The following is a 57,671-nucleotide window of genomic DNA, read 5'->3' on the forward strand; positions in this document are numbered from 1 at the left end:
TATTCCGGGTTATCATATGAATAAAACACACTGGAACTCGATAACTGATACAACCGAAACAGATGCGTCTCTGTTAAAAGAAATGATTTCAGATTCCTATACTTTGATCAAAAACTCTCTCCCCAAAAAAATTAAAGATAGCCTGTAATGCTTTATACATCGAAAGCAATAGTATTAAAGAAAATCAGGTATTCTGACAATTCCTTTATCACCCATATGTTTACAGATGCACACGGGCATCAGACCTTCTTAATATCCAAAGGAAGCGGCAAAAATAAAAAGGCATCAGCACTGCTTTTCCCACTTACAATTCTTGAGATATCTGCTTATCTTAATCCTAAAAGAGAAATTCAGCGCATAAAGTCAATGCATATTGAAACTCCGTTTCAATCAATTCCTTTTGATCACAGAAAAAGTGCCATAGCACAATTTCTCTCTGAAGTATACTTTGAATGCATAAAGAAAGACATAGAAAACCACCAACTTTTTAGTTTTCTACAAACATCCATCGAAATCCTGGATATTATTGAACACAACATCAGCCTTTTTCATTTAAAAAATCTACTGGAGTTATCGCGACAGATGGGATTCTTTCCAACAAATAATTATTCAGACTTACATCCATACTTTAATATACTAAAAGGAAATTTTACAAACGTAAAAGATAACGAATCCATAGACAAAAAAATCTCATTTCAGCTTTCGCAATTGAATACATTCACGGATATAGAGAATTTCAGAACTGATATAAAATTCGATATCGGAGCCATTCTGAATTTACTGGTTACCTATTTTGAGATCCACTTAGAAGGATTCAAAAAACCCAAATCCATGGATGTTTTCAGAATGCTGATCTAGAATAAGCAAAAATGTCATCAGTTTTAATAGCGGATCTTTTTAATTTCACTTACCCAAAATGCTTTTAAAAGGGAGGTATTTGTTTTTACATTCAAATAGATTACTTTTGCCGGCAGGTTTAATAAACCTGAAATACACAGGGCCTCGTAGTTCAATGGATAGAATAGCGGTTTCCTAAACCGTAGATCCAGGTTCGATTCCTGGCGGGGCTACAAATAAATCATCAAATCTGCAAATTACTATTCCAATTTTAATACTTTGTTAACTAATTCGTGACAATCAAAGAAATAAGCAAGCTTTTTTATGGGGACGAACCAGTAAAAAGGGTTGAATTAAATGTTAAAAAACAGGTTTTGTATAATTTTTATGCACCATCATTGTTTATATAACAAATAATTTACGTAATTTTAACACCTGAAAAATAAAAATTTTTTGGCGTAAAGAATATTTTAAAACTAAAATCGTTTCATTTGTAGTCACAAAAAATAAGTAGCATAAAATATGTAATGCAATTTAAACAGGACTACTATAGTGATACAAAATTATACAGGTAAGCAAATATTAAACAAACGAGAAAATGGTATTTTATACCATATATTGAGAGGCATCACAATTACAGCATTTTTGTTCTTTTTTAACCATCAGAACACAATGGCTCAAATGGATCCTCAGTTCAGTTCAAATATGTTTAATATCTTATCTTCAAATCCTGCAGCGGCAGGTAGAAATGGTCAAATGAATGTATTTGGTCTCACAAGGCAACAGTGGGTTGGTTTTATGAATAATCCACAGACATCTGTCTTTAATTTTGACACTAATCTCAAACTTTTTAAACAGGAAAGCGGTGTGGGGCTGTCTATAATTAGTGATAATTTAGGTTTGTTTAACAATTTATCAATTAATTTTATATATTCGTACCGTAAAAGAATTTGGAATGGTGTTCTAGGAGCGGGAATTAACACTGGCTTTATAAATCTTACCTGGAGTGGTGAAATTTATATACCCGATAAGGGTACGGAAACGGATTATATGACGGCGATAGAGAGTAGCACGAACGATTTAAAGCAAAAATCGTCAGACACCAAATTTGATATGGGTTTTGGAGCGTTCTTTGATCATGAAAAATTTTATGCCGGTATATCAGTCAGTAGACTAACAAGGCCCGAGCTTAAACTTTCGAGTACTTCAAATGGAGTGTATTTCTTTTTCAACAGAGTTTATTATGCCACGGCCGGTTATAACTTTACAATAACTGATAAGCCTAAATATGAAATTAAACCATCCGTGTTTCTAAAATCAGACGGCATAATTTCTCAGGCAGACATCAACTGTAACGTTTGGTATGATAAGAAGTATTATGGAGGGTTGAGTTACAGGTTACAGGAAGGTTTTGTTGTTTTAGCCGGTATAAAACTTAAAAACGGACTTAACATTGGTTATGCATTCGACCTTACAACATCCCGTATGAAATACGGAACATATGGCTCACAGGAAGTGTATGTAAGCTATTCATTCGAGGTCGATATGAATAAACAATTAAGTAAACATAAAAGCGTTAGATTTTTATAATGATGACAAATAAGCCACATTTAGATATGAAAAGACTATTTGGTTTTACAGTTGCGGCAATTTTAATTTTACATCTCTCCGGTTGTAAAAACAACGGAAACGGCGAATTAATTGGTATTAATCAAAAATACTGGAGTGAACCGAATCCTTACGGTATGTTGTTCATTGAAAAAGGTTCCTTCGTTATGGGCCCGAATGATCAGGATGCATTTTGGGGATTCAATTCACAGAATAAAAATACCACAGTAGAATCATTCTGGATGGATGAAACTGAAATTACAAACAGTGAATACAAACAGTTTGTTTATTGGGTAAAAGATTCTGTCATCAAAAACTTCATTTTTGACAGAATTAAAGACCCTGCAACTGCATCATCCTACACCCAGTTAAAAAGTACACTGAATATAAATGGAATGTCCGGTGGTGGTGTGATGTCTAATGATGATATTAAGATCATCGAAGACATCCTTGATTTATATGGTGTGGTAAGTACAAAGAGCAGAAATGTATTTCTAAAAACCAGAGGTATCAAAAGAATTCCGGTTATTAACTGGACCAAACCATTTAGTGAAAATAGATTCCGGACATACCTTACCAAACATATTCTTGACAGTCTGGATCAGATGGCTGGAGCCGGTTCGGGAAATCCGCCATCGACAGTAATACACGAAGTAATTATCCCCTATTATAAGAAGTTTTACAGAGAAGATCCTCTAACAGGTTTAGAGATTCAACCTAATTATTTTATTGGTTCTGAATTTAAAAGTGAATTATTAACCTATAGTTACAACTGGCTTGATTACAGTCAGGCATCACTTGAAATTAATAAATTCAATCCTCTTACAGGTAAATTTAATGATCCGGCCAAAGAATTTGAGAAGAAATTCGGAAGGCCTCTTACTGATAGAGACACAGTAGATTTCCCTGAATATTTTATTCGCCAGCAGGTATCGGTAGTCGATCAGAATACCGGAGAAATAAAAAATGTTTCCAAATTTAAACGCCTCTCTGACAGAAATGATTTCCAAATGAGCAAAACTATTCAGATATATCCTGATACGCTTGCCATTATGAGTGACTTTTCTTACTATTCCTATAACGAACCAATTGCGAAAATGTATTTCTCTCATCCGGGTTATCAGAATTACCCGGTGGTTGGAGTTACCTGGGAACAGGCAAATGCGTTTTGTAATTGGAGAACAAACCTTAAAAATACTTTCCAGGCGCATACCGGAGAACCCAAGGTACAGGATTACAGGCTTCCAACAGAAGCTGAATGGGAATATGCAGCAAGAGGAGGTAAAAGAGCAGCCATGTATCCGTGGGGTGGTTACTACACCAGAAAGGCAAATGGCTGTTTCATGGCCAACTTCAAAACCGGAAGAGGAGAATATGTAGATGACAACTTCATTTATCCTGCAGAAGTAATGAGTTATCCTCCAAACGACTTTGGATTATTTGACATGGCAGGTAACGTTGCTGAGTGGACACGTTCCGCATATAAGGAAAATGCACTTTCATTTGTACATGATTTAAATCCGGATTACAATTTTAATGCGACAGCCTCTGATCCAGCCACATTAAGACGCAAGGTTGTTAAAGGTGGATCTTGGAAAGATATTGGATTCTTCCTGCAGTGCGGACAACGTACATTTGAACTACAGGATCAGGCCAGATCTTATATCGGATTTCGTTGTGTAAGACAATTTATTGGTCCTTATTAATCTTTATTATTCAGAAAAATTAATGCAGAAATATCATGGGAATATTTAGTAAAATTTATAGTGGCGTTCAGAATGCAATCTCAACCGATCAGGGTAAAGTAATTACGGGATTTGCATATGGTATTGGGGCATCTATTGTAATTATTGGTGCATTATTTAAGATTCTTCACCTTCAGGGTGCTGAAGAAATGCTAATGCTGGGCATGGGTACAGAAGCTTTTCTGTTTGCTTTGGGAGCATTTGAAGCACCGCATAAGGAACATGACTGGTCAGTCGTATATCCTGAGCTTGCATATGGTCATGGTAATGAGCATACTCCTGTTGAAAGCACAGTAGCCCAGGGTAAAAAGGGTAATGCCGGGGCACAGATGGGTTCACTGGGAGATATTAGTGGTCTTACTTCTGAGGATATCGAAAAGCTAAAAGATGGATTGAGTAAGTTAAGTAAAACAGCCTCGCAAATGAATGACATTTCAGGAGCCAGCATTGCGACAGAGAATTACATAAAAAATATTGAAAAAGCTGCAACCTCTGCTGATCATTTTGCAGATGTTCAGAACAAAGGTATTGAATCTATTTCTACGGCTTCAAATCAATTAATGACTGCCTACTCCAACTCAGCACAATCGCTGGAGAAAAGTATTTCGGATCTGGGAAAAGATTCTGCACAGATATCATCAACTTTATCAACAGTTAGCGGAAATCTTACAAAAATAAATTCAGTATATGAGCTGCAGCTTCAGACAATCAACCAACAATTAGAAGAAGCAAAAGCAGAACTTGCCGAAACTAAGAAGATCAACACGAATCTAGGTACTATAAGCAAAAACTATTCTGATTCGGTTGCAGATGTTGAAGCTTACAAAAACGAAGCTGCTAAACTAAAAAAACAAATATCAGACTTAAATGCCGTTTATGGCAATATGCTTAATGCTTTGAATATTGAATCATAAATTTTAATACCTCATAGTAAAAGAAAAGAATTAGATTATGGGTTCTAAGAATTGTGCCGAAACGCCGCGACAGAAAATGATAGGTATGATGTACCTGTTTTTGACTGCTATGCTTGCGCTTAACGTTTCAAGTGAGGTATTGAATGGTTTTACCAGAGTGGATGAAAGCCTCCGCAGTAGTGCTCAAAACATAGGAGATAGAAATACCGCTATTATGGAGGATTTCAAAAATAAGGAAAAGATGAATCCAATGAAAGTAGCTCAGTGGCGTGAAAAAGCACAACTGGTAAATACTTTAAGTGATTCTCTTTATGAACAAATTGATGAATACAAGCTTGAGATTGTAAGAGATGTTGATGGCCCTACAGGAAATCCTGACAGCATTAATGCCAAGGACAACCTTGATGCTCCTGAACGGGTGATGTTATTAGGAGGTAAAAACAGTAAAGGTGCCCAATTGAAAGAGGGCATCAATAATTATCGTGCTTCTCTGATTGATATCATGGAAGATGCTGTTACAATTAATGGTGGTAGTTTGGATACGTCTATTATTAATTCGCTTAATGCATCACTGACAACGCCTATGATGAAAGACCGGGACGGAGAAGAAAAACCATGGGAACAGGTATATTTTTCATGGATGCCCGTAGCTGCATCGGTTGCATTGCTTTCTAAATTGCAAAATGATGTAAGGGATGCTGAATCTCAGGTGATCCAGTTTCTGTTAAGACAAATAGATGCAAAAGACTTTAAAGTCAATAAAGTTGAAGCACATATAATTCCTACATCAACATCAGTGATTCGTGGTGGAACTTTCTCAGCACAGATTCTTCTTGCCGGGCGTGATACTACTAAATCACCAGTATATAAAATCAGTGAAAACGGCAATATAGTCAATGTTAAAAACGGGCTATATGAAAAAGCCTGTAATCAGTTAGGAGTATATAATATTGGCGGTTCTGTAGTTCTTAAGGATGACGACAATAATGACGTTTATTACCAGATACCTGAAATGAAGTATGAAGTAGTAGATCCTTTTGCAACAGTTTCAGCCTTAAAAATGAACGTGCTGTATGCTGGTGTGGAAAATCCTGTAGGTATTTCTGCTCCAGGTATTGCCGCAAGCGATTTGAGACCGTCAATTTCAAACGGATCCTTAAAAACAGCGGCTGACGGTCAAAGTTATATCGCTATTCCGAGCGACTATAACAGAAATGCGGTGATAAAGGTTAATGCTATAGTTGAAGGAAAAGAAACCCACATTGCAGATTACCCATTCCGTGTTAAACTTTTACCTGACCCGTTGCCTTTTATAGCATATCAGGAAGTAGCTGCTGATGCAAATGGTGATATTAAACGAATTGACAAAACAACAAATGATACAAAGATTGATTTCAGATTGCTAAAATTCTTTAAGGGAATTAAAGCGATGCTTCCCGAATCTGATTTCGAGGTCAATTACACGGTTGAAAGTTTCAGGATCGTTCTTTTAAATGAAAACGGCAACAATTTAGCTAAAACTGTAAAAGGTTCCGCTTTTGATAGTGATATAATGGATTTTTTACGTGAATTCCGTGGTACAATAACTATAACAGAAGTTGTTGCAAAAGGGCCGGACAATGTTCCAAGGAACTTACCGGCTATTGTAACTGACGTAAAATAATTAAGTTAGATTTTAAATGTATTCTTTATGACTAAGAAAATAATTATAGCTCTATTAATTTCTACATCTGGTTTATCTCTTACATTTGCCCAGGAAGACAATTCTTCTCCCCTTAAAGGAGACAAACCGATAGAATATATGTCAACAAAGGAAGGTGACATCGACCTCTATTATGAGTATAAAATTTGGCGTACACTGAATTTGGAAGAAACTCCAAATCAACCTTTGGCTTTGCCCAAAACTCCTATTAAAAGCAGGAAGAACCTGGGTACTGTAATAATTGAAAGTATAGGTAATGAAAATTTTCCTATTCCTGTGCATCAGCCTAGTGATCAGGAAATGACTCAGGAACCATTAACACCAACTGAGATCTATAATAAATTTAACCTTCAAAAGGAAATAAGGGACAGATGTATTTTATTTCAGCTGACCGGTGACAATTATACGATCATGGTTAAGGACGGGGATCCTAAGATTACGGTACCTCAAGACAGTTTATTTGCCTACCTTCCAAAGTTCTTATCCGAAGAAAGTGTCAATAACATTCTTACATCAATAAGTGGTCAAATATATAAATATGACTTATATGAAGTATGGTTCTTTAATAAAAGATATTCAACCTTTAAATCAGAGATAAGAGCAATATGTCCATATATTAAAGATCCAACCTCTGGTCAGCCTCAATCTATTGGATGGATTCCATTTGATCAGTTAAGACGTTATCTGGTACAGGTTCCGATAAAACTTTCGGATTTCAATGCGACAGTTGGAATGAACCAGTACAGTATGGATGCATATTTTACATCAAGACTATACTCTGGCGAAATCGTACAGGCAGAGAATTTACAGGGGAAAAGATTTATTGACTACAACTTAACGCCTGACCAGATTGCTAAACAACGTCAGGAGATTGAAACCAGGCTTATAAATTTAGAAGAAGATATCTGGGCTTATTAAAAAAGTACAGTCTATACAATAAAAAAGCCGGTATTAACCGGCTTTTTTATTGTATAATAACTTTTAATTTCAATCTGTCCCTAGCTCAAGTTTTACATCGTTCACAAAATGCTTTATTCTTTGTTCTTCTGACATCTTACATATAAGAAGCGTATCGTCTGATTCAACCACGATGAAATCTTCCAACCCCTGTAGTACCACAATTTTATCCTCTGGTACATTGATCAGGTTATTTTTTGAATCGTACATAAAAACCTTTTTATTTGATGCATTTGCATCATCATCCTTAGGTAACTGATCATACAAAGATCCCCAGGTACCCAAATCAGACCAGCCAAAATCTGCACACAAAACATAAACATTGTCGGCCTTTTCCATGATCCCATAATCTATAGAAATATTTTTACAGCTTGGATAGGCCTCTTCAATAAATGCCTGCTCCTTTTGGGTGTAATACAAGCTTTTCCCTTCAGCGAATTTATGTGCTACATCCGTCAGATATTTGTTAAACGCGGTAAGAATTGCATCACCTTTCCAGAGAAAGATGCCCGAATTCCAATAAAAGTCCCCACTTTCAAGAAAAACTTTCGCCAACTCCAGATCAGGCTTTTCAGTAAATGTTTTTACTTCATTAAAGATCGAGTCAGAACCTTCCTCATTTACTTTAATCTGAATATAGCCGTAACCTGTCTCCGGCCTGGAAGGTTTAATTCCCAAGGTTAAAAGATTACCACTTTCCTCAGTAAACTTCAAACCATCAGAAATATTTCTGATAAATTCCTCCTCCTTTAATATCAAGTGATCCGATGGAGCAACAACAAAATTTGCATCCGGATCCTTCGACATAATTTTATATGTTGCATATGCAATACATGGTGCCGTATTACGCATTGCAGGTTCCAAAAGTACCTGTTCCTCTGTCAACTCCGGTAACTGTTCCAGTATAATATCCTTATATATTTTATTGGAAACAACATATATATTTTCCGATGGCATTAACTTATGAAATCTGTCGAAAGTTTGCTGGATTAGAGTTCTTCCAGTTCCTAGGATATCAAGGAATTGTTTAGGTTTCTGAGTTTTACTTAGAGGCCAGAAGCGACTTCCAATACCTCCGGCCATAATCACACAATAAGCATTTTTCATGTTATATACACTTTTGATGTTTCCCAAATTAACACTTTTTTATTGGGATATCAAATGGATTATACTAAAGAAACGTTAATAAAAAAAGCCATCCGACAGATGGCGGATGGCTTTCAAATATAGCGTTCAATAATTACTTTACCCTTTTATACCCATAAACGGCGCTATCACCCAATTCTTCTTCAATACGAAGTAACTGGTTGTATTTAGCCATCCTGTCGGAACGACTCATTGAACCTGTTTTAATCTGGCCACTGTTAGTAGCAACTGCAATATCAGCAATTGTTGCATCTTCAGTTTCACCTGAACGGTGTGAAGTTACAGATGTATAACCATGTCTGTGTGCCATTTCAATTGCATCCAGTGTTTCGGTTAATGTGCCAATCTGATTTACTTTAATTAAAATAGAGTTTGCACAACCTAATTCAATTCCTTTTTTCAGGAATTCAACGTTGGTCACAAACAGGTCATCACCTACTAGCTGAACTTTATCCCCTAATTTATCTGTAAGAATTTTCCAACCATCCCAGTCACCTTCATCACAACCATCTTCTACTGAATCAATTGGATATTTTGCGATCAATTCAGCAAGATAATCAGCTTGTTCTGTAGAATTTCTTTTAGCACCATTAGGACCTTCAAATTTAGAATAATCGTAAATACCGTCCTTGAAGAATTCAGATGAAGCACAGTCAAGTGCAATTGTTACATCCTTACCAGGCTCATAACCGGCTTTTTTAATTGCTTCAATCACACTGTCCAGAGCTTCTTCGGTACCTCCTGAGAAGTTAGGAGCAAATCCTCCTTCATCACCAACTGCAGTACTTAATCCTTTACCCTTAATAATTGATTTAAGAGCATGGAATACTTCCGCACCCATCCTTAAACCTTCTTTAAAAGATGGTGCGCCTACAGGACGAATCATGAATTCCTGGAACGCAATAGGTGCATCTGAGTGTGAACCTCCATTGATGATATTCATCATCGGAACGGGAAGAACAGTTGTATTAGTTCCTCCGATATAACGGTATAAAGGCATTCCTAAAAGATCAGCAGCAGCCTTAGCCACAGCAAGAGAAACACCTAACATAGCATTTGCACCAAGATTGCTTTTGGTTTTGGTACCGTCCAGTGCAAGCATTGCTTTGTCAATACCTACCTGATCAGTTACATCCATACCAATAATTTCTTCCGCAATTTTTGAATTTACATTCTCAACGGCTTTTAAAACACCTTTTCCAAGGTAACGGCTTTTATCACCATCACGTAATTCCAGGGCTTCATTTTCACCTGTTGATGCTCCTGATGGAACAGCTGCACGACCTGTTGCACCACTGGCTGTTAATACTTCTACTTCTAGAGTCGGATTACCACGTGAGTCCAGAATTTCACGTGCATGAATACTTACAATCTCTGACATAATCTAATGATTTATATTAAAACAATTAATAATTTCAGATTCTTCGGGCTCAATTTTTGAGCACCCCAAAGTTACTTATTTAGAAATTATTACTCAACTTAAAAAATGAAAAAACATTAAAAAAGGGGTGCAAAATTTGCACCCCTTTATAGGTTCTTAACGTAGCTTTAAAACTACTCTTCTTTTTTCTCTTCTTCGTTTTCTGAAGCATCTTCGGAAGTACCATCAGCTTGTGCTTCCGGCTCCTTAACTTCCTCTTCAGATTTAACTTCCGGTTCTGCGGCAGCAACCTCTTTTTCTTCTACTACTACATCATCCTTAACCTCTTCTTTTACTTCTGCCTTTGCTTTTACATCTGCAGCAGGAGCAGCTTCAGCTTTTTTCTTGGATGAAGACCTTCTTCTTCTTGAAGATTTTTTAGTTGAAGTAGATTCCAGCATATTCTCATTGAAGTCTACCAGCTCGATAAAACACATTTCAGCATTATCACCAATACGGTTTCCTGTTTTTAGAATACGTGTGTAACCACCTGGTCTCTGAGCTACTTTTTCAGATACTTCTCTGAATAAAATTGCGACAGCCTCTTTGTCTTTCAAATAGCTGAATGCAGTTCTTCTTGAGTGAGTGGTATCATTTTTACTTTTAGTAATGATCGGCTCAATAAAAACCTTAAGTGCTTTAGCTTTTGCTAAAGTTGTGTGAATTCTTTTATGTTTTATCAAAGAAACAGCCATGTTTGATAGCATCGCCTTTCTGTGAGATGTTGTTCTTCCTAAATGATTGAACTTCTTCCTGTGTCTCATTTTAATTACTCTTTGTCAAGTTTGTACTTACTGATATCCATGCCGAATGTCAAACTTAAGGATACAAGTAATTCTTCCAATTCGGTCAATGATTTCTTACCGAAGTTTCTGAATTTCAATAAGTCGTTTTTATTGAAAACAACTAAGTCTCCAAGTGTTTCTACATCGGCAGCTTTAAGACAATTAAGTGCTCTGACAGAAAGATCCATGTCAGTCAGTTTTGTCTTCAGAAGCTGACGCATATGCAATACTTCTTCATCAAATTCTTCAGCGCCGTTTTTCTCATCCGTATCAAGCGTAATACGTTCATCAGAAAACAACATGAAATGATAAATAAGAATCTTTGCAGCTTCCTTTAAAGCTTCCTTCGGATGAATTGATCCGTCTGAAGTAATTTCAAGAACCAGCTTTTCATAGTCAGTCTTCTGCTCTACCCTGTAGTTCTCAATATAATACTTCACATTTTTGATTGGCGTATAAATAGAATCAATTGGAATTAAACCGAATTCTTCTGTAGCAGGAGTATTCTCCACAGCGGGAACATAACCACGCCCCTTGTTGATAGTGATATCAACTGAAAGATTTACTCCTTCATCCATTCTGCAAATTACCAATTCTGGATTCAGCACTTCAAAACCGGTAAGAAACTTACTGATATCACCAGCTTTAAACTCTTTAGAACCGGTTACATTTACAGTAACTTTTTCACTTTCTACTTCATCTACCAAGCGACGAAGGCGAACCTGTTTGAAGTTAAGTACTATTTCCACAACATCTTCCATTACACCAGGAATTGTTGAGAATTCGTGTTCAACACCTTCAATTTTTATAGAGGTAATAGCAAATCCTTCGAGTGATGAAAGCAAAATACGCCTTAACGCGTTACCTATGGTAATTCCATATCCTGGTTCCAATGGACGAAATTCGAATTTACCGAATCTGTCATCTGATTCCAGCATGATTACCTTATCGGGTTTTTGAAATGCTAATATAGCCATATACTAAATTTTTATTTAGAGTACAATTCAACGATCAATTGTTCCTTAATATTTTCGGGTATGTCTTCTCTTGCAGGTACATTCAAATATTTACCGCTAACAGAATTTTCATCCCACTCTAACCATGAATATTTAGAGTGATTTTCACCACTTAATGATTCAGTGACTACTAAAAGAGATTTAGATCTTTCGCGAACACCGATAATCTGACCCGGTTTTACAGAGTAAGACGGAATATTCACAATTTTACCATCCACAATAATGTGACGATGTCCAACCAGCTGCCTTGCTGCTGCTCTTGTAGGTGCAATACCTAAACGGTAAACCACATTATCAAGTCTGCTTTCGAGCAACTGAAGCAAAATTTCACCGGTAATACCTTTTTTGCGATGAGCCTTCTGAAAGGTGTTACGGAATTGTTTTTCCAGTACACCATAGGTGTATTTTGCTTTTTGTTTTTCTTTCAACTGATCTCCATATTCAGTTGTTTTCCTTCTCCTGTTGTTACCGTGCTGTCCAGGAGGATAGTTTCTTTTATTTAAAACTTTGTCTGGTCCGAAGATTGGTTCTCCAAACTTCCTTGCAATTTTAGACTTTGGTCCGATATACTTTGCCATTGTATTACTTTTTTGCTTTGATTTTAAATTTTGATTTTACGCTATGAATATGGATTGCAGCCGCGATTACAGAGAGGAAGAATCATGCAATCAATTCACTATTCAAAAGATAAAATCTAAAACAATTTATTAATTATACTCTCCTTCTTTTAGGAGGACGACATCCATTGTGTGGAATTGGTGTAACGTCAACAATTTCTGATACCTCAATACCACTGCTGTGGATAGTACGAATTGCAGATTCTCTTCCGTTACCAGGTCCTTTTACAAAAACTCTTACTTTTCTAAGACCCAGATCGTATGCTACTTTTGAACAATCCTGAGCTGCAACCTGCGCTGCATAAGGCGTGTTCTTTTTTGAACCTCTGAATCCCATTTTCCCGGCTGATGACCATGAAATAACCTGCCCATCACTGTTTGTTAAGGAAACAATGATATTGTTAAAGGAAGAATGGATGTGAGCCTGACCCGTAGCCTCAACTTTAACTTTTCTCTTTCTTTGAGTTCCTGACTTTTTTGCCATAACCTTATATAAATGTTACTGTTTACTTTTTCTTATTTGCTACAGTCTTACGTTTACCTTTACGGGTACGCGCATTATTTTTTGTTGACTGCCCACGAACAGGAAGTCCGATACGGTGACGAATGCCTCTGTAGCAACCAATATCCATTAAACGTTTAATGTTTAACTGAATTTCTGATCTCAATTCACCTTCAACCTTTGTGGTTTCAGCGATAGCTTTCCTTACGCCGGCAATCTGATCATCTGTCCAGTCTTCTACTTTAATGTTACGATCAACACCTGCTAATTCCAGAATCTGCTGAGCTTTGCTCTTTCCAATTCCGAATATGTAAGTGAGAGCAATCTCACCTCTTTTGTTTTGCGGAAGGTCAACACCAACTATACGTATAGCCATTTCTTAAAATTTTTGCAAAATTAGTTAATTATCCCTGACGTTGTTTAAACTTGGGATTCTTTTTATTAATTACATACAGACGCCCTTTTCTCCTTACGATCTTACATTCGGGTGAGCGTTTCTTAACTGATGCTCTAACTTTCATCTTCCTCTATCTTTTAAAAATTATTTATATCTGAATGTTATCCTCCCCTTGGTTAAATCATAGGGAGACATTTCAACCTTAACTTTATCTCCAGGCAGTATTCTGATATAGTGCATGCGCATTTTACCAGAAATATGGGCTGTGATCACATGACCATTCTCCAGCTCAACCCGGAACATTGCGTTAGACAATGCTTCAATTATTGTACCATCTTGCTCTATAGAAGCCTGTTTGGACATAAATTTAAATTTTTATATTTCGTTCGTTTAATACTTCTTCGATATAATCAAAGGTTGATAAGATATCGGCTTTACCTTTTCTTATGGCAATGGTATGTTCAAAATGAGCCGAAGGCTGGTGATCTTTTGTGCGAATCGTCCAGTTATCACTTTCCAGAAAAATCTCTTTCTTTCCCAAGTTGATCATCGGTTCAATTGCAATTACCATACCCGATTTAAGTAGCACCCCACGTCCCTTCTGACCATAATTTGGCACTTCAGGTTTTTCGTGAAGATTTCTACCAACACCGTGTCCTACCATTTCCCGAACTACAGAATAGCCATTTTTTTCACAATGCTTCTGTATTGTATAACCTACATCTCCAAGCCTGTTTCCTGAAACTGCCATTTCAATGCCTTTATACAAGGCTTCTTTTGTTGTTCTTAGCAGTTTTTTAACTGATTCATCAACTTCTCCTACTGTAAAGGTATAAGCTGAATCGCCATAAAAACCGTTTTTAACAACACCGCAGTCCACCGAAACAATATCTCCCTCTTTTAATCTGTATTCGGAAGGTATGCCGTGCACAACCATATCATTAACGGACATACATAAGGTATTAGGAAATCCGCCATAACCTAAAAAAGCAGGTTCAGCATGGTGATCCCTGATGAATTCTTCAGCGATCCTGTCAAGCTCAAGAGTTGAAATACCCGGTTCAATACGCTTTGCAACTTCTGCGTGTGTTCTTGAAACCAAAAGGTTACTCTCCCTCAGGAGTTCTATTTCCTCGTCCGTTTTTAAATAAATCATTAAAAGAACGTTTTAGAAGGCAGCAGCACCACCGGTACGGCCTTTAATCCTTCCTGTCTTCATCAAACCATCGTAATGCCTCATCAACAAATGACTTTCAATCTGCTGAAGAGTATCTAAAACAACACCAACCATGATGAGTAGTGAGGTTCCTCCATAAAAATATGCAAATTGCTGCGTAACACCAGCCATCATTGCAAATGCGGGAAGAATAGCAACACCCGCCAGGAAGAATGATCCGGGCAATGTAATTTTCGACATTACCGAATCCAGAAAATCTGCAGTCTTTTTACCTGGTTTTACGCCAGGAATAAAACCACCATTTCTCTTCATATCCTCAGCCATCTGGTTTGGATTAATCGTAATAGCAGTATAAAAATAGGTAAATGCAATAATCAGGATTGCCTGAGTTAAGTTATATACCCATCCTAAAGGATTTGCAAATGCAGTTGCAAAAGCAGTCATACTTTCACTCTGTGAAAAACCTGCAATTGTTACCGGAAGGAACATAATTGCCTGGGCAAAAATGATCGGCATCACACCAGCAGCATTTACCTTTAAAGGAATATACTGTCTTACACCTCCATATTGTTTATTTCCAACAATTCGTTTTGCATACTGTACAGGTACCTTTCTGGTTCCCTGAACCAAAAGAATAGAAGCACCAATTACGGCAAGCAGAACAACAAGCTCGATCAGTAACATAACCAAACCACCACCTGCTGTTTCTGTAAACCTTGAACCAACTTCACCAACAAATGCAAACGGAAGACGGGCAATGATACCAATCATAATGATCAGCGAAATACCGTTTCCAATCCCTTTATCAGTTATCTTTTCTCCCAGCCACATAATAAACATGGTTCCGGCAGTAAGAATTATGGTTGATGATACCTTAAACCATATACCGGTCATCGCAAACGCTTCAGCCGGTAACTGGCTGTACAAATTCACAAGATATGAAGGAGCCTGTACAACAAGAATAAGGACAGTTAGATATCGTGTGATCTGATTAATTTTTCTTCTTCCACTTTCTCCTTCACGCTGCAATCTCTGGAAATAAGGTACAGCAATACCTAATAACTGGATTACAATTGAAGCCGAGATATAAGGCATGATACCTAATGCAAAGACTGATGCATTGGAGAAGGCACCTCCTGAAAACATATCAAGGATACCTAACACACCGCTCGCAGTCTGACTTTTTAATGCTTCAAGATGGGCCGGATCAATACCTGGTAATACCACGAATGAACCAAACCTGTAAATGAGTAAGAAACCTAAAGTGGAAATAATTCGAGCTCTCAGATCCTCGATACTCCAGATATTCTTTAATGTCTGAATTAGCTTCTTCATGAAATTAAAGTTTTACAACAGTTCCGCCTGCAGCCTCTATAAGTTCTACAGCCTTTTTAGAAAATGCATGTGCAGTTACTTCTACCTTTAATGAAATAGCACCGTTTCCAAGAATTTTAACAAGATCATTCTTCGAAACCAGTCCGGCTTCCTGCAATGCCTGAATATCAATTTTATCCAGTTTTTTTGCCTCAGCCAAGGCCTGAAGTGTATTTACATTAATACTTTTGTATTCTACACGATTGATGTTTTTGAATCCAAATTTAGGAACACGGCGTTGCAAAGGCATCTGTCCACCTTCAAAACCGATCTTTTTAGAATAACCGGAACGTGATTTAGCTCCTTTGTGACCACGTGTTGAAGTACCTCCATGTCCGGAACCCTGTCCGCGACCGATACGCTTACGTGATTTGGTTGAGCCATTAGCCGGTTTTAAATTACTTAAATCCATTTTTATATTCTGTTAAAGGATTATCAATTACTTTACTACTTCAACCAGGTGTTTCACTTTATCTACCATCCCAAGAATTTCCGGTGTGGCATCTTTCTCAACAACCTGGTGCAATTTACGAATTCCTAAAGCCCTTAAAGTTCTGATTTGCTTTTCAGGACAATCAATTCCACTTTTGACTTGCTTGATTTTGATTTTTGCTTTTTTAGCCATCGTACCAGGTTATTATCCGTTAAACACTTTATCGAGCGAAACACTGCGCAATTTTGCAACAGTTTCAGCATCTCTTAACTCCTTTAATGCCTCAATGGTAGCTTTTACAAGGTTGTGCGGGTTTGATGAACCTTTTGACTTAGCCAAAACGTCTTTTACACCTACACTTTCAAGTACAGCACGCATCGCACCTCCTGCCTTAACACCGGTACCGTGAGACGCTGGCTTCATAAATACCGTTGCACCACCATATTTAGCAATCTGTTCGTGAGGAATGGTTCCGTTTTTAACCGGTACTTTAATCAGGTTTTTCTTTGCAGCTTCAACACCTTTTGAAATAGCTGTTGTAACCTCATTAGCTTTACCTAATCCCCATCCTACAATTCCGTTTTCATCTCCTACAACAACAATGGCAGAAAAACTAAAGGTACGTCCACCTTTTGTTACTTTGGTAACCCTGTTGATTGCTACAAGTCTGTCTTTTAAATCAAGATCGCTTGTTGTTTTAACTTTTTGTACTAATCCTGCCATAGTTATTAGAAATTAAGTCCTCCTTTACGTGCACCATCCGCCAGGCTCTTAACCCTTCCGTGATACAAATATCCGTTTCTGTCGAACACACATGAATCAATACCGGCTTTTGTTGCACGTTGAGCGATTAATTCACCCACAGCCGCTGCCTCTTCAATTTTAGTTTTAAACTCTTTACCAGCCAGCTCTTTGTCAACAGACGATGCAGCAAACAATGTTTTACCTGCCAAATCATCTATTACCTGTACATAGATCTGCTTGTTACTTCTAAAGACTGTAAGACGTGGCCTTTCAGCTGTACCGGAAACAATCTTCCTAACACGTCTTTTTATTCTTTCTCTTCTTTTAACTTTATCAAATGCCATAGTTTCCTTGTTTAACGGTTACACTTTAGCAGATTTACCAGCCTTACGACGAATATGTTCACCTTTAAACCTGATACCTTTTCCTTTATAAGGTTCCGGTTTACGGAATGAACGAATCTTGGCTGCTACCTGTCCAATAAGTTGTTTATCACAGCTTTCAAGTGTTATCAAAGGATTTTGGTTCCTTTCACTTTTAGTTTCTAACTTAACTTCTCCCGGAAGTTCGAGATAGATGTTGTGAGAATAACCTAATGATAATTCAAGAATCTGACCCTGATTTGAGGCTCTGTAACCTACACCAACCAGTTCAAGTTCTTTTTTATAACCTTCAGAAACTCCAACGATCATATTATTAATGAGAGATCTTGATAAACCATGTAATGCTTTATCCTGTTTCTCTTCAGTTGCTCTATCTAACACAACCTGGTTACCATCAACCTGTACGCTGATACTCGGCTTTAAGGTTTGCGTCAATTCTCCTTTGGGCCCTTTAACAGTAATATCGCTATCTTTAACGGTTACTGTTACGCCAGCTGGTATATCTATCGGTGCTTTTCCTATTCGTGACATTGAAAATCCTCCTTAATTAATAAACAAAGCATAAGACTTCACCACCAATGCGCTTTGCACGGGCTTCTTTGTCAGTTAATACACCCTGCGAAGTAGATAAAATCGCAATACCCAAACCATTTAAAACCCGTGGTACTTCACGGTAACTAGTATACTTACGTAAACCCGGACGGCTGACACGCTTAATTGCTTTAATTGCGTTAACCTTAGTTTCCGGATCGTACTTGAGGGCGATTTTAATTATACCCTGTAATCCATCATCTATAAACTTGTAGTTTAAGATGTAACCTTTGTCGTATAAAATCTTGGTCATCTCCCTTTTCAGGTTCGATCCCGGGATTTCTACAACCCTGTGTTTTGCCATAATTGCGTTCCTGATTCTTGTCAGGAAATCTGCTATTGAATCTGTCATACTACATTAAATTAAATTGATCCCGATTATCGGGACAATATTTAACTAACTCTCATTTCTTTTTTACCAGCTTGCTTTTTTAACACCCGGAATAAGTCCTGCAGCAGCCATTTCGCGGAACTGAATCCTTGAAATACCAAACTGACGCATATACCCTTTTGGACGGCCTGTTAATTTGCATCTGTTATGTAATCTTACGGGCGATGAATTTTTAGGTAATTTTTGTAACCCTACGAAATCGCCTTCGGCTTTAAGTCTTTCACGTTTTGCGGCGTACTTTGCATTCATTTTTGCGCGTTTCACCTCACGTGCTTTCATTGATTCCTTAGCCATTGATCTTTCTCTTTATTATTTTTTCTTAAATGGTAAACCAAACTCTTTCAGTAAAGCAAATGCTTCCTCATCTGTTGCGGCGGAAGTCACAAAAGTAATATTCATACCGAGAATTTTGCTTATACCGTCGATATTAATTTCTGGAAAGATAATTTGTTCCTCAATTCCGAGTGTATAGTTACCTTTTCCGTCAAGTTTACTTTTAATACCCTGAAAGTCGCGGATACGAGGCAAAGCCACACGAATCAGTCTTTCAAGGAATTCATACATCTTTTCGCGACGCAATGTTACCCGTACCCCAATCGGCATCTTCTTCCTTAATTTAAAGTTAGAAATGTCTTTTGTTGAATAGGTAGCTACAGCTTTCTGACCGGTAATGTTGGTTAATTCAGCTATAGCAACATCAATGAGTTTTTTGTCAGCAATCGCTGATCCCATACCCATGTTGATCACGATTTTTTCTAATTTAGGCACCTGCATCACGCTTTTGTACCCAAACTCTTTTTTCAATGCCGGAGTAATTCGTTCGGCATAATCCTTTTTAAGTGCTACAGTATAGCTCATTACTTAATTTCCTCCCCAGATTTTTTAGAATAACGCACTAGTTTACCTTTGTCATTCAGACGGCGACCGATTCTGGTTGGATTACCTGAAGGATCTACGACATTAAGCTTGGAAATATTGACCGGGGCTTCTTTCTTAATGATTCCACCCTGAGGACTTTCTGCGTTTGGTTTTGTATGCTTTGAAACCATGTTCACACCTTCAACGATGGCACGGCCTTCTTTTACGTTAACCTCAAGCACACGTCCTTTTTTCCCTTTATCTTCTCCAGAATTTACAAAAACTGTGTCGCCTTTTTTGATATGTAATTTCTTAGACATTGTCTTGCATTTAAAAATTAAAGTACTTCAGGTGCCAGAGAAACAATTTTCATGTTTTTAGCTCTCACTTCACGAGCTACAGGACCGAAAATACGGCTACCTCTCATTTCACCTACATTATTAAGCAATACACATGCATTATCATCGAAGCGAATGTATGAACCATCCTGACGGCGCACTTCCTTTTTTGTTCTTACAATAATGGCCTTACTTACTGTACCTTTTTTAAGGTCGCTTGAAGGAATAGCGCTTTTTACTGTAACAACAATTGTATCACCTACCGATGCATATCGTTTTCCGGTTCCACCGAGTACGCGGATACAAAGAGCTTCTTTTGCACCACTGTTATCGGCTACTGTAAGTCTGCTTTCTTGCTGTATCATGATTACTTAGCTCTTTCGATTATTTCTACTAATCTCCATTTTTTTGTCTTACTCAATGGCCTGGTTTCCATAATTTTTACGGTATCACCAATACCACAGGTATTCTCTTCGTCGTGTGCATGGTATTTCTTTGTCTTGTTCACAAATTTACCATAGATGGGGTGTTTTTCTTTCCATTTTACAGCTACAACAACGGTCTTATCCATCTTGTCGCTAACAACAACACCTACACGCTCTTTACGGATATTTCTTTTAACTTCTTCCATCAGTCAAACTATTTTACTTCGTTAATTTCACGCAGACGGAGCTCTGTTTTAATACGGGCTATTGTCTTGCGACTTTCTTTAATTTTTGATGGATTATCTAAAGGAGAAATGCTGTGGTTAATCTTCATCTTGGCAAGATTGTCCACTTCAGTTTCCAAACGTTCCTGTAACTCCTTTGATTCTAAATCTTTTAATTCCCTCGCTTTCATTTCTAATTAGTCATTTAATTTTGAACATAATCGCGGCGAACCACAAACTTTGTTGTAACAGGAAGCTTCTGAGCTGCAAGACGCAATGCCTCTTTAGCTACATCAAAAGGTACACCTTCAACTTCAATGATAATTCTACCTGGAGTAACAGGTGCAACAAAACCTTCCGGAGAACCTTTACCTTTACCCATCCTTACCTCTGCAGGCTTTTTAGTAATGGGCTTATCGGGAAATACACGAATCCATATCTGACCTTGTCTTTGCATGTAACGTGTAACAGCTACCCTTGCTGCTTCTATCTGACGACCAGTAAGCCATTTTGATTGTAATGATTTGATTCCGAAAGAACCAAAGGCCAGCTGGTTTCCCCGCTGTGCATTACCTTTCATTTTGCCTTTCTGCTGTCTTCTAAACTTTGTCTTTTTTGGTTGTAACATCGTTTTCTGATTTCAATAGTTAACGATTACTTTCTCTTTTTACGGAACTTACGTCCTCCGGCATTCTCTTTAGCTACAGTGAAGTTTGGAGAAAGGTCTCTCTTACCATAAACTTCACCTTTGCAAATCCATACCTTAATACCGATTAATCCCGTTTTAGTTAACGCTTCTGCCTGAGCAAAATCGACGTCAGCCCTGAAAGTATGCAAAGGTATACGGCCCTCCTTGTATGTTTCAGAGCGTGCCATCTCTGCACCATTCAAACGTCCTGAGATCTGAACCTTAATTCCTTCAGCACCCATACGCATTGCCGATGCAATAGCCATTTTAATGGCACGACGATAAGCTATCCTTCCTTCGAGCTGGCGAGCTATGTTGTTTCCAACGATAATAGCATCTAATTCAGGACGCTTAACTTCAAAAATATTTATCTGAACTTCTTTATCAGTAATCTTTTTAAGCTCTTCTTTCAGTTTGTCAACTTCCTGACCACCTTTACCAATAATAATACCCGGACGGGCAGTACATACAGTAATGGTAATGAGCTTAAGAGTTCTTTCAATTACAATCTTAGAAACACTTGCCTTTGCCAGACGAGCATTGAGGTATTTACGAAGCTTTGTATCCTCTACAATCTTATCTCCGTAGTCATTACCTCCGAACCAGTTCGAGTCCCAGCCTCTAATGATTCCTAACCTGTTACTTATCGGATTTACTTTCTGTCCCATTTGGCAATTAATTTTGTGTTTCTTCTTTACTGTCAACTACTAAGGTTACGTGGTTTGAACGCTTCCTGATACGGTAAGCTCTTCCCTGAGGAGCAGGACGGAGTCTTTTCAGTACTCTTCCTGAATCAACCATAACCTCTTTTACAAAAAGGTTACTGTCCTCAACACGCACACCTTCATTTTTTTGTTCCCAGTTTGCGATAGCTGAACGGAGTAACTTCTCCATTCTGTTGGAAGCTTCCTTAGATGAAAACCGCAGGACATCCAAAGCTTTGTTCACTTCCATGCCACGGATCATATCGGCAACCAGCCTCATTTTCCTTGGAGAAGTAGGAACATTATTAAGCTTGGCAAAACTTACCTGCTTTTTTGCTTCCTTTATTTTTTCGGCTCTTATTCTTTTTCGTGCACCCATTTTCTCTGATTTTTACTAGTTATTGCGCTTATCTTTTTTTCTTATCAGCGCCATGACCTCTAAATGTACGAGTTGGAGCAAATTCTCCAAGTTTATGACCTACCATGTTTTCTGTAACATAAACCGGAATGAACTTATTACCATTATGTACGGCAATTGTATGTCCTACAAAATCAGGAGAGATCATTGAAGCACGTGCCCATGTTTTAATCACGGATTTCTTTCCGCTTTCATTCATTGCCAGTACTTTTTTCTCCAGCTTATAGTTAATATATGGTCCTTTTTTTAACGATCGGCTCATAACAAATTAATTAACTCTTTATTTTTTCCTTCTTTCAACAATATATTTCTCAGATGCCTTTTTCTTGTCACGGGTTTTGTAACCTTTAGCAAGTACACCTTTTCTGGAGCGTGGATGTCCTCCTGATGAACGTCCTTCACCACCACCCATCGGGTGATCTACAGGGTTCATTACAACACCTCGTACTCTTGGTCTTCTTCCCAGCCAACGTGAACGACCGGCTTTACCGGATCTTTCAAGTGCATGGTCAGAGTTTCCAACGCTACCAATTGTTGCTTTACAAGTTGTAAGGATCATTCTGGATTCTCCTGACGGCAGTTTAACAATCGCATAGTCACCATCCCTGGAGGTAAGCTGAGCAAATGTTCCTGCAGAGCGAACTAATGCAGCTCCCTGGCCCGGACGCAACTCGATGTTATGAACTACGGTTCCCAAAGGAATTTTGGCAAGTGGTAATGCATTTCCGATTTCCGGAGCTGCATTTTCACCTGAGTTAAGAACCTGACCAACTTCAAGGCCATTGGGTGCAACAATATATCTTTTTTCACCATCGGCATAAAACAGCAATGCAATACGTGCAGATCTGTTCGGATCGTACTCGATTGATTTTACTGTTGCCGGAACACCGTCTTTTTCTCTTTTAAAATCGATTACACGATATTTTCTCTTGTGTCCTCCACCGATATATCGCATAGTCATTTTGCCAGTAGCATTACGACCACCCGATTTTGAAGAACCGGTTACAAGAGATTTTTCTGGAGCACTCGCTGTAATCGAATCGAATGCACCAATAATCTTATGTCTTTGCCCCGGTGTTATGGGCTTTAATTTACGTACAGCCATTTTAATTAAATATTGCTATAAAAATCAATTGTATCTCCTTCTTTCAATGTAACCACTGCCTTTTTAAATGCATTGGTCTTACCAGATATAACGCCCGACTTTGTATAACGGCTTTTAAATTTACCGTTATAGTTCATTGTATTAACGTCAGTAACGGTAACGTCATACAATTCTTCAACAGCATCTTTTATCTGTAGCTTGTTAGCTTTTTTATCTACCATGAACGCAAACCTGTTGAGTTTTTCACCAAGCTGTGTCATTTTTTCTGTAACGATAGGTTTTACTATAATTCCCATTTTTCTTTCTCCTATACGTTAAACATTTTACCAATTTCTTCTACTGCTGAAGTAGTCAACATTAAACATTTGCAATTCATAATTCTGTAAGTATTTAACCCTGAAAGAGTTGCAACTTTAGAATCCTGCAAATTGCGAGCCGACAAATATACATTTTTATTTACTTCAGGCAAAACCAGAAGTGACTTTTTATCAGCTACTTTAAGGTTTTCTTTTAATTCAATAAAGCTTTTTGTTTTAGGCGCTTCAAAAGCGAAATCTTCCAAAACAATAATTTCATTGTTTTTAGCTTTATATGACAATGCCGATTTACGGGCTAACCTTTTAAGCTTTTTGTTTAACTTGAACGAGTAATCACGCGGCTGAGGACCGAAAACTCTACCTCCACCAACAAACACAGGAGATTTAATGCTACCTGCACGCGCTGTACCGGTACCCTTCTGACGTTTGATTTTACGTGTACTTCCGCTTATTTCACCTCTCTCTTTCGATTTGTGTGTTCCCTGACGCTGGTTTGCCAAATACTGTTTAACATCCAGATAAATGGCATGATCGTTTGGTTCAACACCAAAAACCGAATCAGCAAGTTCTATCTTCTTGCCAGTATCTTCACCTTTAATATTATATACTGCGAGTTTCATTACTGATCAATTATTACAAATGAACCTTTAGCACCCGGCAAAGAACCTTTCACTACAAGTAGGTTCTTTTCAGGGATTACCTTTAACACTCTCAGGTTTTGAATGGTTACTGTTTCATTCCCATTCTGACCAGCCATGCGCATACCTTTAAAAACACGTGACGGGTAAGATGATGCACCAATTGAACCCGGGGCTCTCAGCCTGTTATGCTGACCATGAGTAGACTGACCCACACCGCCAAATCCGTGACGCTTAACAACTCCCTGGAAACCTTTTCCTTTAGAGGTTCCGGTAACATCAACCCAACTGTTTTCCTGAAATACTTCAACAGTAACTACATCACCCAGATTAATTTCACCATTGAATGTTTTAAATTCATGGTAAGCTTTTTTTGGTGATGTTTTGGCTTTTTTCACATGTCCAATCTCAGGTTTTGTAGCCGACTTTTCCTTTTTGTCGGCAAAACCCAGCTGAACAGCTTTATAGCCATCGTTCTCAACTGTCTTTACTTGTGTAACCACACAAGGGCCAGCTTCGATAACAGTGCATGGAACATTCTTTCCCTCGGCACTGAAAACGGAAGTCATTCCGATTTTTTTTCCAATAATTCCTGGCATTGTAAAAACTTTTTAATTTATCACACTTTAATTTCAACCTCAACACCACTTGGCAACTCAAGTTTCATGAGTGCGTCAATTGTTTTGGCAGTTGAGCTGTAAATATCAATAAGCCTTTTGTAAGAGCTTAATTGAAACTGTTCACGCGACTTTTTATTAACGAAAGTCGAGCGCAAAACTGTAAATACTCTTTTGTGAGTTGGAAGTGGAATTGGACCGCTCACAACCGCACCGGTTGTTTTTACAGTTTTAACGATCTTTTCAGCAGACTTGTCTACCAGATTATGATCGTAAGATTTCAGTTTGATCCTGATTTTCTGACTCATGGTTATGCTTTATTATAATAACTCTACTTTTCCTTTTGCTTCAGCAACAACTTCTTTTGCAATAGAAGCTGATACTGTTTCGTAATGTGAGAACTCCATGGTTGATGTGGCTCTACCAGATGAAATTGTACGCAGGGCTGTTACGTATCCAAACATTTCAGCTAACGGCACTTTAGCTTTAACCACCCGTGCACCTGATCTGTTGGATTCCATACCTTCAACCTGCCCCCTTCTTTTATTAAGGTCGGCAATGATGTCTCCCATATAATCTTCCGGAGTAACTACTTCTATCTTCATGATTGGCTCGAGCAGTACCGGTTTTGCTTTTGCACTGGCATGTTTGAATGCCTGAACACCACAAATTTCAAACGATAACTGATCTGAATCCACAGGGTGGAATGAACCGTCATAAAGTACAACCTTTATTCTTTCTACCGGGAAACCGGCCAGTACCCCATTTGACATGGCAGTTTTAAAGCCTTTTTCCACAGAAGGAATAAATTCTTTTGGAATGTTACCTCCTTTAATTTCATCCACAAACTGAAGCGAACCTTCAAAATCGGGATCAGCCGGACCAACTTTTACCAGAATATCGGCAAACTTACCACGACCACCTGACTGCTTTTTGAATACTTCTCTGATATCAACAGTCTGCGAAATATTTTCTTTATAGGCAACCTGAGGTTTACCCTGGTTACACTCAACTTTAAATTCTCTTCTTAAACGGTCAATAATAATTTCAAGGTGCAACTCACCCATTCCTGAAATTACTGTCTGACCTGAATCTTCATCAGTCTTAACGCGGAAAGTAGGATCCTCCTCTGCCAGTTTTGCCAAACCACCAGATAACTTATCAAGATCCTTCTGTGATTTTGGTTCAACCGCTATACCGATAACCGGTTCCGGGAATTCCATAGATTCCAGTGCGATTTTATGTTTCTCATCACACAAGGTATCACCAGTTCTGATATCCTTGAACCCTACACCTGCTCCAATATCTCCGGCTGCGATTTCTTCGCGTGCATTTTGTTTATTGGAATGCATCTGGTAAAGACGTGATATACGTTCCTTTTTACCTGAACGTGAATTGTAAATGTAAGAACCTGCTTTGATTGATCCTGAATAAACACGGAAGAAACAAAGACGTCCCACATATGGATCTGTTGCAATTTTAAATGCCAGCGCAGCAGTAGGTTCTGTCACATCCGGCTTTCTTACAATTTCCTTTTCAGGATCATCAGGATCAGTACCGGTTGCACTACCATTGTCAAGCGGACTTGGCAGATATGCGATAACAGCATCCAGCAAACGCTGAACACCTTTATTTTTAAATGCGGATCCACAAAGCATAGGAACGATGGTCATATCAATAGTTGCCTTACGAATAACCACCAACATCTCTTCTTTGGTTATAGAATCCGGATCTTCAAAGAATCTTTCCAATAATGCATCATCGTATTCAGCAACTGATTCAATCAGCTTTTCACGCCATTCAGCTGCTTCATCAACCATGTCGGCAGGAATATCCTGCAACTCATATCTTGCACCCAAAGCTTCGTCATCAAACCACACGATCGCTTTGTTTTCAATCAGGTCAATTACACCCTTAAAGTTTTCTTCAGCTCCGATAGGAATCTGCAAAGGCACAGGATTAGCTCCCAATACCTCACGCACCTGAGTTACAACTTCGTAAAAATCGGCTCCCGAACGGTCCATCTTGTTTACGAAACCAATTCTTGGAACATGGTATTTATCAGCCTGACGCCAAACGGTTTCAGACTGAGGTTCAACACCACCAACAGCACAGAATAATGCTACAGCACCATCCAATACCCTTAAAGAACGTTCAACCTCAACTGTGAAGTCAACGTGTCCGGGGGTGTCAATAATATTAATTTTATATTCTTCGTTATCGTACTTCCAGAAACAGGTAGTTGCGGCAGAAGTAATTGTAATACCTCTTTCCTGCTCCTGCTCCATCCAGTCCATGGTAGCGGCACCATCATGCACCTCTCCAATCTTATGCGTAATACCTGTATAAAAAAGGATACGTTCGGTAGTGGTTGTTTTACCAGCGTCGATATGCGCCATGATACCGATGTTCCTTCTGTATTTCAAATCTCCTTGTGCCATTTCTTTTTAATTGTTAACCGTTCTTATACTTTAAAAATTAAAATCTAAAGAATGCAAATGCACGGTTAGCTTCTGCCATTTTATGAGTATCCTCTTTCTTCTTGAATGCTCCACCCTCTTCGTTGTATGCCGCAATGATTTCTGCAGCCATTTTTTCGGCCATAGATCTCCCGCTCCTTTTTTGTGAAAAAAGGATCAGATTCTTCATTGCTATAGAAAGTTTTCTGTCTGGACGAATTTCGGTTGGAACCTGGAATGTTGCACCACCAACACGGCGGCTTTTCACCTCTACCTGAGGAGTAATGTTTTCGAGGGCTTGTTTCCAGATATCGAGAGGAGATTTCTCTTCGTTGGGAAGTTTTTCTTTTACTGTGTCAAGTGCTCCATAGAAAATTTTATAGGCTACACTTTTTTTACCATCCTTCATGAGGTTGTTAACAAAGCGGGTTACCATAACATCGCCGTATACCGGATCAGGTAACAGCACCCTTTTTTTAGGTTTTGCTTTTCTCATTTTCCTCTAAATTAATTTCAATTTGAATTGGGTTGCCTTGTGAGTTAGTCTTCAACAGTTTCGTTAAACTATTTACTCAACCAAGCTAAAATTTACTAAATCCTATTTTTTAGGTTTTTTAGTACCATATTTTGAACGTCTCTGATTACGGCCTTCTACACCAGCTGTATCAAGAGCACCCCTGATAAGATGATACCTAACACCAGGTAAGTCTTTCACCCTACCACCACGTACAAGAACAATTGAGTGTTCCTGCAGGTTGTGTCCTTCTCCCGGAATATATGCGTTAACCTCTTTTCCGTTTGTCAACCTTACCCTTGCAACTTTACGCATTGCAGAGTTTGGTTTCTTAGGAGTAGTGGTATATACCCTAACGCAAACACCCCTTCTTTGAGGACAGGAATCAAGTGCACGCGACTTGCTTTTCTCCTCAATCTGAGTACGTCCTTTTCTTACTAATTGTTGAATTGTAGGCATTTATACACTAATTTTAATATTATACGTTTATAAAACGGGCTGCAAAGATAGAGTTTTTTTAGAAAAAACAATAATCTCTTTCAGCTTTTTTACTCAATTAATATTGAGCCGCGCAAAAGTAATAATAAAACTGTGTTCTGCAAGCAATCTTTTATAAAAGATTTAAGATATAAGACACAAGATTTAAGACGCAAGATAAAAGATGTAAGATCTGAATATTAGTGACTGATAATATGAAAAAACGACCAGGAAAATGAAGTCTGTTAATAGGTTTCAAAAAATCCTCCGCCCCGATAAATCGGGACACCTCCTTTTAAAAAAAGGAGGACCTACCTTCTCTGAACTCCGGTAAAAACGTTTTAAGTCCTGATTCTTGATTCCTGATACTTGTGTCTGATGATTAAAACTTATCTTTATCGTAGTCGTATTTATGAAGAATATGCCCCATTCGGTCGCGTTTGGTTTTCATGTAAAACTCATTGTATTTATTTGGTTTTACTTCCAGCGGAATATTTTCTACAATTTCCAGTCCAAAAGCCTGCAATCCGATTCGTTTCACAGGATTATTAGTCATAAGCTGCATTTTCCTCACACCCAGATCACGTAAAATTTGTGCTCCGACCCCATAATCTCTTTCATCAGGATCGAAACCTAAATGAACATTGGCTTCAACTGTATCCAGTCCCTGCTCCTGAAGTTTGTACGCTTTAATTTTATTCATCAGCCCAATACCTCTTCCTTCCTGATTCATATAAACCAGAATACCCTTACCTGCCTTTTCGATGGTCTGCATGGCAATATGCAACTGTTCCCCACACTCGCAACGCAGAGAACCGAAAATATCACCTGTAACACATGAAGAATGCACGCGTACCAACACAGGTTCATCCTCAGTCCATTCTCCTTTTATCAGAGCAATATGTTCCTGTCCGTTCGATTTCTGCAGGAACGGGATCAGCTTAAATATTCCGTAGTTGGTCGGCATCTGAACCTCTTCTCCCCTTTCGATCAAACATTCATTCTGAAGACGAAATGCTATCAAATCCTTTATGGAAACTAATTTCAGATCAAACTTCTCAGCTACTTTTACCAGATCGGGTAAACGGGCCATAGTTCCATCATCGTTCATTATCTCAACCAGAACACCAGCCGGCTGCAGTCCTGCCATTCTGGTCAGGTCAACGGCTGCCTCGGTGTGCCCTGCTCTTCGAAGCACTCCTTTGGTTTTAGCCCTGAGCGGAAATATATGTCCGGGACGAGCCAGTTCTTCAGGTTTTGTATCGGGTGAAGCCAAAGCAGCAATTGTTTTGGCACGATCAGATGCGGAAATGCCTGTTGTACATCCATCGCCGATTTTATCCACAGAAACAGTAAAAGCCGTTTCATGTATCGCATTGCTTTTACCCACCATCATATCCAGGTTCAAATCATTACATCTTTCCTCTGGAAGAGACACACAGATCAAACCCCGTCCGTGAATGGTCATGAAATTTACAATTTCAGGGGTTATTTTATCCGCAGCACAAATAAAATCCCCTTCATTCTCCCTGTCCTCATCATCAACAACGATCACAAGTTTCCCCTGACGAATAGCATCAACAGCATCTTCGATCGGATCCAACCTGAAATTATCCTCGCTCATTTTTATTTTTTTTAAATATCTTCTTAAAGAATAAATAGTAGTTCTCCACATTCATAATTACTGAGTCGCTGGTTGCCTGCCTGGTCAGGAAAATTCCTATTGGCAGTAATACCATGGTACTCAGCCATGCACCGACATATGCCGAATGCCCTGCATTATATGTTAAATGACGCCCAAAATTATCAATGATATAATATAGTACAAAGAAAAACACAGACAAAACAACTGGTAATCCCAGCCCCCCTTTCCTTACAATAGCTCCCAAAGGAGCACCGATAAAGAACATGATCAGACTCAACAACGCTAATGCAATCCTGTTGTTCAATTCAAACAAATGCCTCCGGGTGTTATACAAAATATTTTCTTCTTCCCTGTCGCGTTCCATAATATTATTCTTAACCTTCCGGGCTGATTGCAATGCATAATTAATCGTGCTTTCCTGTTGCCTTTTATTCATCATTACAAACAGACTATCAAGATCATAATCCGTATTCCGTTGAACAGGATTGATAACATTCTTCGTTCTGGATTCAGGCAAATTTTTGTGATAGGCAAATTTTATTTTAGACAAATAAAACAATTCTGCCCGCTTATCGTCCAGTGTTACCAGTGAATCGTAGGATTCTGCGAGTTGCTTATAGTCTTTACTGAAGTATTGATTCTTAGCTGCATCATCACTACTTTTCTTGAAATTTTCATCGATCTCAAACAATACAGTTTGTTTCTGAAATGTATCCCTCCTGAATGGTTGCGCAAAATCGCTATTTTTAGAGGGCTTGTTCTTTTCCTCCCTAACCTCACCATATGTTTTCCCGTCAAACAAGGTCAGAATCAGGTGTCGTTTATCCTCCGTCGTCTCCATTAGTCCCGAATCAGCTCTCGTGACTGTCGGCTCATTATTACCGCGCTGATCATAAATCATCACGTTATGAAGCATTCCGGTTTTAATATCCTTTTTCCCTATCCTAACTGTCAAACCCGGAATATCAGTATTAAATACTTCATTTTTAAAAGACAATTCCGGTTTCGCACGTTTAATATCATATATCAAAACCCGCATCTTCCGGAATGCTTCGGGATATACATCATTATTAAAATAAAGCATCGCAACACTTACAAATGTTACCAGAATAATTACGGGGGTCATTGCTCTGAATAGCGAAACTCCGGCTGCTTTGATAGAAAGCAATTCAAGCTTCTCCCCCATATTACCGAATGTCATCAGAGAGGCCAGTAAAACAGCAAGCGGGACGCTTCGCGGAAGTAAAGTGAGAATAGCCTGAAATACAAATTCAAGCACCACCATCGTATCAAGACCTTTACCTACAAGGTCATCGACATACAACCACAGAAATTGCATGAACAATACAAAAATGGACACAAAAAATGTGGCAATAAGTGGTCCGAAGAATTTTTTAAGAATATAGACGTAAAGCCTTTTCATCATTCCAAATTTCAGAGCGCAAAATTAATAATTAAAGCGGTGTAAAAAAACAAGCAGGCTTACCAAAGATAAACCTGCCAGTTAAATATTGTGTATTAATGTATTATATTCCTAAATTGTGTTTGAGCTTGTCAACCTGAGTATCCCATAGTTCTTTTGCATCTTCCACTTCTTCCTTCTCAGCAAAATCGGTAATCACCAGTGCAACTTCATTGGTCAATTCATCGGTTGTCAGTTTAAACTCGAAATAAGCCTTAGGATCATCATCTTCAATCCACTTAAAACGAGCAAAAACGTTAGTTCGTTTTGCAATAAGCTCAGCGATTTGCTCAGCTCCGTCCCAGAAAAAAGTATATGTTTTTCCGTTAATATTCACATCGTCAGCAAACCAATCTGACAAGCCGCTTGGAGTACTTAGCATGGGGTAAATGACGCTAATTGACGCGTTTACTATGTATTCCTGCTCAAATCTTACTTTTTGTTCCATTAATTATCAATTATTCAGTGGCGGAATATAGAACTTTTTTTCCAGTAAACAAAACTCAATAAAGTTGTACAAAACGTGAAAAAACAAAATAAGACACATGTTTTATAACAATGTTTTTAAATACATCAGGCTCAAAATATAAATCCTTGGATTTGAATGAAATATTGAATAATTTGCCGGCTACTTGAAAAAGTACTATAAAATTTCTAATCTATAAATTCACTATTCCATGAAAGTTTATAAATCAGATGAAATCAAAAACTTCTCTTTGCTGGGTAATTCCGGCTCTGGGAAAACCACCCTTGCAGAAGCCATGCTGTATGAGGGTGGAGTAATTAAGCGCAGAGGCACAGTTTTAGGAAAAAACACAGTTTCGGACTATTTTCCTGTAGAACACGATTATGAGTATTCGGTGTTCTCGACCGTCCTCTACACAGAATGGCAAAACATGAAATTAAATTTCATCGACTGTCCCGGCTCCGATGATTTTATTGGTGGAGTGGTAACGTCTCTTAATGTAACTGATACTGCATTAATGGTTATTAATGCACAAAATGGAGTGGAAGTAGGTACCGAAAACCACTTCAGATATACCCAGGACGAAAAAAAACCTGTTGTTTTTGTTGTAAATCAGCTGGATCATGAAAAAGCTGATTATGATAAAACACTGGAATCTCTAAAAACCCAGTTCGGATCAAAAGTAGTTGTAGTTCAGTATCCTGTTGCAACCGGCACTGGTTTCAATGCACTTGTTGACGTACTGAAGATGAAAATGTACAAATGGGGACCCGACGGAGGTACTCCGGAAATTATTGATATCCCGGAGGACCAGAAAGAAAAAGCAGAAGAGCTGCACAATACTCTTGTGGAAGCTGCTGCCGAAAATGATGAAGCTTTGATGGAAAAATATTTCGAAGAAGGTTCGTTGAACGAAGACCAGATGCGTGAAGGAATACACAAAGGATTGATTCTACGGGATATCTTCCCTATATTTTGTGTGTCTGCAGCTAAAGACATGGGAACCCGCCGGTTAATGGAATTCCTTAGAAATGTGGTTCCCCTGGTATCCGAAATGCCAAAACCCCAAACCGATAAAGGTGATGATATTAAATGTGATGTTAACGGACCAACTTCACTGTTTGTGTTCAAAACATCAATTGAACCGCATTTGGGAGAAGTTTCCTATTTTAAAGTTTTGTCTGGTAAGGTGGCTGAAGGAGATGACCTCATAAATGTTAACCGAGGATCCAAAGAACGTTTGTCGCAATTATATTGTGTGGCTGGACAGACCCGAAACAAGGTCAGTGAGCTACAGGCCGGAGATATCGGTGCAACCGTAAAACTGAAAGAAACCAGAACAAATCATACCCTTAATACAAAAGGCACAGATTTCAAACTTGCAGCTATTCATTATCCGAATCCTAAATACAGGGTGGCAGTTAAAGCCGAAAATGAATCGGACGATGAAAAACTAGGTGAAATTCTGCAACGCATGCATGAAGAGGATCCTACAATTGTAATTGAGTATTCCAAAGAATTGAAACAGGTCATTGTCCACGGTCAGGGTGAGTTTCATTTAAAAACTGTAAAATGGAGAATTGAGAATAACGATAAACTTAATATTAAGTTTATTGATCCTAAAATTCCCTACCGCGAAACAATCACAAAGGCTGCACGAGCCGACTATCGTCATAAAAAACAGTCTGGTGGTGCTGGTCAGTTTGGAGAGGTTCACCTAGTTATTGAACCTTATGAAGAAGGTATGCCAGAACCAACCATGTATAAATTCAATGGTCAGGAATTCAAACTTAATGTAAGGGATAAAAATGAAATTCCGCTGTCATGGGGTGGTAAACTGGTATTTTATAACTGTATTGTGGGTGGTGCCATTGATGCACGTTTCCTGCCTGCCATTCTTAAAGGCATTATGGAACGTATGGAAACTGGTCCTCTAACCGGATCATACGCCCGCGATATCCGCGTTTGTGTTTACGATGGTAAAATGCACCCTGTTGACTCCAACGAAATATCATTTAAACTGGCGGGAAGAAATGCTTTCAGTATGGCATTTAAAAATGCAGGGCCTAAAATTCTTGAACCGGTTTATGATGTTACTGTCTGGGTTCCTTCAGACAGAATGGGTGATGTAATGAGTGACCTCCAGGGACGTCGCGGTATGATTATGGGAATGGAAAGCGAAAAAGGTTTTGAAAAACTCAGCGCTAAAGTTCCATTAAAAGAAATGAACTCGTATTCAACATCCTTGAGTTCAAACTCAGGTGGCCGTGCACGTTATACTATGGCATTCGCCAGCTACGAAAAAGTACCGCCGGAAATTCAGGATATTCTGCTCAAAGAATATGAAGAATCAGAAGACGAAGAGTAATCTGCTTATTTTTTTATGCCTCAAAGAGCTTCCTCAAAAGGGAAGCTCTTTGTCGTAAATAGATCATTATTTGTTTGTTAATTATTACAAAAAACCTTTAGTACAGACAATAATATATATGTATAAAAGTTGTTTTTTAAGATTAAATATTACTTTTGCAGGAGCATAAAAAACTGCAAAAAGTATTGTAAAAACAGACAAATGAACAGGCTTATTTTTGTAATAATTGTTTGGATATCTTTTTGCGGTATAGGTTACGGTCAATACAGGGTAGCTATTGGTGGTGCCTATGGTGGTAATTTTTACTTGGGTGACGGTAATCCCAGCTATCCCTTTTTACAGATTCAGGATCAGTATGGAGGAATAGTCCGTTTTCTAATAACACCCCGTTACGAAATTAAATTTAACGGGTATTATGGCACATTGAACGGATCAACAAAGTACACCTCTAATTATTTACCACATAATGCCCAGTATGAATTTTCAAAGAAATTCTGGGATATGGGATTAAATCTGGAATATAATTTTTTCCCTTTGAGTAATGCCAAAGGTGAAACAAATTATACATTCACACCATATATCTATACGGGATTCGGAATGACCCTGTTAATGGGTGGAAACAATGGAATGGTAACTGCACCAAACCTGCCCTTTGGTGGAGGTGTTAAATGGAAGGTGTTGGAAAACCTTACTTTAGGTGCAGAAATAGGCATGAGAAAAATGTTTACAGACGAATTAGATACATACAGTACTGGTGACGTATTAAACAATCCGTATAATCTTAACGGATCCTCAATTATAAATAACGATTACTACACCTGTTTTGGCATTTTTGCCACAATAAGTATTTTTAAACACAAATGGCGTTGTGGCAGTGGCTCATATAACTAAACATGAAAAAGGAAGAATCATACAAAAGCAAAATTAACCCGGACAAGCTTCCAAAGCATATTGCCATAATAATGGATGGCAATGGCCGATGGGCAAAAAGTAACGGGACTGACAGAATTTTTGGACATAAGGAGGGATTGGAAAGTGTTAAGACCATTACCGAAGCAGCTGCAGAACTAAATCTGGAATATCTTACATTATATGCATTTTCAACTGAAAACTGGGGCAGACCATCGGATGAAGTCAATGCCTTAATGGAACTTTTAGTGAACGGTATCGATTCCGAAATTGAGAATTTAGTAAAAAATAACATTAAACTTTCTACTATCGGGTGTAACGAAATGCTTCCTCAGCACGTTTATCAGAAAGTAGAAAATGCTTTGAAAGCAACATCAAAAAATACAGGATTGGTTTTAACCATAGCACTGAGCTATAGTTCAAGGTGGGAAATTGTACACGCCACACAAAAACTGGTTAAGGATGCATTGAACGGAAAATTCAGTGCAGAAGAGATAGATGATGCTCTTTTTGAAACATATCTTACAACTAAAGACATGCCGGATCCTGAATTATTAATCCGGACCAGCGGGGAATTACGGATAAGTAACTTTTTGCTCTGGCAGGTTGCTTATTCCGAATTTTATTTCACAGATACGAACTGGCCTGATTTTAAAAAAGAGGAATTATACAAAGCTATCTACGACTATCAGAAAAGAGAAAGACGATTTGGCAAAACCAGTGAACAAATAGCTCAAGGAAACACAAAGTAGATTATGATCAAACGCACTATACTGTTATCACTCGCATTTTTATGTTTATTATCAGGTGTACTGGCGCAGACGAATGTAAAACCTGAAATTTATTATTCAGCTCCCCGTAAATATACTATTGGTGCAATAACCGTCAGTGGAATCAAACACTATGAGGAGAGCTTGCTTATTGCTTATTCCGGACTTGCTGTTGGAAGCGAAGTTTCGATTCCTGGAGACGATATAACCGCAGCCATCAAAAAGTTCTGGAAACAGGGGTTGTTCTCGGATGTTACCATTACCGCAGACAGCATTGTAAATGACAAAGTATATCTTAATATTCAACTCCAGGAACGACCACGGTTATCAGTTATCAATTATCATGGCTTGAAGAAGAGTGAAATCACTGATCTGGAAGAAAAAATCAGTATGATAAAAGGGGCACAGGTAACTCCAAACCTTATTAATAATACCCAAAAAGTTATAAAGAATCATTTTATTGAAAAAGGATTTCATAATACAACGGTTACAATCCATCAAAAAGATGACCTTAATGCTGAAAACCAGGTGATTATTGATATTTTTGTGGACAAGAAAGAAAAAGTGAAGATTGCAAACTTTATAGTTGATGGCAATCAGGCAATAACTTTCAACAAGATTAACCGCACAATGAAGAAGACCAATGAAAAAAATAAACTGCGCAACTTCTTCAGATCCAAGAAATTCATTACGGAACAATATGACGAAGACAAAATAAAACTGATTGAAAAATACAATGAACTTGGCTACAGGGATGCTGTAATTGAAGTAGACAGCATTTATCCCGGCACCGAAGAAAATACGGTAAATGTTTACCTGAAGGTAGATGAAGGAGATAAGTACTATTTCAGAAATCTTTCGTGGGTAGGTAACACCAAATACACATCCGATCAGTTGTCGCAGCAATTACGTATTAAAGATGGTGATGTGTATAATCAGAAACTGTTGAATGAACGTTTGAATACAGATGACGATGCCATCAGCAATTTATACCTTGACAACGGATATTTATTCTTTAACCTCATTCCGGTTGAAGTAATGGTTGATAATGACTCCATCGACCTGGAATTCAGAATGACGGAAGGTACGCAGGCAACAGTAAACAAAGTTATTATTAATGGTAACGACAGAACTCACGAACAGGTTGCAAGACGCGAATTACGCGTAAAACCAGGGCAGCTGTTTTCAAAGGATAATATTATTCGTTCAGTAAGGGAACTTGCTCAGATTGGGCAATTTGACCCGGAACGTATTGAACCTATTCCAAAGCCAAATCCTGAAGATGGCACCGTTGATATTGTTTTTAACCTAACTGAAAAAGCAACCGACCAGGTTGAGTTAAGTGGAGGTTGGGGAGCCGGCATGTTTGTAGGTACTTTGGGATTGTCGTTTAATAACTTCTCAATACGTAATATTTTCAATAAAGAAACGTATCATCCGTTACCATCCGGAGATGGCCAGACATTAAGTTTAAGGGCTCAAACAAACGGAAGGATATATCAGTCATACAGCCTGTCTTTTAACGAACCGTGGCTGGGAGGAAAGAAACCCAATTCTTTGTCTGTTTCTATGTATCATTCAGTACAGACAGACCTGAGTGCAGCTTACAGCGCTTACAGCAATCCATATTATGGAGGATATGGTGGTTACGGAGGTTATGGCTCCTCTTATTACGGAGGCTACGGCGGATATGGCTACGGAAATACGGATTACGGAGGGTATAGCACACTAGAGGACTATTTCCGTAACTCGGAGGCATCAAAACACATGTACGTAACCGGTGCATCTGCGGGTTTGGGCAGAAGATTAAACTGGCCTGACGACTTCTTTACGTTGTACAATGAGTTGTCATACCAACGTTATGATATTAAAGACTGGTATTACAGCTATTTCGGATTCAAAAATGGAATATCGAATGTTTTAAGTTTTACAACCACATTGTCACGTAACTCTATTGATAATCCTATTTTCACCAGGAACGGATCTCAGTACTCCTTTTCAGTCCAGTTAACCCCACCCTATTCACTATTTTCTAAAACAGATTTTAAAACTGTATCTGATCTGGCCAATGGAATTACAACAGATGATGCCGCAGTGTTGGAAGCCAATGCACAGATTCTGAACAAATACGTGGAATACCATAAATGGAAGTTTAAAGGTGCAACGTTTACTCCATTAACAAAAGATGCCAAGCTTATTCTGATGGCCAAAGCAGAATTTGGTTACCTCGGGTATTACAATAAATATAAAACTTCACCGTTTGAAAAATTCAGACTTGGAGGAGATGGTATGTCAGGATACAGTTTGTATGGTTCTGAGACCATAGCTTTAAGAGGATATGAAAACGGATCGCTAACACCTATTGAGTATTATTCATCTGGAAGTGCCAAGGAAAATGGTAATATGTATGTAAAATATACTGCTGAGCTAAGATATCCTTTAGTGTTAGAAACGTCTTCAACCATTTTTGCACTGGCTTTCCTTGAAGCAGGTAACGCCTGGGGAGAATGGAAAAATTTTAATCCTTTTACTGTAAAAAGATCTGCTGGTGTGGGTGTCCGTATATTCCTGCCGATGTTCGGTTTAATGGGTATTGACTGGGGATATGGATTTGATAAGGATGCACGAGGAACATTAGGAGCAAGTCAGTTCCATTTCGTTATAGGCCAACAATTTTAGAGTTTGGCAGGGTTTTTGTTTTGAACCTCAGAAAACAAATAATATGAAAAAGATAACAGTAGCAATTTTTGCAATACTTTTAACGGCAGCCACAGCTTCTGCCCAAAAGTTTGCGTTCATAGACAGTGAATATATTCTTAAGAATATTCCGGCGTATGAATCGGCACAGGACCAGCTGGATCAGGCTTCAACGAAATGGCAACAGGAGGTCGAAACCATGATGAATGAAGTTAAAACCATGTATCAGAATTATCAGAATGAACTTGTGTTTCTGTCTGAAGAAATGAAAGTAAAACGTGAGAATGAAATCATTGAGCGGGAAAAAGAAGGACAGGAGCTGAAACGTAAATATTTTGGTCCGGAAGGTGAACTCTTCAAAAAGCGAGAAAGTCTTATTAAGCCAATTCAGGATGAGCTTTACAATGCCGTAAAAGAAGTGGCTGATGAACGCGGATATGACGCTATTTTTGATAAATCAAGCAGCAATAACCTGATCTATTCCAACTCCAAAAACGACATTAGCGATATCGTTCTGGATAAACTAGGTTATTCCAAATAATTTGTTACTTTTGCCACGTTTAATTAAAATGAATCATATGAAACGATTGACTTCAATCTTATTTGCTTTTACCATATTATTATCCACATCTGCGTTTGCACAGGATTATAAATTCGGACATATAAATTCACAGGATCTTTTGGCTCAATTGCCGGACAGGAACGCTGCCCAACAGGAAATTGAAGCTTATGCCTCGAAACTGGAAGAACAGCAGAAATCCATGGAAGATGAGTTGAATAATAAATATGAAGATTATCTTGCAAAAAGAGATACTTATACCGATTTAATTAAAGCTACCAAAGAAAAAGAGCTGCAGCAACTTCAACAGCAGATCACTACATTTAACCAGGTGGCCATGCAGGACCTTCAGCAGAAAGAGTCAGATTTGATTAAACCAATTATTGATAAAGTGCAAAAAGCGATTGATGAAGTTGGGAAAGAAAACGGATTCACTTTTATTTTTGATTTGGCAAACAGAACTGTTCTTTATCATTCAACACAAAGCGTGGACATCACACCGCTTGTAAAAAAGAAACTTGGAATAGAACAGTAAAATTTACTGAAAAAATATGCGAAGGTGCTTTTTTAAAGCACCTTTTTTATTACATTTGCATCCGCATTTAAGAAAATCTGAATCGTCGGATTAAAATTATAATGCCCAGATGGCGAAATCGGTAGACGCGCTAGTTTCAGGGACTAGTGTTCGCAAGGACGTGCAGGTTCGAGTCCTGTTCTGGGCACTGAGAAGCTCTCACATTTGTGGGGGCTATTTTTGTGTAAAGAATCTCGAATAGAATGAATAGAGCGCATAAATTAAACAGGGAAAATATCTTGCAACCCTATTAGTTCCAATTATCGTTACTTCGCCTCCGTTAAACTTTTTATTAAATCAATCTCCTGCTGACTGTACGCTGAACCGTCCTTCCGGAAAATATCATGAAACCATACCTCCGGTTCACTGCCATCGGGAACCGGTGTGTTCCATGCATATATTGTATTTGTTTTTCCGGACACTAATCCCCAGTTAACAGCACCAATATTCTGGTTTTTTAATTCAGGCATTACATCAATAAAATTGCTTCCATTGGTACGTGCCATATATTCTGTGCATATCAATGGCCTTCCATACGTGATAAGCGTATCAATCGCAGCCTGATGCTTGTCCATGGTTTCGTAATTATGGTAGGTAATGATATCACTGTGTTCAACCTGAAACTTATTCAAATCCTTTAAACTATAAAGCCATACACCGGCTGTTAAGGGCTGCGATGGATTTACTTCACGTCCCCATTCAAAAACTTTCTTCAGAAGATCCATAGATCGGTTGCCCCAACCGCTGTTACCCGGTTCGTTATACAAATCCCAGGCCAGTACCCTTTTATCATCCCTATATGTACCAAGAATGTCTTTTACGTAGGCTTCCAACGCAATTAAAATAGATGGATCGCGATGAATTATTGCACCTGGATCCTGTATCCAACCTGAATTATGTGTTCCGGTAACCGGCTCAGGTTGCTTACCTACAGAATATTCCGGATTCCACACATCGTCGAAAATTACAAACATGGTTTTTATGCCATGCTTATCGGCAATGCTGAGGTATTCATTCAGACTGCTTTTAAAACCCACCTGATCGGCTCCCCATGCAGCATGGTGCAGGTAAACACGCATCAGGTTCATGCCAATGGAGGCGGCCCAGCCTAATTCACCATCTATCGTTTCAGGATCAAATGTTTCGGCCTGAAACATCTCAAGTTGGTTGATGGCCGTACTGGGTTGAAAATTACAGCCCCTCAGCCAACCCTGCTCTGCATACCATTCCTTTGCCTTTTGTTCACTCCATCGCTCACCTTTTGCATTCGATGCAACTGTTTTATCATTTGTGCAGCTTGCCACAAACAATCCCAATACTGCAATGATAAATACATTCCTCATGATGTTATTATTAATGTTGGTTATTTAATGTATGGATTATTTTTATGCCAGAATACAGGCATAAAAGAAATGTACCATGTTTTACCATTATCGTTATTCCCCTGGTAAAAAAGATAGGTTTTACCATCCTCGTCTTCAAAAATATGCGGATGTCCTGATTCACTTGAATTCCATGAGCCGGGATCGCCGTTACAAAGAAATGGTTTATTTGAGAGTTTCTCCCATGTCATACCGTCCCTGCTACGAGCTACACCAATTTGCTGGGGTTGATTATTATATGCTCCGGCGTAAAACATGTACAGGTAGTCCCCTTTTTGTATAACAGAAGCTCCTTCGGTACAAAATCCTTCCCACGGATATTCCGGTTTTAATATTGGCTGAGCACACTGCTGTGACCAGGTTTCCCTTTTAAACCGGCCGTTTAACGGAGATGTAGCCACGCCCATAAACTGTGTTTTCATGGATGGATCGCGGGTTGCAAAATACAGGTAATATTGATCATTAAACCGGTATACTTCCGCATCAATGGCCCTGCCACAGTTCCATTCTCCTGTCGGCCGGAAAATGGGATTCGTTTCATTGCGCGTAAAATGCAGTCCATCCTTTGACCAGGCATGGCAGATTGCATCCTCTTTCCAGTTTCCATAAGTCTGATAAAAAAGATGAACGGTATCATTCACAACCAACGCACAGGGTGCGCAAATCCCTTTTTGCTCCAATGTACCAACCGGATCAATCTCCCCTATCTTAACCCAGTCGATCATATTTTTACTCTCAGCTACACCAATTCCCCATCCTTTCATATCCGACCTGGATGCGAGTCCGGGAGCACTGGTGTACATGAGGTATCGTCCCTGGAATTTTATAACATGTGGATCTTTGGAAAACGGAACGCCCAGTCTGGAATCGTCGCCATAATGCATTTCCTGTTGTGCAAAATCCGTTTGCACCATACAACTTATCAACAATATTGCTAAAAATGTTTTCATATTCCTAATACTTTCTTCTGATCTCTATGGCATTCAACACAGCCTGTCCTTTAACAGGTTCAAACCGAATAGTTACACCTTGTTTTTGAACTGTTACCGGCATTTTAAAATCAACCGCAGTGGCTGTTCCATACTGCTCTGCAATGTTCAGATTCTCAAGCACCAGCATACCGTTTACATACACATTAAAAATTCTCTGGCCTGCATTTTCATCTTTCTTATCGGCCATACCAATCTCATAAGCCATGGCTTTGCGGTCTTCTGACGATGTTAACTCTGCAAACAGCAGGGTAATTTCATATTCGCCTGAAGGAACATCGGCTTTAAACACTTCAATATTAATGATCTGCGTTTGATAAATCGGATCATTCTCTGTTCTTGAAATGGCCCAGTCGCTGCCATAACTTTTTCCGTAATCCGGCTCATACATTTTTCCACCAACGCTTCCCCAGCTACCCTCAGAGTATTCCTTAGACGCAATCCAAACAGCTTTGGTAAGATCATCCCAAAATTCACGTTTATCGCCAAGCGATACTCTTAACACCTGATCAACGTCAAAAGCATTAACCTGTCGGGGCTGGATCGTAAAGTTAACTTTCTGACAGTCTTTTATATTATCCAGCGTTAAGGCCTCAAGCTGATTATCACCCTGTATAAACGGTACATCCCAGGTGGCTTTATAATTCTTTATCTTCTTTACGCCAAGTGAAATTCCATTATGCATCAAATCCACCTCTGGCTGATTACTATACACGTCAATTTTTTGTGTGGAAACGTCACTGTTGTTTTCATCTGCAAGTCCTGACCGGCAAGGACTTATCCTGGAGCCTATGGCAATAAACGGTTCTTTTAGAAGTGCAGCCTGATAAAAATAATAGCTGTCTTTGGGACGGCGATCATAGCTGACCAAACCTTTATTGTTAATGTGCGGTACCGCGTCGATGCGAAATTCGGAACTAAAATCGGCCAGATTCCAGACATTTGATCCGGCAACATAATCACGTTTCATAATTTCCAGTAAATAGTGCTGATGATAATACTGCTGATATTCCAGGGTAAAGTCAAAACGTTCCGGTTCTGATGAACGCAGTCTCGGATCAGCTCCGGCACCGTATTCGGTAATTATCATAGGTATATCAGGCAAAACACGGTGGTGCCTTTCCAGAAAATCCTCAAATCCATGAATATTATTCCCATACCAACCCGGATATAAATTCCAGCCGGCAATCATCGGAATATCAGTAAATCCGTTGTCATGGTATTTATTAAAATCGCCGTGAAACGGAATCATGGTGTAGCGCTCTTTATCCATGGCCCTGGAAATGGAGTCCAGTTCAGATGCCAAATGGTGCAGGTTTTTAATATACACCTTTCTTCTCTCCGGCTGATCCCGGTAAAGATCGTGAATAAATACTTCGTTCATGTAGGCCCAGATGATGACAGAAGGATGGTTGTAACTCTGATGTATCATCTCTTTCATCATGGCTTTACAGTTGTTGTAAAATGCTTCTGATTCCGTTATGTAATTCACTACAGGGATTTCCACCGATGCCACAATTCCAAGTTTATCACAGGTCTCCAACACCCTGGAATCCTGAGGATAATGTGCTACACGTAAAAAATTACCTCCCATAGCCTTTAACAATTTCACATCGTTTTCATGCAGTTTATCCGGTAATGCATTGGCAAGATCTTTAAAATCCTGATGGCGGTTGACCCCAATCAGTTTACAGTGTTCGCCGTTGAGGTAAAATCCTTTTTCTGCATCAAACTTATACCAGCGCATTCCAAGCGGAGACGAAGCCTTATCTGCAACCTCATTCTTTCTGTTTTTTAAAAAGCATTCTACCCTGTAAAGGTAAGGATCATCAACAGACCATAGTCTGGGATCGTTAACCTCCGGCATATTCATCATAATACTCCTGTTTTCTCCGGCCTTTAATTTTATGCTTTGCTGAAAGCTGCTGACCACAACTCCGAGGTGATCTTTAATGAGCACATCCAGAGTGGTTTTTTGAGTTTGAGACGTTTCATTTTTCAGCAGTGCCTCCACGCTCACCTGAGCCTGTTCCTTTGTAACGGCTGGTGTTCTGACATATATTCCTGAAGTACTATTCTGAACCAGATCAAAATGAACCGCTGATGTAGCGATCAAATGCACGTCGCGATAAATCCCCCCCATAAAACTAAAATCAGCACCTAAAGTTGGAATATCTTTGTTGAACCGGTTATTCACTTTTACCGTAACACTATTAATGCTATCCACCTTTACAAGTGATGAAATGGGAACCGTAAAAGCCGTGTAACCACCTTCATGTCTGGCGGCAAATTGATTATTTATATAAACCTCTGCTTCCTGGTTAACTCCTTCAAAATGTAGGAAATAATACGAATCCCCGGAAGGTATATACAACTCTTTCCGGTACCAGGCTTCACCACGATAGTATCCTTTTTCGTCGTCGTAAATATCTTCACTGTTAAAAGAGTGAGGCAGGTTTATGGTTTCCCATTCTGTTGTTGCATTTACTTTTATTTCATCCCGTTCTCCCTTGAAAAAAAGCCAGTTGCTGTTTATAGTTCTGTCGCTTGCTGCGAAAGCAGTAACAATTGTCAAAACGAATAAGATGCCGGCTATCAATATTTTAATCTTAGTCATTATAATATTTATAGATCATATTGTTTTGATGCTTAGAACACCGGAAGACTAATAAACCCTCTAATGTCTCAATAATCGTTAGTTGTATCATCGTATTTTCACTATGCTTGAATTTAAATATGCTTCCTAACCTTTTGAAGGATCTAAATTTAACATTATATGCAGTTTCCATTACAAAATACGCTTTAAACTTTTAGCTGCAACATGAACCTGACCTTGTCCCGATCATTTAAACCTGTATTAATTGAATACTAATACCGAAAATTTCCACTCTGTAACGCTTTGTTAATCGCATACCGGAAATTCTGAAATTCGCAGCGTTGTACAACCATAAGGAATAAGAACAATATCTTCTTCCTTCTCTCCGGCCTTTCTGGCCGGGCTTGAAGGTGATGGTATTTTCCCTGCCGAAGCCCTTTCTATGGTCCACATGGGCAATCGTTTCCCTTTTGTTTTCACCATAATCGGTGCATTTTCAAGGTTCCAGGGATTGGTAGCAATCTCGTCAGACACTTCAGCTTTTAATTTCTTACCATAAATCTCATCTTTAACCAGAGCAAAGTTCCAAGGCGATTTTGGCAAAACTTCCCAGAATGTATCATCATAGCCTTCTTTCTCCAGTTCTTTCCATTCTTCACCTATCCGAAGTGCATAAACCAGTGGTCCGCGCTCAATACCCACTGAATTTTCATACCAGTTGCTAAAACGAAAGTCCATATTGAGTTTAAGTACCACTTCGTCCCCGGAAGACCATTCCCTGTTTATAATGATTATATTATGAATTGATTTGGTATCAATTAATGCTCCGTTCAGTTTCACTTCAGCCTGCTGACACCACTCAGGAATGCGCAGATGAAAAGGAAATTCAACTTTCCCTGAAGTTTTTAGGGTAAACCTGATATCCTCTTTAAACGGATAAGCTGTTGATTCGGTAATAGTCACCTCCTGCCCATCACCAACTTCAGCTGTCACTTCAGAAGGTCCGTAAACGAGGGCTGCCAGTCCGTTTCCTGCAGTTGCATACCAAAGGTTTTGAACAAACTTAGGCCATCCCTGGTGCATGTTTGTCAAACAGCAAGGAAATCCGCTGGTGGTCCCAAAAACAATCCTGCCGTTACCGTCATTAAAGAAATTCCGATCTTCATCTGTTACATAAACCTGATTAGCCTGCTGAAAATACTGCTTCCGCATGTAATCATCTGTGCTTTGAGTAGGCAACACGTTGTATGCAATTTTTTCAAGGTAATCGGCATAATGCACATCACCTGTAACAGGAAGAATATTTTCAAAACTAAACATCATCTCAACAGCAGAACAAAGCTCCGATCCCTGTGTCGGGTCATTTCCATGCAATCGTTCATCACCACCATACATTCCGTTTACAAATCCATGACTCTCCAGCAGAGCCGATAAACCGGATCTCACCGCATCGAGATATTGTTGTTTGGGATGCTGCTGGTAATACATGACCGGTTCTTTTAATCCCTGAGCCACATTAACACAATGTAAATCAGGAACAGGATTAAGACGGCGAATAGTATTATCCGAATACACTGTTGTCCAGTCAAACGTTTGCTGATGAATAATGTCAGCCAGTTCAAGCAGGAATTTATCGCCAGTGATATTATATAACCAGTGAACGACTCCCAGGTTATCTCCTCCACGTCGATTCGCCCAGAATGATATATAACCCAGTTCGTTTTCCGGAAGCATTTTCAACTGGTAACGAAAATAGTTGGTCATCAATGTGATGACGCGTTTGTCACCCGTTGCCATATAATATTGCTGGAGCACCTTAAGCATCACCATTTTAGGCCACCAGTCCTCGCGCATTCCCTGTTGTGTTCCCGGAATGTGTTCATATCCTTCAGGGAGCGGACGAGGACCGAAATAGCCATCATCCTGCTGATTCTTAATGCTCCATTCGATCCATTTCTGTGCTTTGGCTTTTAAATCATCATCATCCAGAATATACGCCAGTGGTACAAGGCCATCCAGCCAGTAAGGTCCACGCTCCCAACCATCCCCGGTTCCACCAAGCCATCCGTTATCCGGACCACAAACCACGCTGTAAATACTGTCCAGATGACCAGTCAGACCATCACGCTGAAGTTCCAGCATTTTCAAAAGCATTCCCTGTGGCCTTATTGCACCAAGGGGCAAAGATGTGTAAGGCTGTGCCACCAAAGGTGCCTGATTTGTAATATAAAGGGTGTTGCGCCTATCCTTAGCATTTGTAATTGGAAACAGGAAAACAACAACAAAAATTATCAGTATAAACTTCTTCATTTTTTTGTCTGCAAATGGTTAGTAAAAAAGATAGTCAGGAAATTTATCCGGGTCGGCAGTCACCTTTACACCAAAAATATGGCCGGTCTTCATCCCCTCAGGAGCCTTAAACTTCACAGTTACTTTATCCTTTATCCCGGTCATTTCAGGGCTAAGTTCATAAACTTCTTCATAATAGGTTAAAGGCCACCTTTCATAAAGGTTCTCCGTTTTAACAGGCTTATTGTTAACGTACAGTTCAACGGCCTGGTTCCGGGATGCACCTCCCCAGTAAGTAACAACAAGATAATTTGGGGTGAATCCGGGATTGATTTTCAGATCATAGGAGAACCAGCCATCTTCTTCAGCATAGCGGCCAATGCGATTGTTTTCCCAGAAATGACGGTCATCTTTAATTGCTGACCTCATCATTCTCTCGCCCTTAAGGTTGTGTGATTTTTCATCATTTTCCGATGACGGGTTCACCTCATCCTGAACCACCTTTTTGCGGAAAGTCATTTCATCAGAAGAATAGATTTTCCAATATACAGAATAGCGCTGATGGTGCATTTTGTAATATGGGATCAGGCTTATCTCTTTGGAACCTCCATTTAATTGACCTGCATTATGGGTTATAAATTTTAACGGATCCCTTTTATCCTGTTTAATCCAGTTCGTTAAATCAATTTTATCGGCTACAAACACCGGGATATCTGCTGTTTCTGTGATCCAGTCGTTATAATGCAATGCCCTGCTGACCAAATCGCTTCCCGGCATTTTATCTTTTCCAAGTTCACCGGCTAAAACAAGCGGGCCATAAAATATACTGCTCAGATACGGGTCATCGTTGGCATTTTCAAGATACAGATCCATGGGCATCTCAATCTTGATTACATCACCTGCTTTCCAATTGTGTGTCAGGCGGATATAGCTACCCTGCACGGCTTCAAATGCTACCGGTTCATTATTGATCCGGATTTTGGGTAAGCGTTTTGACCAGGCAGGATAACGGAGATAAACCTGGTGATGAAAAGATTGGTTCTCATCTATCTTAATTGTTATGATATCATCTTCAGGGAAAGCTGTTTCTATGGTACATTTGAACCCTTTTTCTTCCCAGTTCAGTTGAGACGGGATAAACAGGTTCACGTACAAATCCCTGTTATTATGTAAAAATATAGCCTCCCCGTATTTGGAGTGGTTTTCCATCCCCGTTCCGACACAGCACCAGATCCCTTCCAGATCGAAACCATTGCTGTACGATTTAAAAGAACCCGGCTTAAGTGCGGTGTAATACGTTACGCCACCGCTTTCAGGGTCCTGTGATGCCAGAATATGATTGTAAAGGGTCCGTTCGAAGTAATCCATGTAACGCAAATCACCCGTGGACTCAAAATAATTCAGCGATACTTTCAGCATGTTGTACGAATTGCAGGTTTCGCAGGAGGTAAATCCCAGCCGTTCTGTAATCTCTCCCGGTCGTCCAAACCTTTCGTAACAGCTGTTTCCACCGATGCTGGTGGTATGATCGCGATAGACCATATCCAGAAAATTTTCAGTAGCTTTGCGGCTAACCTCATCACCGGTTAACTGGTACTGCCTTGCTGTGCCAACAAATATCGGTATCTGTGCATTAGCATGCCGGCCATAGAGGATATCCTTCCCATTGGCAATATTCAGTACTACCTTTTGATGATTAAATTTCATGGAAACATCCATGTAACCTCTTTCTCCGGTAAGGGCGTACAGGTCGGCAAATACTTCATTCATTCCTCCATGCTCCAGATCAAGCAACCCATCAAACAAATCCGGATTGACCCTTAATACAAAATCTGCAATTTCGTCTGCCTCTTCCCTGTACAGTTTTAGCGCTTTTTCATTTCCGGTATAGAGATAAGCATCCCGGAAAGCGGCCAGTTCCTTGTGTGTGCCATACCAGAAATTCCCTGACGTTCCTCCCCATGGATAGCCCAGTTCATCCGGAGCATCCAGTGTAAGTTTTCCACTCAATACAGTATTGAAAGCCTTCTTCCTCCATGGTCGAAGATCCTTATTTTCCTCATGCATTTTTTCGTGGCAATGATCAATTACTTCAATCATATAAGTGACACGCTCTAAAAAGCGGGCATCACCCGTCTGTGCATACATGAGCGAAATGCCGGACAGATAATGCTCCCAGTAGGCTGGACGCGTTCCTTCCGGTTGATTAGATCCCGGATATGGTCCTTTCCTTTCAAGGCCTGCCTGTCTGCGCTGGCGGTTAAGCATAAGGTCAACATCTGCATCGAGCAAATACTGCTGCGAGATTTTCATTGCAGTAAAAAATGGACTTTCCGGAAGCAGGCGAACATCTGTCAATGAAAAGGTTTGCCAAAGCTTAGGCCTGGCAGGAAAAACGACAGCTTTGTCATCAAGTTCATTCGCATGCACAGCCTGAACCGTTAGCATGATGGCCATCACCAGAACACTTAGCTTAATATAGATTGTATTGATACTAAATCTTTCCATTACAAAAAACATTCATCAGGTATGTATTACCAGGATTACTTATTCAGATTAACCATGAACTTAGATACATAAATCTTGTCCTCATTTGTACATCGTACCAGATAAACACCGGAACGAATATTTAAATCTATGGTATAAAAGCTGCTTTTAACCACATCAGACAGAATCTGCCTTCCATTGACATCGATAACCTGAAACTTGTATCCCTCTGCATTTTTCATGGTCAGCTGTTGTTTTGCATACCATGTTATAATATGATTTGCAGAAGATTCAAAATTTTCATCCAAATCCGTATGAGGATCGTCTCCGGTTTTTGTTTTAACTATATCGTCAGTAGTTGTTATCTTAATGCCATAAAGTGATAAAAGTCCACCTTTAAAAGTTATCTCCACAGCCTTTTTACCGTTTGTAAGATTTTTGGGAATCGGATAATACCGCACTGCAAAATCCAGTGGAGCAAGACGGGTAATACTTCCCTGTTGCGCAAACTCAACATTATCGGCATACATACTAAAGTTTCCGTAACCGGATGGTTCCTGTCCAAAGTACGTAAGCTGAAGGTAATATTGTGTATCGGGATGTAATTCAGGATCAAGCAGGTTAAGCTTATAAGCTATAAAACCATCAGCCTGTGCATCGCGAAACCGGTGGTAGGAGTTTCCCCAGAACGGAAACACACCATAACCTGCCCCTGAAGCACTGTGACGTACATTATGATTCGCTTCACTAACTGCATTACCGGTCAGCACACGATCCGGAATAATGAGTTTTTCCATTTCCGCATCACTGCTGTCAGCTATTTTCCAGTAAAGCGTATATCGCCTGTGATGCGTATCATAAAATGGTTTTAACACATAGTTTTTTTCCAGTCCGTAAGTTTCAAATTCAAACTTACCTTCTGTTTTTCTCAGCCATGAACCTATACTGTCCCTTCTTCCGTTTAACGCCGGAAAATAATCCGGTGGATTCGGATTTGTAATATCCTGTTGAGGCGTACTGGAGCCTACGTCAGTCTGCCCCACTGCTCCCATGTCTCCTGCCAGCAGTACCGGACCATAAAAAAGTGCAGACACATTGTAATCATCCGGTAAGTCTTCCATATGAAAATTGCATGGCAATACTATCCTAATTTCATCTCCGGCTGACCAGTTTCCGGAGATTGTTATTTTTTCACCCGGTTCTGCCAATATGGTCTCCTGGTTGCCGTTGATAAAAATCTTCATGCTCTCTTTTTCTGCCCATGAAGGATAGCGGATGAAAAATGATTTGTTGAAAGAACCGGCATCATTGATCGTTATATTAATCTCATCAGACGCAGGGAAATCTGTTTTCATTTCCAGCTTTAAACCTGACTCTGAATCTGAGAGCGTTGAAGGAATAAACAGGTTAAGCAGTATGCCATCATCATTTTTAAAATAGATGGCATCAACGTATTTTACATGACTTTCCATACCAGTTCCAACGCAACACCAGAAATTATTGTAGAGGTTATCGTACATTTTGAACTGGCCCGGCAACATTCCTGTATAGTAAGTTATCCCCTCGCCTTCCACCGGAGATAAACAGGCCAGAATATGGTTGTAGAGTGTTTTTTCGTAGTAATCAAGATATTCATCTTTCCCTTCAAGTGTAAAAAGGCGTTTTGCAAGCTTCAGCATATTGTACGACGAGCAGGTTTCGCTGCTTCTTGTTCCTAGCCGGTAGGTCAGCTGGTCCGGAATACCAAATCGTTCGTTATTTCCGTTACCGCCGTCACACAAGGTATGGTGATCCAGTACCATATTAAAAAAGTTGTGCCCGGTTTTTCTACTTGTTTCATTTCCACTGTATAAATAATTTACGGTAGAACCCAGGGCCATAGGCACATGAAAATTGGAATGTCTACCGGAAAGATCATCGACGTTATTACTCATACTTGTGGCAAAATTTTGCCTGGTAAAACGCAAAGCACCATCAAGGTATTTGGTATGGCCACTTAATGCATAAGCATCCGTAAGGGTTTCAACATATCCTCCATGTTCCGCCTCAAGTATTTTCTGCATATTGGCTTGATCAAAATTCTGCATCCACATTAAGAGCCAGTCACTGAATTTTAAAAAGGTAATTCTCGCTTTTTCATTGCCTGTGTACAAATATGCATCGCGAAGTGACGCGAAAATTTTATGATGTGCATAAGGGAAAATACCAACACCGTTAATATCCCACGGGTGACCGTTCTCATCCCAACCACCAAGGGACACTTTTTTTTCTTTAGCCGTCTTATCAAAAGCCCATGTGGTACCATCGGCAAATGAAAAGAATCCATCTCCCATAACATCCTGAGCATCAGAAATGATATCAACACATTGATTAGCCCTGTTAAGTAATTCATTATCACCGGTTGCAGCATAACCCATTGATACCGAAGACAGATAATGAGCAAATGAACAGCCGTAACCGCCATCTTCCCAACCTCCGTAGTTGGAATACGTATTGATGCCTTTATTATATTTCAGGGTATTGGCAAACAGCCGGTTTACAACCAATGTTTTCAGATACCCTATTTCTTTATCCTGGGCCTGTTTAATTCTGCTGTTTGTTAACCGGACTTCCTGATAATCGTACGAATTCCATAAGGTTTCGATTGCCGGATCAACAGGAGATCCAAAATCCACATTCTGTGATATGTACAAATCAGCTTTTCGTGGCACTTTACCCGGAAAGTCATTTCCAATATTTCCCAAAGCAAAGATATCCGGCTTATTATCTCCGTTAAAATCGTCTACAATGTATTGTCCCCCGCTCAAAGGCGCCAGTGATGACATATCGGGACTGTATCCTTCCGGCGTTGATTTAATGTACTGCATGAAACCACCCTCGCCGTCACCCAGAAGAACATAGGCTTTTTTGGTAATGCTTCCGTTTGGTTCAGATAGTTTATCTTTATTGTTTTCTCCGGCATATATAATATCCTGATTGCCATCCTGATTCAGATCCGCAACTGCTACTGCGGCCTGCTCAACACCCATAAAACCATTCGCTTCCTGTTCTGTAAAATGACCAGCACCATCAGAAAAGAAAAGAGCAACAGCATAACTTCCCATGAAGGAAGAGTAATCAAAAGCGACCAGATCAATATGCTGGTCATTATTGAAATCTCCAAATTCAAATCGGGGTTTTGATTTAAAGCTGTAAACTGATTCCACTTTTGAGGCATTAAAACTCAAATCACCATTATTGATATAAACATATAATCCGTTTTGTTCATCAATTGAAACTATATCCAGCAAACCATCATTATTCAGATCCACGGTCTTTGTTTTCCCCTTTACTGTTCCTTTTAGTCCACTGACTTCTGTGGTTAAGGCAAAAACGTTATTACCATCATTCAAGTACGTGTAAACTTTTTTAGGTCCACCAAATTGTACCAGATCATTGTGCCCATCATTATTGATATCAAGAAACATGACATCACCGTCATACAATCCGTAGTCAAGATCCTGAAGTTTTACAAATTTTGTCCGGGTAGCTGTAACAAAACTTACTTCTGCAATAAAGGCCTTTGCATTTGTTGTGGTGGCAGGATATCCTGAGCCACCCTGAAATGCCATTAAAAACTTTTTATCTCCGGTTTTAAAATAAGCAATGCTCCCGTTATTCAATCCTGAAGCCGACAATACATTTCTCTCAAAACCATTGCCTTTGTTCCTAAGAATTGTGATAAAACTGGTATTGAAATCATTATAGTTTGGTCCCATAACCAGAATATCAGGCCTGTTGTCGGAATTAAAATCACCTGTAACAGCACATCCGTTTGTTGGATTAGCATACAAGCCTTCAAACGAAATACCTGAATTTGAGAATTGATAGAAAATTGTATCCGTACTTGCACTTGATATCGCTGATATCATTATCCCCAATACAGTAAAAAACAGTAATCGTTTCTTCATTTCAATAATTTACAGAATTAAAACTATTATTCTAAACCGGTTAAACAAAAAACAACAATCTTTTTTATATCATCAGTTTCATCGAAATCTATATGTTTTTTTCGACTGAATTCTAAAATTACCGCTTTATGTGGCTTAAATATCTTAATTAATTTTTTCACATTCGTTATTGCAATATAATCTTCGTTCGGTTTCAGATATATAATTTCTGACATGTTTGTTCTGATGGCTTCATTTAATTGTAATGAATTATACCTCCCGTTTGATCCGGTTCCTGATTCAAAATTTGTTATGGATGTAGTTTCTGAATAGCTACCATATGCACTTCCTTTACCTTTTGAAATCATTACCGATTTATACCTGATGTAATAATATTGATCTGCAACCTTTACTTTTTCAAAAAAAGCCTCTCCAAAACCATGAACAAAAACGGTTTTATTCACCACTATAGAATCAATGTTTTCGTAATTCGCAATCGCAAGTATTTCGTTATCTTTTAAAAACACAAACTGTTCATCCAGACTATTGTAATTCAGAGGAATATCTACCGTAGAGCCATCACTGAAAAAGATATTTCCTGTAACAAAATCATTAAAGTACATACCTTCAAAACCCTTTTCCTGAGCCTGACAATATGCTACTGATGCACTAAGCATAAGTGCTGTAATGATATGTAAAGTAGTTTTCATTTTATTCCACGGTAAGAAGGAAAAGAGAGGAGACAGGCTCCTCTCTTACCTAACTAAAAAATGGTCACCTTAACAATCCCGGTTTTATTTTCTTTTATCGTTTTTACAAGATAAATTCCCTTTTCATTTAAAGTGATACGTTCAAATTCTGATGTTATAAGAGACATCCGGATTGTTTTACCTGAGAGTGAAATGATTTCAACAGAAGCACCGTGTTCGTTTTCAACGATAACTGTATTTCCACTGGTGAAAACAGTTGGTGTATAAACCTCAGTTTTTTGAACCGGACTGATGACCATACCGTTTCCGTAAAATACTTTAGCTGAAGAATTATTGCCATAATAATCCGCACCAGCAGCAACAACATCCGTTTTTTTGTCGCCATTAAAGTCACCTGTAAGATACCGTCCAAAATTACCTCTTCGGCTCATTGGCACAACAACATCAGTAACATCAAACTGATCATATCCTCCCTCACCGTTTCCTAAATACATATAGGTTTTACACTTCCATCCGTCAAGAGCATTCTCTCCACCGAATAAAATATCCTCATTTCCGTCTCCGTCGAAATCTGCAACAGCATAATCGGAACGCTGCCCACCATACAGGGTTGTAGCTTCACCGGCTTTATTTTTATGCTCCAATTCTGTAAAGGTACCGTCACCGTTGTTTTTAAAAATCTTAAAAAAGAAATTCCAGGGTTCACCAAACATACCTGTCACTGTAACGATAATATCCTTTTGTTTATCGTTATTAAAATCAACCATCATCACCTGTGATGCATCATCACTACCTTCAACAGCTCCACCCAATGTAGCTTCATCAAATGCCATGATAAGTTTTTCCTGGAAAACACCGGATCCGTCATTAATATAGACATAAGCACCTCCTGAAGCACCCTGGATTGCCATGGCAAGATCAAGATCGCCATCGTTGTCAACATCACCTTTTACAGTAAACAAATTGGCGGCCGGAGTTATTCCTGATTCATCCTGTAGGATAAAATAGTTTTCGGTATCGTTCAGATATACATTGGCCTGTGCCACCCATGTATCAACACCATCCCAGCCATTCTGAAAGATATCCACATATCCGTCTCCATCAATATCCAAAAACAGTATTGATCCTCTGCCTGCCCCAAAATCAAGTTCCTGTAAAACTTCCATTGAGTAACCTAACGCATTTTTAGAAAGTTTAAACACCATTGCCTTAAATGGATTTGTCCAGTTTCCCAATGCACCGCCCTGAACTGCAACAAGGTATGAACCATCACTCTGTAAATAACAATCAACAGCTCCGTTACCGGCAATAGGGAATTCATCATTACTGTAAGCCAGAGTGGGTGCACCTGTACTGCTACCTTCATAAACTCTGAAATAACCGAGTTTTCCGGTTTCATTATTTTGTCCATGTAATCCGGTAAGAATAAAGTCATCGATTCCGTCTGCGTTGAAATCGCCAACTGTACCTTTTATTCCGTTTTCACCTGCCTCTGCAGTTCCGTCACCATTCAGATAGGATATATCCCAGGTGAAACCTGCATCAGTCAGTATGCCTGATAAGTCGTGTGTTGGAGGAAGAGTAACCTGCGCTTTGATGAATCCTGCAACAAAAATAAATGCAAAAAGTAAAACATTCTTTTTCATAATAAATCTATTTAAGATTAAACATTAATGATATAAATTGTAAACTTCATCCGGGATATCAACTTTAATCACATTTGAAAAAAGCAATACATCATTACTTTTATTGGTTTTTATTGATAACCTGGCAAATAAATATTTTCGATAATTTGAAGCGGTATAGGTTGAACTGTAGTATTTAGCCATATCTATTTTTAATTCAAGGGGTGAACTTATATCAACAGGCCTGTTTACACTTCCCCTTTTACTTGCGATGGGAGAACTTGGATCGTAGGTAACATTTAAGCCTATGTTCAAAGCTACCCCAAGTACCTTCGTTGCATTTTCTCCGTCAGGGATATCGGTATCGTTCACCAGTTTTTCTATTTCAACTGCAGCTATCAGGTAATTATCCTCAAAACTGAAGCTGATGGTTTTAAATTCATAATATGGAATAACCTGAACCTCAAGTGCTTTTTCTCCACTCAGGTTAAACGCAATGGTATCAGGAATACCTTCAGCAGTAGTATTTTCCCAGCCGGACCAGATCCATGGTGCATTCAAACTCTCACCACTTGGTATGATTTCATAGTAACCATCAAAAAGCAAGGCATTAAACTCGCCATCCTGATTGATATGAACATTAATCTTATTCGGATTGGTATATTGTGGTTGCCACAATTCAAACATATACCCTTCCTGGGTTTGCAAAGGTTTATCCCCAACCATAAGTTTACCCTGGAATACTGCTTTGGGAGGCGCATAATTATCGACTTCACAGTTGTAAAACAGAATACTTACGATAAAAACCAATATGTAATTTAATTTTATTTTCATGGCTGCAGTTTTAGTTCTGAAATGGATTTTTAATCAGTAATGGATTCGCATTAAGTGCACTTACCGGGAAAGCATTGTAATAATTACCTACTCTGAAATATCTGGCCCGTAAAAATTCAGGCGCAATATCTTTTCTGACAAATATGTATTTTTCATGCGTTTCATGGCCAGGTCTGATCACCTTGTAAGGCCATAATCCGCTTATAACGGCATCCGGATTATCCATTTGTCCGTTGAACAGTTCATGTGCTTTTCGCCATCTGATCAGGTCAAACAGCCGGTGCCCTTCAAAAGCAAGTTCCACTCTTCTCTCGTGCCGGATCCTGTCCAGTGATATTTCATCAAGCAAAGCTATTCCGGCTCGTTCCCTCAGCCTGTTGATGTAAATTAACGCATCATCTGTTTCACCCAGTTCAAAGGCAGCTTCTGCTGCATTTAACAGCACTTCGCCAAAGCGGTACCTTACAAATGCAACACTGCTACGGCCTAAACCGGCTTCTTCTCCTGCTTCGATAAATTTTCTGATATAAAAACCTGTCCGGCTGACCTCGGTTTCGTTGTGAGGACCGTCTTCGCCAGTTCTGATGTATGTTTCATTTGTTGATGGATCAGTATAGGTTGAATTGCTTTCACTGGCAAATGACGGACGTTCAACAAAATCATAATCAGCACCGTTCCATACCGCCAATCCGGCCTGTATGTCCAGATTGTTCCCGTTGAATGATGAACCTGGTAACATGAGTGTTCCGGACAAACGCGGATCTCTGTCATTAAAAATGTCACCTACGTTTGCATAATACACATAACTATTGCTTTCATCACCCGGAATCTCCCTGTCCTTCAGTTTTTCCGTGTTACC

61 protein-coding genes and 2 tRNA genes (2 of these 63 cut by a window edge) are annotated in these 57,671 nt (G+C 39.1%); 15 read left to right on the forward strand and 48 right to left on the reverse strand.

The window, feature by feature from the left end; genetic code table 11:
- The 8 genes from ACE1ET_RS17905 to porN all read left to right on the forward strand — a co-directional run.
- A protein-coding gene (locus ACE1ET_RS17905; protein ID WP_375729800.1) for an MmcQ/YjbR family DNA-binding protein crosses the window boundary here: on the forward strand, positions 1-148 show its 3' portion. 203 nt of this gene lie to the left of the window's left edge; 148 of the gene's 351 nt are visible here — the last part of the coding sequence; the start codon falls outside the window, past its left edge; it ends in the stop codon at positions 146-148.
- Positions 148-858: a DNA repair protein RecO gene (recO, locus tag ACE1ET_RS17910; RefSeq protein ID WP_375729801.1), complete on the forward strand. Its 711-nt coding sequence runs from the start codon at positions 148-150 to the stop codon at positions 856-858. Before ACE1ET_RS17905 ends, recO begins: the two co-directional genes overlap by 1 nt.
- 140 nt (positions 859-998) lie before the next feature.
- Positions 999-1,070 (forward strand) — tRNA-Arg (locus tag ACE1ET_RS17915).
- A gap of 319 nt (positions 1,071-1,389) precedes the next feature.
- Positions 1,390-2,427, forward strand: coding sequence for a PorP/SprF family type IX secretion system membrane protein (locus ACE1ET_RS17920; protein ID WP_375729802.1), 1,038 nt, complete (start codon positions 1,390-1,392; stop codon positions 2,425-2,427).
- A 26-nt stretch (positions 2,428-2,453) separates the two neighbouring features.
- Complete coding sequence (porK, locus tag ACE1ET_RS17925) at positions 2,454-4,151, forward strand: T9SS ring complex lipoprotein PorK/GldK (protein WP_375729803.1); 1,698 nt, start codon at positions 2,454-2,456, stop codon at positions 4,149-4,151.
- A 35-nt stretch (positions 4,152-4,186) separates the two neighbouring features.
- The gene (gene porL, locus ACE1ET_RS17930) at positions 4,187-5,104 is read left to right on the forward strand and encodes a type IX secretion system motor protein PorL/GldL (protein ID WP_375729804.1); all 918 of its coding nucleotides are present in this window, start codon (positions 4,187-4,189) and stop codon (positions 5,102-5,104) included.
- Between the two features lie 37 nt (positions 5,105-5,141).
- Positions 5,142-6,767: a type IX secretion system motor protein PorM/GldM gene (porM, locus tag ACE1ET_RS17935; RefSeq protein ID WP_375729805.1), complete on the forward strand. Its 1,626-nt coding sequence runs from the start codon at positions 5,142-5,144 to the stop codon at positions 6,765-6,767.
- A 27-nt stretch (positions 6,768-6,794) separates the two neighbouring features.
- Positions 6,795-7,724 (forward strand): type IX secretion system ring subunit PorN/GldN, encoded by a 930-nt coding sequence (gene porN, locus ACE1ET_RS17940; RefSeq protein WP_375729806.1) that lies wholly within the window; start codon positions 6,795-6,797, stop codon positions 7,722-7,724.
- A gap of 69 nt (positions 7,725-7,793) precedes the next feature.
- Here porN and ACE1ET_RS17945 read toward each other — a convergent pair whose 3' ends face one another.
- From ACE1ET_RS17945 to ACE1ET_RS18130, 38 genes are all read right to left on the reverse strand, one after another.
- Entirely contained in the window at positions 7,794-8,870 is a 1,077-nt protein-coding gene (locus tag ACE1ET_RS17945; protein WP_375729807.1) for a mannose-1-phosphate guanylyltransferase, read from the reverse strand.
- A 133-nt stretch (positions 8,871-9,003) separates the two neighbouring features.
- Positions 9,004-10,290: a phosphopyruvate hydratase gene (gene eno, locus ACE1ET_RS17950; RefSeq protein ID WP_375729808.1), complete on the reverse strand. Its 1,287-nt coding sequence runs from the start codon at positions 10,288-10,290 to the stop codon at positions 9,004-9,006.
- Between the two features lie 173 nt (positions 10,291-10,463).
- The gene (gene rplQ / locus ACE1ET_RS20675; RefSeq protein WP_473774482.1) at positions 10,464-11,093 is read right to left on the reverse strand and encodes a 50S ribosomal protein L17; all 630 of its coding nucleotides are present in this window, start codon (positions 11,091-11,093) and stop codon (positions 10,464-10,466) included.
- A 5-nt stretch (positions 11,094-11,098) separates the two neighbouring features.
- Positions 11,099-12,091 carry a DNA-directed RNA polymerase subunit alpha gene (locus ACE1ET_RS17960; RefSeq protein WP_375729809.1) on the reverse strand — a complete coding sequence of 331 codons (993 nt, stop codon included), beginning with the start codon at positions 12,089-12,091 and terminating at the stop codon, positions 11,099-11,101.
- Between the two features lie 11 nt (positions 12,092-12,102).
- The gene (gene rpsD / locus ACE1ET_RS17965; protein WP_375729810.1) at positions 12,103-12,708 is read right to left on the reverse strand and encodes a 30S ribosomal protein S4; all 606 of its coding nucleotides are present in this window, start codon (positions 12,706-12,708) and stop codon (positions 12,103-12,105) included.
- Positions 12,709-12,841: 133 nt separating this feature from the next.
- Entirely contained in the window at positions 12,842-13,231 is a 390-nt protein-coding gene (gene rpsK / locus ACE1ET_RS17970; protein WP_375722113.1) for a 30S ribosomal protein S11, read from the reverse strand.
- 22 nt (positions 13,232-13,253) lie between these two features.
- Positions 13,254-13,625: a 30S ribosomal protein S13 gene (rpsM, locus tag ACE1ET_RS17975; RefSeq protein ID WP_375729811.1), complete on the reverse strand. Its 372-nt coding sequence runs from the start codon at positions 13,623-13,625 to the stop codon at positions 13,254-13,256.
- 28 nt (positions 13,626-13,653) lie between these two features.
- Complete coding sequence (gene ykgO, locus ACE1ET_RS17980; protein ID WP_375722115.1) at positions 13,654-13,770, reverse strand: type B 50S ribosomal protein L36; 117 nt, start codon at positions 13,768-13,770, stop codon at positions 13,654-13,656.
- A 20-nt stretch (positions 13,771-13,790) separates the two neighbouring features.
- On the reverse strand, positions 13,791-14,009 hold the full coding sequence (gene infA / locus ACE1ET_RS17985) for a translation initiation factor IF-1 (protein ID WP_375722116.1): 219 nt from the start codon (positions 14,007-14,009) through the stop codon (positions 13,791-13,793).
- Positions 14,010-14,013: 4 nt separating this feature from the next.
- Positions 14,014-14,802, reverse strand: coding sequence for a type I methionyl aminopeptidase (map, locus tag ACE1ET_RS17990; protein ID WP_375729812.1), 789 nt, complete (start codon positions 14,800-14,802; stop codon positions 14,014-14,016).
- Positions 14,803-14,814: 12 nt separating this feature from the next.
- The gene (secY, locus tag ACE1ET_RS17995) at positions 14,815-16,158 is read right to left on the reverse strand and encodes a preprotein translocase subunit SecY (RefSeq protein WP_375729813.1); all 1,344 of its coding nucleotides are present in this window, start codon (positions 16,156-16,158) and stop codon (positions 14,815-14,817) included.
- 4 nt (positions 16,159-16,162) lie between these two features.
- Positions 16,163-16,609 carry a 50S ribosomal protein L15 gene (gene rplO, locus ACE1ET_RS18000; protein ID WP_375729814.1) on the reverse strand — a complete coding sequence of 149 codons (447 nt, stop codon included), beginning with the start codon at positions 16,607-16,609 and terminating at the stop codon, positions 16,163-16,165.
- A 27-nt stretch (positions 16,610-16,636) separates the two neighbouring features.
- Positions 16,637-16,822, reverse strand: a complete 186-nt coding sequence (gene rpmD, locus ACE1ET_RS18005; RefSeq protein ID WP_375729815.1) for a 50S ribosomal protein L30 — start codon at positions 16,820-16,822, stop codon at positions 16,637-16,639.
- Between the two features lie 12 nt (positions 16,823-16,834).
- Positions 16,835-17,353: a 30S ribosomal protein S5 gene (gene rpsE / locus ACE1ET_RS18010; RefSeq protein WP_375722121.1), complete on the reverse strand. Its 519-nt coding sequence runs from the start codon at positions 17,351-17,353 to the stop codon at positions 16,835-16,837.
- A 5-nt stretch (positions 17,354-17,358) separates the two neighbouring features.
- The gene (gene rplR, locus ACE1ET_RS18015; RefSeq protein ID WP_375729816.1) at positions 17,359-17,718 is read right to left on the reverse strand and encodes a 50S ribosomal protein L18; all 360 of its coding nucleotides are present in this window, start codon (positions 17,716-17,718) and stop codon (positions 17,359-17,361) included.
- An 18-nt stretch (positions 17,719-17,736) separates the two neighbouring features.
- A complete protein-coding gene (gene rplF / locus ACE1ET_RS18020) occupies positions 17,737-18,288 on the reverse strand; it encodes a 50S ribosomal protein L6 (RefSeq protein WP_375729817.1) in 552 nt (183 codons plus the stop codon).
- Between the two features lie 16 nt (positions 18,289-18,304).
- Entirely contained in the window at positions 18,305-18,700 is a 396-nt protein-coding gene (rpsH, locus tag ACE1ET_RS18025; protein ID WP_375729818.1) for a 30S ribosomal protein S8, read from the reverse strand.
- A gap of 63 nt (positions 18,701-18,763) precedes the next feature.
- Positions 18,764-19,033, reverse strand: coding sequence for a 30S ribosomal protein S14 (gene rpsN, locus ACE1ET_RS18030; RefSeq protein WP_375729819.1), 270 nt, complete (start codon positions 19,031-19,033; stop codon positions 18,764-18,766).
- Positions 19,034-19,048: 15 nt separating this feature from the next.
- The gene (gene rplE / locus ACE1ET_RS18035; RefSeq protein WP_375729820.1) at positions 19,049-19,597 is read right to left on the reverse strand and encodes a 50S ribosomal protein L5; all 549 of its coding nucleotides are present in this window, start codon (positions 19,595-19,597) and stop codon (positions 19,049-19,051) included.
- Positions 19,597-19,917 (reverse strand): 50S ribosomal protein L24, encoded by a 321-nt coding sequence (rplX, locus tag ACE1ET_RS18040; RefSeq protein ID WP_375722127.1) that lies wholly within the window; start codon positions 19,915-19,917, stop codon positions 19,597-19,599. The genes rplE and rplX overlap by 1 nt, the downstream gene beginning before the upstream one ends.
- A 17-nt stretch (positions 19,918-19,934) precedes the next feature.
- Entirely contained in the window at positions 19,935-20,300 is a 366-nt protein-coding gene (rplN, locus tag ACE1ET_RS18045; RefSeq protein ID WP_375729821.1) for a 50S ribosomal protein L14, read from the reverse strand.
- 2 nt (positions 20,301-20,302) lie between these two features.
- A complete protein-coding gene (gene rpsQ, locus ACE1ET_RS18050) occupies positions 20,303-20,566 on the reverse strand; it encodes a 30S ribosomal protein S17 (RefSeq protein WP_375729822.1) in 264 nt (87 codons plus the stop codon).
- Between the two features lie 8 nt (positions 20,567-20,574).
- Positions 20,575-20,775, reverse strand: coding sequence for a 50S ribosomal protein L29 (gene rpmC, locus ACE1ET_RS18055; RefSeq protein ID WP_375729823.1), 201 nt, complete (start codon positions 20,773-20,775; stop codon positions 20,575-20,577).
- Between the two features lie 14 nt (positions 20,776-20,789).
- On the reverse strand, positions 20,790-21,212 hold the full coding sequence (rplP, locus tag ACE1ET_RS18060; RefSeq protein WP_375722131.1) for a 50S ribosomal protein L16: 423 nt from the start codon (positions 21,210-21,212) through the stop codon (positions 20,790-20,792).
- Between the two features lie 26 nt (positions 21,213-21,238).
- The gene (rpsC, locus tag ACE1ET_RS18065; protein ID WP_375729824.1) at positions 21,239-21,940 is read right to left on the reverse strand and encodes a 30S ribosomal protein S3; all 702 of its coding nucleotides are present in this window, start codon (positions 21,938-21,940) and stop codon (positions 21,239-21,241) included.
- Between the two features lie 7 nt (positions 21,941-21,947).
- Positions 21,948-22,355 (reverse strand): 50S ribosomal protein L22, encoded by a 408-nt coding sequence (rplV, locus tag ACE1ET_RS18070; RefSeq protein ID WP_375729825.1) that lies wholly within the window; start codon positions 22,353-22,355, stop codon positions 21,948-21,950.
- 28 nt (positions 22,356-22,383) lie between these two features.
- The gene (gene rpsS / locus ACE1ET_RS18075; protein WP_375729826.1) at positions 22,384-22,656 is read right to left on the reverse strand and encodes a 30S ribosomal protein S19; all 273 of its coding nucleotides are present in this window, start codon (positions 22,654-22,656) and stop codon (positions 22,384-22,386) included.
- Positions 22,657-22,674: 18 nt separating this feature from the next.
- Positions 22,675-23,499 carry a 50S ribosomal protein L2 gene (gene rplB / locus ACE1ET_RS18080; RefSeq protein WP_375729827.1) on the reverse strand — a complete coding sequence of 275 codons (825 nt, stop codon included), beginning with the start codon at positions 23,497-23,499 and terminating at the stop codon, positions 22,675-22,677.
- 5 nt (positions 23,500-23,504) lie between these two features.
- The gene (gene rplW, locus ACE1ET_RS18085) at positions 23,505-23,795 is read right to left on the reverse strand and encodes a 50S ribosomal protein L23 (protein ID WP_375729828.1); all 291 of its coding nucleotides are present in this window, start codon (positions 23,793-23,795) and stop codon (positions 23,505-23,507) included.
- Between the two features lie 11 nt (positions 23,796-23,806).
- Complete coding sequence (gene rplD / locus ACE1ET_RS18090) at positions 23,807-24,436, reverse strand: 50S ribosomal protein L4 (protein WP_375729829.1); 630 nt, start codon at positions 24,434-24,436, stop codon at positions 23,807-23,809.
- Positions 24,436-25,053, reverse strand: coding sequence for a 50S ribosomal protein L3 (gene rplC, locus ACE1ET_RS18095; protein ID WP_375729830.1), 618 nt, complete (start codon positions 25,051-25,053; stop codon positions 24,436-24,438). Before rplC ends, rplD begins: the two co-directional genes overlap by 1 nt.
- A 20-nt stretch (positions 25,054-25,073) precedes the next feature.
- Positions 25,074-25,379, reverse strand: coding sequence for a 30S ribosomal protein S10 (gene rpsJ, locus ACE1ET_RS18100; RefSeq protein WP_027472457.1), 306 nt, complete (start codon positions 25,377-25,379; stop codon positions 25,074-25,076).
- Between the two features lie 12 nt (positions 25,380-25,391).
- Complete coding sequence (gene fusA / locus ACE1ET_RS18105; protein ID WP_375729831.1) at positions 25,392-27,512, reverse strand: elongation factor G; 2,121 nt, start codon at positions 27,510-27,512, stop codon at positions 25,392-25,394.
- A 37-nt stretch (positions 27,513-27,549) separates the two neighbouring features.
- Positions 27,550-28,026, reverse strand: coding sequence for a 30S ribosomal protein S7 (gene rpsG / locus ACE1ET_RS18110; protein ID WP_375729832.1), 477 nt, complete (start codon positions 28,024-28,026; stop codon positions 27,550-27,552).
- A 102-nt stretch (positions 28,027-28,128) separates the two neighbouring features.
- A complete protein-coding gene (rpsL, locus tag ACE1ET_RS18115) occupies positions 28,129-28,503 on the reverse strand; it encodes a 30S ribosomal protein S12 (protein ID WP_375722142.1) in 375 nt (124 codons plus the stop codon).
- Positions 28,504-28,903: 400 nt separating this feature from the next.
- Positions 28,904-30,145, reverse strand: coding sequence for a bifunctional 3,4-dihydroxy-2-butanone-4-phosphate synthase/GTP cyclohydrolase II (locus ACE1ET_RS18120; RefSeq protein WP_375729833.1), 1,242 nt, complete (start codon positions 30,143-30,145; stop codon positions 28,904-28,906).
- Positions 30,132-31,589 (reverse strand): LptF/LptG family permease, encoded by a 1,458-nt coding sequence (locus ACE1ET_RS18125; RefSeq protein ID WP_375729834.1) that lies wholly within the window; start codon positions 31,587-31,589, stop codon positions 30,132-30,134. The genes ACE1ET_RS18120 and ACE1ET_RS18125 overlap by 14 nt, the downstream gene beginning before the upstream one ends.
- Positions 31,590-31,692: 103 nt before the next feature.
- Positions 31,693-32,076, reverse strand: a complete 384-nt coding sequence (locus ACE1ET_RS18130) for an START-like domain-containing protein (RefSeq protein ID WP_375729835.1) — start codon at positions 32,074-32,076, stop codon at positions 31,693-31,695.
- Between the two features lie 229 nt (positions 32,077-32,305).
- Between ACE1ET_RS18130 and ACE1ET_RS18135 the strand changes: the two genes are divergently transcribed.
- The 7 genes from ACE1ET_RS18135 to ACE1ET_RS18165 all read left to right on the forward strand — a co-directional run bounded on the left by ACE1ET_RS18135 (position 32,306) and on the right by ACE1ET_RS18165 (position 40,119).
- Positions 32,306-34,462, forward strand: a complete 2,157-nt coding sequence (locus ACE1ET_RS18135) for an elongation factor G (protein ID WP_375729836.1) — start codon at positions 32,306-32,308, stop codon at positions 34,460-34,462.
- Between the two features lie 201 nt (positions 34,463-34,663).
- Positions 34,664-35,353, forward strand: coding sequence for a type IX secretion system protein PorG (gene porG / locus ACE1ET_RS18140; RefSeq protein WP_375729837.1), 690 nt, complete (start codon positions 34,664-34,666; stop codon positions 35,351-35,353).
- Positions 35,354-35,355: 2 nt separating this feature from the next.
- Complete coding sequence (locus ACE1ET_RS18145; RefSeq protein ID WP_375729838.1) at positions 35,356-36,123, forward strand: isoprenyl transferase; 768 nt, start codon at positions 35,356-35,358, stop codon at positions 36,121-36,123.
- 3 nt (positions 36,124-36,126) lie between these two features.
- Positions 36,127-38,820, forward strand: a complete 2,694-nt coding sequence (locus tag ACE1ET_RS18150; RefSeq protein ID WP_375729839.1) for a BamA/OMP85 family outer membrane protein — start codon at positions 36,127-36,129, stop codon at positions 38,818-38,820.
- 43 nt (positions 38,821-38,863) lie between these two features.
- Entirely contained in the window at positions 38,864-39,379 is a 516-nt protein-coding gene (locus tag ACE1ET_RS18155) for an OmpH/Skp family outer membrane protein (RefSeq protein ID WP_375729840.1), read from the forward strand.
- Between the two features lie 37 nt (positions 39,380-39,416).
- On the forward strand, positions 39,417-39,932 hold the full coding sequence (locus tag ACE1ET_RS18160; protein WP_375729841.1) for an OmpH/Skp family outer membrane protein: 516 nt from the start codon (positions 39,417-39,419) through the stop codon (positions 39,930-39,932).
- 103 nt (positions 39,933-40,035) lie between these two features.
- Positions 40,036-40,119: transfer RNA gene (locus tag ACE1ET_RS18165), tRNA-Leu, on the forward strand.
- 118 nt (positions 40,120-40,237) lie between these two features.
- Here the strand turns inward: ACE1ET_RS18165 and ACE1ET_RS18170 are convergent.
- From ACE1ET_RS18170 to ACE1ET_RS18215, 10 genes are all read right to left on the reverse strand, one after another.
- Positions 40,238-41,314 (reverse strand): cellulase family glycosylhydrolase, encoded by a 1,077-nt coding sequence (locus ACE1ET_RS18170; RefSeq protein ID WP_375729842.1) that lies wholly within the window; start codon positions 41,312-41,314, stop codon positions 40,238-40,240.
- A 20-nt stretch (positions 41,315-41,334) separates the two neighbouring features.
- Positions 41,335-42,303 carry a family 43 glycosylhydrolase gene (locus ACE1ET_RS18175; protein WP_375729843.1) on the reverse strand — a complete coding sequence of 323 codons (969 nt, stop codon included), beginning with the start codon at positions 42,301-42,303 and terminating at the stop codon, positions 41,335-41,337.
- Positions 42,304-42,307: 4 nt separating this feature from the next.
- Positions 42,308-44,959: a glycoside hydrolase family 2 TIM barrel-domain containing protein gene (locus ACE1ET_RS18180; protein WP_375729844.1), complete on the reverse strand. Its 2,652-nt coding sequence runs from the start codon at positions 44,957-44,959 to the stop codon at positions 42,308-42,310.
- A gap of 285 nt (positions 44,960-45,244) precedes the next feature.
- The gene (locus tag ACE1ET_RS18185; RefSeq protein ID WP_375729845.1) at positions 45,245-47,248 is read right to left on the reverse strand and encodes a beta-L-arabinofuranosidase domain-containing protein; all 2,004 of its coding nucleotides are present in this window, start codon (positions 47,246-47,248) and stop codon (positions 45,245-45,247) included.
- Positions 47,249-47,266: 18 nt separating this feature from the next.
- Positions 47,267-49,735, reverse strand: coding sequence for a glycoside hydrolase family 127 protein (locus ACE1ET_RS18190; RefSeq protein ID WP_375729846.1), 2,469 nt, complete (start codon positions 49,733-49,735; stop codon positions 47,267-47,269).
- A gap of 35 nt (positions 49,736-49,770) precedes the next feature.
- Positions 49,771-53,664, reverse strand: a complete 3,894-nt coding sequence (locus ACE1ET_RS18195) for a beta-L-arabinofuranosidase domain-containing protein (protein WP_375729847.1) — start codon at positions 53,662-53,664, stop codon at positions 49,771-49,773.
- A gap of 26 nt (positions 53,665-53,690) precedes the next feature.
- Positions 53,691-54,353 carry a hypothetical protein gene (locus tag ACE1ET_RS18200; protein WP_375729848.1) on the reverse strand — a complete coding sequence of 221 codons (663 nt, stop codon included), beginning with the start codon at positions 54,351-54,353 and terminating at the stop codon, positions 53,691-53,693.
- Positions 54,354-54,406: 53 nt separating this feature from the next.
- A complete protein-coding gene (locus ACE1ET_RS18205) occupies positions 54,407-55,999 on the reverse strand; it encodes a T9SS type A sorting domain-containing protein (RefSeq protein ID WP_375729849.1) in 1,593 nt (530 codons plus the stop codon).
- 24 nt (positions 56,000-56,023) lie between these two features.
- Positions 56,024-56,812, reverse strand: coding sequence for a DUF3823 domain-containing protein (locus tag ACE1ET_RS18210; RefSeq protein WP_375729850.1), 789 nt, complete (start codon positions 56,810-56,812; stop codon positions 56,024-56,026).
- Between the two features lie 10 nt (positions 56,813-56,822).
- Positions 56,823-57,671: the 3' end of a RagB/SusD family nutrient uptake outer membrane protein gene (locus ACE1ET_RS18215; protein ID WP_375729851.1), read on the reverse strand. The gene runs 1,038 nt beyond the window's last position; 849 of the gene's 1,887 nt are visible here — the last part of the coding sequence; its start codon lies off the right edge, out of view; its stop codon occupies positions 56,823-56,825.

It is taken from the genome of Quyinboa mangrovi (genome assembly GCF_042219825.1).
Lineage (GTDB): Bacteria > Bacteroidota > Bacteroidia > Bacteroidales > UBA5342 > JBHJHP01.

Coding starts and splice junctions, on each gene's coding strand:
- recO (WP_375729801.1), top strand. CDS start 148: ATGCTTTATACATCGAAAGCAATAGTATTAAAGAAAATCAGGTATTCT.
- porK (WP_375729803.1), top strand. CDS start 2,454: ATGAAAAGACTATTTGGTTTTACAGTTGCGGCAATTTTAATTTTACAT.
- porL (WP_375729804.1), top strand. CDS start 4,187: ATGGGAATATTTAGTAAAATTTATAGTGGCGTTCAGAATGCAATCTCA.
- porM (WP_375729805.1), top strand. CDS start 5,142: ATGGGTTCTAAGAATTGTGCCGAAACGCCGCGACAGAAAATGATAGGT.
- porN (WP_375729806.1), top strand. CDS start 6,795: ATGACTAAGAAAATAATTATAGCTCTATTAATTTCTACATCTGGTTTA.
- ACE1ET_RS17945 (WP_375729807.1), bottom strand. CDS start 8,870: ATGAAAAATGCTTATTGTGTGATTATGGCCGGAGGTATTGGAAGTCGC.
- eno (WP_375729808.1), bottom strand. CDS start 10,290: ATGTCAGAGATTGTAAGTATTCATGCACGTGAAATTCTGGACTCACGT.
- rplQ (WP_473774482.1), bottom strand. CDS start 11,093: ATGAGACACAGGAAGAAGTTCAATCATTTAGGAAGAACAACATCTCAC.
- ACE1ET_RS17960 (WP_375729809.1), bottom strand. CDS start 12,091: ATGGCTATATTAGCATTTCAAAAACCCGATAAGGTAATCATGCTGGAA.
- rpsD (WP_375729810.1), bottom strand. CDS start 12,708: ATGGCAAAGTATATCGGACCAAAGTCTAAAATTGCAAGGAAGTTTGGA.
- rpsK (WP_375722113.1), bottom strand. CDS start 13,231: ATGGCAAAAAAGTCAGGAACTCAAAGAAAGAGAAAAGTTAAAGTTGAG.
- rpsM (WP_375729811.1), bottom strand. CDS start 13,625: ATGGCTATACGTATAGTTGGTGTTGACCTTCCGCAAAACAAAAGAGGT.
- ykgO (WP_375722115.1), bottom strand. CDS start 13,770: ATGAAAGTTAGAGCATCAGTTAAGAAACGCTCACCCGAATGTAAGATC.
- infA (WP_375722116.1), bottom strand. CDS start 14,009: ATGTCCAAACAGGCTTCTATAGAGCAAGATGGTACAATAATTGAAGCA.
- map (WP_375729812.1), bottom strand. CDS start 14,802: ATGATTTATTTAAAAACGGACGAGGAAATAGAACTCCTGAGGGAGAGT.
- secY (WP_375729813.1), bottom strand. CDS start 16,158: ATGAAGAAGCTAATTCAGACATTAAAGAATATCTGGAGTATCGAGGAT.
- rplO (WP_375729814.1), bottom strand. CDS start 16,609: ATGGATTTAAGTAATTTAAAACCGGCTAATGGCTCAACCAAATCACGT.
- rpmD (WP_375729815.1), bottom strand. CDS start 16,822: ATGGCTAAAAAAGCAAAAATCAAAATCAAGCAAGTCAAAAGTGGAATT.
- rpsE (WP_375722121.1), bottom strand. CDS start 17,353: ATGGCAGGATTAGTACAAAAAGTTAAAACAACAAGCGATCTTGATTTA.
- rplR (WP_375729816.1), bottom strand. CDS start 17,718: ATGGCATTTGATAAAGTTAAAAGAAGAGAAAGAATAAAAAGACGTGTT.
- rplF (WP_375729817.1), bottom strand. CDS start 18,288: ATGTCACGAATAGGAAAAGCACCGATAGATATACCAGCTGGCGTAACA.
- rpsH (WP_375729818.1), bottom strand. CDS start 18,700: ATGACAGATTCAATAGCAGATTTCCTGACAAGAATCAGGAACGCAATT.
- rpsN (WP_375729819.1), bottom strand. CDS start 19,033: ATGGCTAAGGAATCAATGAAAGCACGTGAGGTGAAACGCGCAAAAATG.
- rplE (WP_375729820.1), bottom strand. CDS start 19,597: ATGAGCTATACTGTAGCACTTAAAAAGGATTATGCCGAACGAATTACT.
- rplX (WP_375722127.1), bottom strand. CDS start 19,917: ATGTCTAAGAAATTACATATCAAAAAAGGCGACACAGTTTTTGTAAAT.
- rplN (WP_375729821.1), bottom strand. CDS start 20,300: ATGATACAGCAAGAAAGCAGACTTACAGTAGCCGATAACAGTGGTGCA.
- rpsQ (WP_375729822.1), bottom strand. CDS start 20,566: ATGGAAGAAGTTAAAAGAAATATCCGTAAAGAGCGTGTAGGTGTTGTT.
- rpmC (WP_375729823.1), bottom strand. CDS start 20,775: ATGAAAGCGAGGGAATTAAAAGATTTAGAATCAAAGGAGTTACAGGAA.
- rplP (WP_375722131.1), bottom strand. CDS start 21,212: ATGTTACAACCAAAAAAGACAAAGTTTAGAAGACAGCAGAAAGGCAAA.
- rpsC (WP_375729824.1), bottom strand. CDS start 21,940: ATGGGACAGAAAGTAAATCCGATAAGTAACAGGTTAGGAATCATTAGA.
- rplV (WP_375729825.1), bottom strand. CDS start 22,355: ATGGGTGCACGAAAAAGAATAAGAGCCGAAAAAATAAAGGAAGCAAAA.
- rpsS (WP_375729826.1), bottom strand. CDS start 22,656: ATGAGCCGATCGTTAAAAAAAGGACCATATATTAACTATAAGCTGGAG.
- rplB (WP_375729827.1), bottom strand. CDS start 23,499: ATGGCTGTACGTAAATTAAAGCCCATAACACCGGGGCAAAGACATAAG.
- rplW (WP_375729828.1), bottom strand. CDS start 23,795: ATGGGAATTATAGTAAAACCTATCGTTACAGAAAAAATGACACAGCTT.
- rplD (WP_375729829.1), bottom strand. CDS start 24,436: ATGAAACTCGCAGTATATAATATTAAAGGTGAAGATACTGGCAAGAAG.
- rplC (WP_375729830.1), bottom strand. CDS start 25,053: ATGCCAGGAATTATTGGAAAAAAAATCGGAATGACTTCCGTTTTCAGT.
- rpsJ (WP_027472457.1), bottom strand. CDS start 25,379: ATGAGTCAGAAAATCAGGATCAAACTGAAATCTTACGATCATAATCTG.
- fusA (WP_375729831.1), bottom strand. CDS start 27,512: ATGGCACAAGGAGATTTGAAATACAGAAGGAACATCGGTATCATGGCG.
- rpsG (WP_375729832.1), bottom strand. CDS start 28,026: ATGAGAAAAGCAAAACCTAAAAAAAGGGTGCTGTTACCTGATCCGGTA.
- rpsL (WP_375722142.1), bottom strand. CDS start 28,503: ATGCCTACAATTCAACAATTAGTAAGAAAAGGACGTACTCAGATTGAG.
- ACE1ET_RS18120 (WP_375729833.1), bottom strand. CDS start 30,145: ATGAGCGAGGATAATTTCAGGTTGGATCCGATCGAAGATGCTGTTGAT.
- ACE1ET_RS18125 (WP_375729834.1), bottom strand. CDS start 31,589: ATGAAAAGGCTTTACGTCTATATTCTTAAAAAATTCTTCGGACCACTT.
- ACE1ET_RS18130 (WP_375729835.1), bottom strand. CDS start 32,076: ATGGAACAAAAAGTAAGATTTGAGCAGGAATACATAGTAAACGCGTCA.
- ACE1ET_RS18135 (WP_375729836.1), top strand. CDS start 32,306: ATGAAAGTTTATAAATCAGATGAAATCAAAAACTTCTCTTTGCTGGGT.
- porG (WP_375729837.1), top strand. CDS start 34,664: ATGAACAGGCTTATTTTTGTAATAATTGTTTGGATATCTTTTTGCGGT.
- ACE1ET_RS18145 (WP_375729838.1), top strand. CDS start 35,356: ATGAAAAAGGAAGAATCATACAAAAGCAAAATTAACCCGGACAAGCTT.
- ACE1ET_RS18150 (WP_375729839.1), top strand. CDS start 36,127: ATGATCAAACGCACTATACTGTTATCACTCGCATTTTTATGTTTATTA.
- ACE1ET_RS18155 (WP_375729840.1), top strand. CDS start 38,864: ATGAAAAAGATAACAGTAGCAATTTTTGCAATACTTTTAACGGCAGCC.
- ACE1ET_RS18160 (WP_375729841.1), top strand. CDS start 39,417: ATGAAACGATTGACTTCAATCTTATTTGCTTTTACCATATTATTATCC.
- ACE1ET_RS18170 (WP_375729842.1), bottom strand. CDS start 41,314: ATGAGGAATGTATTTATCATTGCAGTATTGGGATTGTTTGTGGCAAGC.
- ACE1ET_RS18175 (WP_375729843.1), bottom strand. CDS start 42,303: ATGAAAACATTTTTAGCAATATTGTTGATAAGTTGTATGGTGCAAACG.
- ACE1ET_RS18180 (WP_375729844.1), bottom strand. CDS start 44,959: ATGACTAAGATTAAAATATTGATAGCCGGCATCTTATTCGTTTTGACA.
- ACE1ET_RS18185 (WP_375729845.1), bottom strand. CDS start 47,248: ATGAAGAAGTTTATACTGATAATTTTTGTTGTTGTTTTCCTGTTTCCA.
- ACE1ET_RS18190 (WP_375729846.1), bottom strand. CDS start 49,735: ATGGAAAGATTTAGTATCAATACAATCTATATTAAGCTAAGTGTTCTG.
- ACE1ET_RS18195 (WP_375729847.1), bottom strand. CDS start 53,664: ATGAAGAAACGATTACTGTTTTTTACTGTATTGGGGATAATGATATCA.
- ACE1ET_RS18200 (WP_375729848.1), bottom strand. CDS start 54,353: ATGAAAACTACTTTACATATCATTACAGCACTTATGCTTAGTGCATCA.
- ACE1ET_RS18205 (WP_375729849.1), bottom strand. CDS start 55,999: ATGAAAAAGAATGTTTTACTTTTTGCATTTATTTTTGTTGCAGGATTC.
- ACE1ET_RS18210 (WP_375729850.1), bottom strand. CDS start 56,812: ATGAAAATAAAATTAAATTACATATTGGTTTTTATCGTAAGTATTCTG.